General features: G+C 67.6%; 43 protein-coding genes, 1 tRNA gene and 1 pseudogene (2 of these 45 running past the window's edge). 18 read left to right on the top strand and 27 right to left on the bottom strand.

The genetic code is table 11. The annotated features are described in order from the left end of the window. The 6 genes from nirB to ACTJK0_RS04975 form a co-directional block, all read left to right on the top strand. Positions 1–1,591: the 3' portion of a nitrite reductase large subunit NirB gene (gene nirB / locus ACTJK0_RS05000; RefSeq protein ID WP_440744466.1), read on the top strand. It extends 1,052 nt beyond the left edge of the window; the window shows 1,591 of its 2,643 coding nt (coding positions 1,053–2,643); the start codon falls outside the window, past its left edge; the stop codon is at positions 1,589–1,591. Positions 1,592–1,593: 2 nt separating this feature from the next. After that, a complete protein-coding gene (cobA, locus tag ACTJK0_RS04995) occupies positions 1,594–2,625 on the top strand; it encodes a uroporphyrinogen-III C-methyltransferase (protein WP_440744465.1) in 1,032 nt (343 codons plus the stop codon). Positions 2,626–2,639: 14 nt separating this feature from the next. Next, the gene (locus tag ACTJK0_RS04990) at positions 2,640–3,803 is read left to right on the top strand and encodes a uroporphyrinogen-III synthase (protein WP_440744464.1); all 1,164 of its coding nucleotides are present in this window, start codon (positions 2,640–2,642) and stop codon (positions 3,801–3,803) included. Between the two features lie 224 nt (positions 3,804–4,027). Next, entirely contained in the window at positions 4,028–4,900 is an 873-nt protein-coding gene (locus tag ACTJK0_RS04985) for an FAD-dependent oxidoreductase (RefSeq protein WP_440744463.1), read from the top strand. Positions 4,901–5,025: 125 nt separating this feature from the next. Next, positions 5,026–5,745 carry a deoxyribose-phosphate aldolase gene (gene deoC, locus ACTJK0_RS04980; RefSeq protein ID WP_440744462.1) on the top strand — a complete coding sequence of 240 codons (720 nt, stop codon included), beginning with the start codon at positions 5,026–5,028 and terminating at the stop codon, positions 5,743–5,745. A gap of 52 nt (positions 5,746–5,797) precedes the next feature. Then, positions 5,798–6,061, top strand: a complete 264-nt coding sequence (locus tag ACTJK0_RS04975) for a hypothetical protein (RefSeq protein ID WP_110542933.1) — start codon at positions 5,798–5,800, stop codon at positions 6,059–6,061. A gap of 136 nt (positions 6,062–6,197) precedes the next feature. Here ACTJK0_RS04975 and ACTJK0_RS04970 read toward each other — a convergent pair whose 3' ends face one another. Then, positions 6,198–7,010, bottom strand: coding sequence for a metal-dependent hydrolase (locus ACTJK0_RS04970; protein WP_440744461.1), 813 nt, complete (start codon positions 7,008–7,010; stop codon positions 6,198–6,200). Positions 7,011–7,016: 6 nt separating this feature from the next. Continuing rightward, complete coding sequence (gene mfd / locus ACTJK0_RS04965; protein ID WP_440744460.1) at positions 7,017–10,724, bottom strand: transcription-repair coupling factor; 3,708 nt, start codon at positions 10,722–10,724, stop codon at positions 7,017–7,019. Positions 10,725–10,936: 212 nt separating this feature from the next. Between mfd and ACTJK0_RS04960 the strand changes: the two genes are divergently transcribed. The 3 genes from ACTJK0_RS04960 to ACTJK0_RS04950 are packed head-to-tail and all read left to right on the top strand — an operon-like array spanning position 10,937 to position 13,208. Next, entirely contained in the window at positions 10,937–12,442 is a 1,506-nt protein-coding gene (locus ACTJK0_RS04960) for an SDR family oxidoreductase (protein ID WP_440744459.1), read from the top strand. A 43-nt stretch (positions 12,443–12,485) separates the two neighbouring features. Then, entirely contained in the window at positions 12,486–12,983 is a 498-nt protein-coding gene (locus ACTJK0_RS04955; RefSeq protein WP_110542846.1) for a DUF2505 domain-containing protein, read from the top strand. A gap of 3 nt (positions 12,984–12,986) precedes the next feature. Next, positions 12,987–13,208, top strand: coding sequence for an SCO4848 family membrane protein (locus tag ACTJK0_RS04950; protein WP_110542845.1), 222 nt, complete (start codon positions 12,987–12,989; stop codon positions 13,206–13,208). A 66-nt stretch (positions 13,209–13,274) separates the two neighbouring features. Here the strand turns inward: ACTJK0_RS04950 and sufU are convergent, their stop codons facing one another. The 9 genes from sufU to ACTJK0_RS04905 form a co-directional block, all read right to left on the bottom strand. Then, positions 13,275–13,724, bottom strand: coding sequence for a Fe-S cluster assembly sulfur transfer protein SufU (sufU, locus tag ACTJK0_RS04945; RefSeq protein ID WP_110542844.1), 450 nt, complete (start codon positions 13,722–13,724; stop codon positions 13,275–13,277). 22 nt (positions 13,725–13,746) lie between these two features. Continuing rightward, complete coding sequence (locus ACTJK0_RS04940) at positions 13,747–15,072, bottom strand: SufS family cysteine desulfurase (RefSeq protein ID WP_440744458.1); 1,326 nt, start codon at positions 15,070–15,072, stop codon at positions 13,747–13,749. A 479-nt stretch (positions 15,073–15,551) separates the two neighbouring features. Further along, complete coding sequence (locus ACTJK0_RS04935) at positions 15,552–18,089, bottom strand: LuxR C-terminal-related transcriptional regulator (RefSeq protein ID WP_440744457.1); 2,538 nt, start codon at positions 18,087–18,089, stop codon at positions 15,552–15,554. Between the two features lie 106 nt (positions 18,090–18,195). Continuing rightward, positions 18,196–20,931, bottom strand: coding sequence for a LuxR C-terminal-related transcriptional regulator (locus ACTJK0_RS04930; RefSeq protein WP_440744456.1), 2,736 nt, complete (start codon positions 20,929–20,931; stop codon positions 18,196–18,198). Between the two features lie 109 nt (positions 20,932–21,040). After that, positions 21,041–21,646, bottom strand: a complete 606-nt coding sequence (pth, locus tag ACTJK0_RS04925) for an aminoacyl-tRNA hydrolase (RefSeq protein ID WP_110542841.1) — start codon at positions 21,644–21,646, stop codon at positions 21,041–21,043. A 132-nt stretch (positions 21,647–21,778) separates the two neighbouring features. Next, positions 21,779–22,387: a 50S ribosomal protein L25/general stress protein Ctc gene (locus tag ACTJK0_RS04920; RefSeq protein ID WP_440744455.1), complete on the bottom strand. Its 609-nt coding sequence runs from the start codon at positions 22,385–22,387 to the stop codon at positions 21,779–21,781. Between the two features lie 262 nt (positions 22,388–22,649). Further along, entirely contained in the window at positions 22,650–23,630 is a 981-nt protein-coding gene (locus ACTJK0_RS04915; protein ID WP_110542839.1) for a ribose-phosphate diphosphokinase, read from the bottom strand. Positions 23,631–23,632: 2 nt separating this feature from the next. Continuing rightward, the gene (gene glmU, locus ACTJK0_RS04910; protein WP_440744454.1) at positions 23,633–25,111 is read right to left on the bottom strand and encodes a bifunctional UDP-N-acetylglucosamine diphosphorylase/glucosamine-1-phosphate N-acetyltransferase GlmU; all 1,479 of its coding nucleotides are present in this window, start codon (positions 25,109–25,111) and stop codon (positions 23,633–23,635) included. A gap of 103 nt (positions 25,112–25,214) precedes the next feature. Beyond that, positions 25,215–25,286, bottom strand: a tRNA-Gln gene (locus ACTJK0_RS04905). A 133-nt stretch (positions 25,287–25,419) separates the two neighbouring features. Here ACTJK0_RS04905 and ACTJK0_RS04900 point away from each other — a divergent pair. After that, on the top strand, positions 25,420–26,046 hold the full coding sequence (locus ACTJK0_RS04900; RefSeq protein WP_110542837.1) for a TetR/AcrR family transcriptional regulator: 627 nt from the start codon (positions 25,420–25,422) through the stop codon (positions 26,044–26,046). A 3-nt stretch (positions 26,047–26,049) separates the two neighbouring features. On the opposite strand, the gene ACTJK0_RS04895 is transcribed toward ACTJK0_RS04900, so the two are convergent. From ACTJK0_RS04895 to ACTJK0_RS04875, 5 genes are all read right to left on the bottom strand, one after another. After that, positions 26,050–27,879, bottom strand: coding sequence for an ATP-binding cassette domain-containing protein (locus tag ACTJK0_RS04895; protein WP_440744453.1), 1,830 nt, complete (start codon positions 27,877–27,879; stop codon positions 26,050–26,052). Positions 27,880–27,914: 35 nt separating this feature from the next. Continuing rightward, positions 27,915–28,874 carry a 4-(cytidine 5'-diphospho)-2-C-methyl-D-erythritol kinase gene (locus ACTJK0_RS04890; RefSeq protein ID WP_110542835.1) on the bottom strand — a complete coding sequence of 320 codons (960 nt, stop codon included), beginning with the start codon at positions 28,872–28,874 and terminating at the stop codon, positions 27,915–27,917. Continuing rightward, positions 28,871–29,743 carry a 16S rRNA (adenine(1518)-N(6)/adenine(1519)-N(6))-dimethyltransferase RsmA gene (gene rsmA, locus ACTJK0_RS04885; protein ID WP_440744452.1) on the bottom strand — a complete coding sequence of 291 codons (873 nt, stop codon included), beginning with the start codon at positions 29,741–29,743 and terminating at the stop codon, positions 28,871–28,873. The genes ACTJK0_RS04890 and rsmA overlap by 4 nt, the downstream gene beginning before the upstream one ends. Positions 29,744–29,855: 112 nt before the next feature. After that, a complete protein-coding gene (locus tag ACTJK0_RS04880) occupies positions 29,856–31,046 on the bottom strand; it encodes a ubiquitin-like domain-containing protein (protein WP_440744451.1) in 1,191 nt (396 codons plus the stop codon). Positions 31,047–31,302: 256 nt separating this feature from the next. Next, positions 31,303–32,208 (bottom strand): TatD family hydrolase, encoded by a 906-nt coding sequence (locus ACTJK0_RS04875; RefSeq protein ID WP_440744450.1) that lies wholly within the window; start codon positions 32,206–32,208, stop codon positions 31,303–31,305. A gap of 163 nt (positions 32,209–32,371) precedes the next feature. Between ACTJK0_RS04875 and ACTJK0_RS04870 the strand changes: the two genes are divergently transcribed. From ACTJK0_RS04870 to ACTJK0_RS04860, 3 genes are read left to right on the top strand one after another with little or no spacing between them, the layout of a single operon-like run. Next, on the top strand, positions 32,372–33,469 hold the full coding sequence (locus ACTJK0_RS04870) for an AAA family ATPase (protein ID WP_440744449.1): 1,098 nt from the start codon (positions 32,372–32,374) through the stop codon (positions 33,467–33,469). Positions 33,470–33,476: 7 nt separating this feature from the next. Beyond that, positions 33,477–34,943, top strand: coding sequence for a DUF58 domain-containing protein (locus ACTJK0_RS04865; protein WP_440744448.1), 1,467 nt, complete (start codon positions 33,477–33,479; stop codon positions 34,941–34,943). Next, positions 34,940–37,447: a transglutaminase family protein gene (locus ACTJK0_RS04860; RefSeq protein ID WP_440744447.1), complete on the top strand. Its 2,508-nt coding sequence runs from the start codon at positions 34,940–34,942 to the stop codon at positions 37,445–37,447. Before ACTJK0_RS04865 ends, ACTJK0_RS04860 begins: the two co-directional genes overlap by 4 nt. Positions 37,448–37,517: 70 nt before the next feature. On the opposite strand, the gene ACTJK0_RS04855 is transcribed toward ACTJK0_RS04860, so the two are convergent. Both ACTJK0_RS04855 and rsmI read right to left on the bottom strand, forming a co-directional pair. Beyond that, positions 37,518–39,017, bottom strand: coding sequence for an NAD-dependent succinate-semialdehyde dehydrogenase (locus ACTJK0_RS04855; RefSeq protein WP_110542828.1), 1,500 nt, complete (start codon positions 39,015–39,017; stop codon positions 37,518–37,520). 182 nt (positions 39,018–39,199) lie between these two features. After that, positions 39,200–40,075: a 16S rRNA (cytidine(1402)-2'-O)-methyltransferase gene (gene rsmI, locus ACTJK0_RS04850; protein WP_440744446.1), complete on the bottom strand. Its 876-nt coding sequence runs from the start codon at positions 40,073–40,075 to the stop codon at positions 39,200–39,202. A gap of 45 nt (positions 40,076–40,120) precedes the next feature. Here rsmI and ACTJK0_RS04845 point away from each other — a divergent pair, with 45 nt between their 5' ends. Both ACTJK0_RS04845 and ACTJK0_RS04840 read left to right on the top strand, forming a co-directional pair. Next, entirely contained in the window at positions 40,121–41,770 is a 1,650-nt protein-coding gene (locus ACTJK0_RS04845) for a dolichyl-phosphate-mannose--protein mannosyltransferase (protein ID WP_440744445.1), read from the top strand. Positions 41,771–41,837: 67 nt separating this feature from the next. Next, the gene (locus tag ACTJK0_RS04840; protein ID WP_440744444.1) at positions 41,838–43,667 is read left to right on the top strand and encodes an AMP-dependent synthetase/ligase; all 1,830 of its coding nucleotides are present in this window, start codon (positions 41,838–41,840) and stop codon (positions 43,665–43,667) included. Here the strand turns inward: ACTJK0_RS04840 and ACTJK0_RS04835 are convergent. Both ACTJK0_RS04835 and ACTJK0_RS04830 read right to left on the bottom strand, forming a co-directional pair. Beyond that, positions 43,658–44,920, bottom strand: a complete 1,263-nt coding sequence (locus ACTJK0_RS04835) for a TIGR01906 family membrane protein (protein WP_440744443.1) — start codon at positions 44,918–44,920, stop codon at positions 43,658–43,660. The genes ACTJK0_RS04840 and ACTJK0_RS04835 overlap by 10 nt on opposite strands. A 122-nt stretch (positions 44,921–45,042) precedes the next feature. Continuing rightward, positions 45,043–46,035: a stage II sporulation protein M gene (locus tag ACTJK0_RS04830; RefSeq protein WP_440744442.1), complete on the bottom strand. Its 993-nt coding sequence runs from the start codon at positions 46,033–46,035 to the stop codon at positions 45,043–45,045. An 87-nt stretch (positions 46,036–46,122) separates the two neighbouring features. Between ACTJK0_RS04830 and ACTJK0_RS04825 the strand changes: the two genes are divergently transcribed. Further along, entirely contained in the window at positions 46,123–46,923 is an 801-nt protein-coding gene (locus ACTJK0_RS04825; protein ID WP_440744441.1) for an RDD family protein, read from the top strand. Position 46,924: 1 nt separating this feature from the next. Here the strand turns inward: ACTJK0_RS04825 and ACTJK0_RS04820 are convergent. The 4 genes and pseudogenes from ACTJK0_RS04820 to ACTJK0_RS04805 all read right to left on the bottom strand — a co-directional run bounded on the left by ACTJK0_RS04820 (position 46,925) and on the right by ACTJK0_RS04805 (position 50,460). After that, positions 46,925–48,162, bottom strand: a pseudogene (locus tag ACTJK0_RS04820) (L,D-transpeptidase). Between the two features lie 62 nt (positions 48,163–48,224). Then, the gene (gene ahcY / locus ACTJK0_RS04815; RefSeq protein WP_440744440.1) at positions 48,225–49,691 is read right to left on the bottom strand and encodes an adenosylhomocysteinase; all 1,467 of its coding nucleotides are present in this window, start codon (positions 49,689–49,691) and stop codon (positions 48,225–48,227) included. Between the two features lie 75 nt (positions 49,692–49,766). Next, positions 49,767–49,994: a hypothetical protein gene (locus ACTJK0_RS04810; protein ID WP_110542928.1), complete on the bottom strand. Its 228-nt coding sequence runs from the start codon at positions 49,992–49,994 to the stop codon at positions 49,767–49,769. Between the two features lie 79 nt (positions 49,995–50,073). Continuing rightward, positions 50,074–50,460 (bottom strand): DUF3499 domain-containing protein, encoded by a 387-nt coding sequence (locus ACTJK0_RS04805; RefSeq protein WP_110542821.1) that lies wholly within the window; start codon positions 50,458–50,460, stop codon positions 50,074–50,076. Between the two features lie 117 nt (positions 50,461–50,577). Here ACTJK0_RS04805 and ACTJK0_RS04800 point away from each other — a divergent pair, with 117 nt between their 5' ends. Continuing rightward, complete coding sequence (locus ACTJK0_RS04800) at positions 50,578–51,090, top strand: metallopeptidase family protein (protein ID WP_110542820.1); 513 nt, start codon at positions 50,578–50,580, stop codon at positions 51,088–51,090. Positions 51,091–51,168: 78 nt separating this feature from the next. Here the strand turns inward: ACTJK0_RS04800 and ACTJK0_RS04795 are convergent, their stop codons facing one another. The 3 genes from ACTJK0_RS04795 to ACTJK0_RS04785 are packed head-to-tail and all read right to left on the bottom strand — an operon-like array spanning position 51,169 to position 56,820. Continuing rightward, positions 51,169–52,890 (bottom strand): DUF5719 family protein, encoded by a 1,722-nt coding sequence (locus ACTJK0_RS04795; RefSeq protein WP_440744439.1) that lies wholly within the window; start codon positions 52,888–52,890, stop codon positions 51,169–51,171. Beyond that, positions 52,883–56,257, bottom strand: a complete 3,375-nt coding sequence (locus ACTJK0_RS04790; protein ID WP_440744438.1) for a glycosyltransferase family 2 protein — start codon at positions 56,255–56,257, stop codon at positions 52,883–52,885. The genes ACTJK0_RS04795 and ACTJK0_RS04790 overlap by 8 nt, the downstream gene beginning before the upstream one ends. Before the next feature lie 29 nt (positions 56,258–56,286). After that, complete coding sequence (locus ACTJK0_RS04785; protein ID WP_110542817.1) at positions 56,287–56,820, bottom strand: WhiB family transcriptional regulator; 534 nt, start codon at positions 56,818–56,820, stop codon at positions 56,287–56,289. 390 nt (positions 56,821–57,210) lie between these two features. On the opposite strand from ACTJK0_RS04785, the gene ACTJK0_RS04780 reads away from it, so the two are divergent. Then, positions 57,211–57,671 carry the 5' portion of a TIGR03089 family protein gene (locus ACTJK0_RS04780; RefSeq protein ID WP_440744437.1) on the top strand. Its footprint extends 241 nt past the window's final position, so only the first 461 of its 702 coding nucleotides appear in the window; it begins with the start codon at positions 57,211–57,213; its stop codon lies off the right edge, out of view.

Raw genomic sequence — 57,671 nt, 5'->3', positions numbered from 1 at the left:
CGCCTTTGCCCGGACCGAGCACGCCCTCGAGATCGTTTACGCGGACCCCGCACGCGGCGTCTACCAGAAGATCGTCACCACCGACGACGCCAAGACCCTGCTGGGCGGCATCTTCGTCGGCGACGCATCGCCGTACATGAGCCTCCGGCCGCTGCTGGGCCGTGAACTGCCGGCCGAGCCGGGCGCGTTCCTCAGCGCGGCAGGCGGCGGCGAGGCTCCCGAGACGGAACTTCCCGACGACGCCACGCTCTGCTCCTGCAACAACGTCACCGCCGGCAGCATCCGCGACGCCATCAACGGCTGCGGTGCCTGCGAGGGCAACGCCCCGGTGCAGGAACTGGGTGAGCTGAAGGGCTGCACGCGGGCCGGCACCCAGTGCGGTTCCTGCGTGCCCATGCTGAAGAAGCTGCTGGAGACCGAGCTGACCAAGTCCGGCGTGGAGGTCTCCAAGGCCCTCTGCGAGCACATCGAGCTTTCCCGCCAGGAGCTGTTCGACGCCATCCGGGTCCTGGAACTGACCTCCTTCGAGGAGATCATGGCCAAGTACGGCACCGGCGCCGGCTGCGACATCTGCAAGCCCACCATCGCCAACATCCTGGCCAGCCAGAACAGCGCCTACGTGCTCGACGCCGGACGCGGCACCCTCCAGGACACCAACGACCGGGCGCTGGCCAACATGCAGAAGGACGGCACCTACTCAGTGGTGCCCCGCATCGCCGGCGGCGAGATCACTCCGAAGAAGCTCGGCGTCATCGCGGCCGTTGCCGAAAAGTACGGCCTGTACACCAAGATCACCGGCGGCCAGCGGATCGATATGTTCGGGGCGCGGCTGGAGCAGCTCCCGGAGATCTGGAAGGAGCTGGTGGACGCCGGGTTCGAGTCCGGGCAGGCCTACGGCAAGAGCCTGCGCACGGTGAAGTCCTGCGTCGGTTCCACCTGGTGCCGGTTCGGCGTCCAGGACTCGGTGGCCATGGCCATCAAGCTGGAACTGCGCTACCGCGGCCTGCGCAGCCCGCACAAACTGAAGATGGGCGTTTCCGGATGTGCGCGCGAATGCGCCGAGGCCCGCGGCAAGGACGTCGGAGTGATCGCGACGGCGGACGGCTGGAACCTGTACGTCGGCGGCAACGGCGGAGCCACCCCGGCCCATGCGCAGCTCCTGGCCAAGGACCTGGATGACGAAACCCTGATCAAGTACATCGACCGCTACTTCATGTACTACATCCGCACCGCGGACCGGCTGCAGCGCACGGCCCGGTGGCAGGAAGAACTCGACGGCGGCATCAAGCACGTCGAGGACGTGGTGGTCAAGGACACACTGGGCATCGCGGCGGACCTTGAAGCGGCCATGGCCAAGCACGTGGACACCTACGTTGACGAGTGGGCAGACACCCTCAAGGACCCGGAGCGGCTCCGCCGGTTCCGGTCCTTCGTCAACGCACCCGACCAGAAGGACGACTCCATCACCTTCGTGCCGGACGAGCGCGGCCAGATGCGGCCCGCCACCGCGGAGGAAAAGGGCAAGGTCCTGATCGGCGCTTCCATCCCGGTCCGGCCCTCCGCACCGGAAACCATCGGAAACGAGGCATAGCCATGCAGCTCAGTATCGACCTCACCGGCCGGAACGTCCTGGTGACCGGCAACCCGACCGCTGCGCGGCAGGCGGTGCGCCGGTACCAGGCCGCGGGCGCCGTCGTCCACCGCCGCGCCACCCCCGGCAGTGCCACGGTCGCCGAGCTGCCGGAGCAGCTGTTCCTGGTGGCCGCCGTCGAGGACGGACAGCCCGGCTGGAACGCGTTCATGGACCGCTGCCGGAAGGCGGGTATACCGGTTGCCACGGAACCTGCCGCCGGGCCCGCCGGGCACGTCACCCTGGTGGGAGGCGGCCCCGGCACCGGCGACCTGCTCACCGTCGCTGCCGTCAAGGCGCTTCGGGACGCCGACGTCGTCTTCTACGACCGCCTGGCCCCGTACCAGGAGCTGCCAATGCTGACGTCCGCGGAACTCGTCGACGTCGGGAAGAAACCGGGCCACCACAAGGTCAGCCAGTCCGACATCGAGAAGCTGATGGTGGAAAGCGCGCTGGCCGGCAACAACGTGGTCCGCCTCAAGGGCGGGGACCCGTACGTCTTCGGCCGCGGCGGCGAGGAAGTTGCCGCTTGCGTGGCGGCGGGCGTCAAGGTCCAGGTGGTCTCCGGCGTCACCAGCGCGATCTCCGTACCGGCAGCCGCAGGAATCCCCGTGACCCACCGGGAAGTCAGCCACATGTTCACGGTGGTCTCCGGGCACGCACCGCTCACCGAGAAGGAGCACCACCATCTGGCCGGGCTGGGCGGCACCATTGTGGTGCTGATGGGCATCGGGACCCTCCACCAGCTGGCGACCGGACTGCGGCGCGCGGGAATGCGGCCGGACATGCCCATGGCCGTGGTGGAGCGCGGCTACCGGCCCGGCCAGCGCACCACCATTGCGGACCTTGGCACTATCGCCTCCGCCGCTGCCGGCTGCAGCAATCCCGCAGTGCTGGTCATCGGTGAGGTGGTGCGGGTGGCTGAAGCCAACCGGGACCACGCCGGAGCCGCCGCGGACCTGGACAGGCTGGCGGCCTCGCTGCTGGGATCATGAAAGGATTGACCCCCATGACTGCACTTGCACCGGCTGAACAGCTGCGGCCCGAACCACCCCAGGCCGAGGAAGCCACGGACGCCGCCGAGTCGCCGCTGGAGGGTTTCCGCATCGGCGTGACCTCGGACCGCCGCTCGCGCGACCTGATCGAGGCCCTGGAACGCCGGGGCGCCGAGGTGCTGCACGCGCCGGCCCTGAAGATCGCCCCCGTGCAGGAAGACCTGCGCCTCATCGAGGACACCAAGGCCATCATCGCCGCCAAGCCCGACCTGTGCATCGCCACCACCGCCTACGGCATGCGCCGGTGGTGCGAAGCCGCGGACTCCTTCGGGATCGGCGACGAACTGCTCGAAACGCTGGGCAGCTGCCGCATGTTCGTGCGGGGCCCCAAAGCCCGCGGCGCCGTGCGCGCGGCCGGTCTTGCCGACGTCGGCATCAGCAGCGACGAAACCACCTCCACTTTGGTCGACATGCTGCTCACTGAAGGCGTCCGTGGCAAAACCGTAGCCATGCAGTTGCACGGCTACACCGACGTCCGCCAGATCGAACGGCTGCGGATGTCCGGCGCCACGGTCCTGACCGTCACGCCCTACCGCTGGGTGAAGCCCGACGGCGAGGACAAGCTGCCGAGGCTGATCGAAGCGGCATGCAGCGGCAACCTGGATGTCCTGACCTTCACCAGCGCCCCCGCCGTGGACGCTATGTGGAGCACGGCCCACGAGATGGGCCTCTACAAGCAGCTGGTGGAAAGCCTGAAACTGAACGTGACCACCGCCGTGGTGGGTCCTGTCACCGCGCAGCCGCTCCTGGACGCCGGCGTGACGCCGCTGATTCCCGAGCGGTTCCGGATGGGTGCCCTCATTAGGCTGGTCTGCGAGCACCTGGCCCTGAACCACGTCCGGCGGCTGGATACCCGCTCCGGAAACATCGAGCTGCGCGGGCGCAGCCTGCGGATCGATGGCCAGCAAGTGGAACTCGCGCCCGCTCCCCTGCTGCTCCTGCGCGCGCTGCTGGGTGCCGGCGGCGCGGTCCTGTCCCGCGAATCGCTGTCCGACCTGCTGGAACTGCGTGGTTCTGTGCACGCGCTGGACATGACCGTCAGCAGGCTGCGGTCCTCACTGCCTGATGGCAAGCTCATTGAAACGGTGGTGAAGCGCGGCTACCGGATCCGCGTCTAGGTGGCTCCGGCCGGGCGCCCAGCGCCCGGCGCGGCAGCTTTTGTGTCGCGCGGACACCGAATGAGAGGTGCGTCACCGGTTCTGTTACCGGCCGGTAAATACTGGCGAACAGGGGTCCGCTGAACGGCAACTGCGGGGAAACACGCCGGAAAAAGCGCAGGCCTACGCTGGGTCCCATCACGAAGTTCCGGCCGCACTCCGGCCGCCAGCGAAAGGGCCAGCACATGTCCGCTCCGGCACCCTCCACGTCCACCTCCACTGCAACCCGCATCGTCATCGCCGGCGCCGGCCCTTCTGCCCAGGCCCTCGTGGCGCAGCTGGACCGCGCCCGGTTCACCGGAACCATCACCGTGCTGAGCAACCGGGATGACACGCCGGACGAGCTGCTGGAGCTGGCCTCGCTGCCCCAGGTCTCGGTCCGCTTCGGCCAGCCCGCAAGCCACATTGATGCCGTAAACCGCACCGTCGCAACCGCCGACGGCATGGAATTCGCTTACGACCAGCTGGTTATCGCCACTGGCTCGGCACCCGTCGCCAACCCCGTGGACGGCGCGGCGCAGTGCCTGAGCTACTCCACCATCGACGACGCCCCGCGCATTGCCGAAGGGGTGCAGGAAGTGGCCAGGGAGCTGGGGCGCCGCCCGGTGGGGATCCTGGTGGGGACGGGCGCAGCGGCCGGGCAAGCCGAGGCAGTGCTCCGCGCCAAAGGCGTGCGGCCCATCCGCACCACGGCCCGGCCCGCCGCGGTCATCCCCGCCGTCGTGTCCGGTGGATCCGCTTCGTCCCTTGCCGCCTCCGCTGTGGTGTTCGAAGACGGCAGCAGCATGACCGGTGACCTGGTGGTCCTGGCCGAGGACCGGGTATCCCGGGACGACCTCGCGGCCAGCGCAGGCCTGCACACTGCCCCCGGCGGCGGCATAGTGATCAGCAGGGACTTCCGCACCTCGGTTGCGGGAATCTGGGCGATCGGTGACGCCGCAGCGTTCGACGGCGTGCGGCTGGGACTGCTGGTGGCGGCAGCATCCGCGGCAGGCGCGTGCGCCACCCAGTTGTTGAGCGCGGCATCGGAAGCGCCGGCCCTGCAGGCTGCTGCCTGAGCCGGGGCCCGGAGGACCGCCTGCCCGGGCTGTGACACCCTGCACTGGGACAAGCCGCGCTGTGACAAGATGGTTCCCGAAACCGAGTCAACGCCAGGCCTCCGCGGCCCTTCGAGAGGACCATCATGAGCAACGAAGCCACCGTGCATACAGGCACCGCCCAGCCTGCCGGACCCGCGAATATTGCCTCCTTTATCGACCACACGCTGCTCAAGCCCGAGGCCTCCGAAGCGGATGTGCTGAAGGTCTGCGCGGAAGCCGCCGAGTACCGGTTCAAGTCGGTCTGCGTGAACCCTATCTGGGTCAAGACCGTCACCACCGCCCTCAAGGGCTCCGGTGTCCTGGCCTGCTCCGTGGTGGGCTTCCCGCTGGGAGCAACCCCCACCGACGTGAAGTCCTTCGAGGCCCGTGGCGCCGTGCTGGACGGCGCGGACGAGGTTGACATGGTGATCAACATCGCCGCCGCCCGGGCCGGGGACAAGGGTGCGCTGGTGGAGGACATTGCCGCCGTCGCCGAAACTGTCCACGCGGGCGGCGCCATCCTGAAAGTCATCATCGAAACAGCCCTCCTGACGGATGAGCAGAAGGTCCTCGCTTGCCAGGCGGCCGTGGCCGCCGGGGCCGACTTCGTGAAGACCTCAACGGGATTCAACGGCGGCGGCGCCACCGTGGAGGACGTGGCCCTGATGCGCAGGACCGTGGGCCCGGACCTGGGGGTCAAGGCGTCCGGCGGCGTACGGTCCCTGGCCGACGCGCAGGCTATGATTGCAGCAGGTGCAACACGAATTGGTGCCAGCTCCGGGATTGCCATCGTCAAGGGTGAACAGGGTTCAGCCGCTTACTGACCGGCACCGGAAGCCGCCACAGATGACGCCCCGCGGGGCCGAGGAGGAACACATGTCCAGCCAGATCAACGCGTCCAGCCGGGACTCGGCGTCCAACCAGGAAGCCGTCCGGACCCCGCAGAACGAGAACAACCTGGCAGGCAGCCTGGTCCTCTTCGTGGTCTGCTTTGCCCTGTTCCTGGGCGCCATCTATTCGCTGTCCTTCCTCAGCCTGGAAAACCCCTGGCCCATGGCCGTCTGCCTTGTCCTCTTTGGCCTGGCGTTCTGGATTCCGCTGACCGTTTTCGGCCGCTCCGATTCCGCCGGCGAGCACTAACCCCGGCATTTGGCTGTACCTTTCCCACAAGGACACCCGGTGCGGCCCCAGTCGGGCTGAGCATTGGAAAGGACCCCGGACTGCGTCCGGGGTCCTTTGCTGTCTGCCGCTGGACGCTGCCGGACGCTGCCCGTACCTAGAACCAGAGCCTGATCCAGGCACCCGCGGCTGCCGCCGCCCGTCCCCAGTGGTGCTGGGCGATGGCCCAGCCCGCCATGGACATGCCCACCATGGCGTACGCACTCACCGGGATCAGCACCAGCCATTCCCGCTTGGAACCGGCCCTCCCCAGCAGGGGAACGGACAGGGCGCCATTGGGCCGCCACACATTCCGCAGCAATGGCAGGCGGCGGAGCAGCTTCGGCGGCCGGACCACCAGCGGCCACAGCAACGGCACTCCCCCGGTGGTGATGAGGTCGCCCACGATATGCACCGCCACGCCAATCAGCATCGACGTGGGGAGCCAGGTCCATTGGTCGGGCGCATACACCGTCACCAGGCCCGCCATGGCCAGGGCGAAAATCCAGTTCGAGATGAAACCACTCTTGGGAAAGAGCTTCAACGCCTTCGCTGCGATGTTGATCAGGAACATGCACAGCAGTCCCGCGCCCACCGACAGCCGCCCCCACCCGGTATCCATATGGACCTGCGACGCCAGACCGGCCAGGAACACGAACACCGCCGCTCCCAGGATCGAGTGCGTGCCCTGCCGGTGCCCGCCGCTGGCGTTTTCGATGCCGCGCGCGATCGCGTTGGACAGCGGCGGCAGTGAGTGGGCCACGGTGCTGGAGCGGTGGTCCCAGTCGCAGACCAGCGCCGTCCCCGCGGTTGCCATGCCCCCGATGAGGATGCCGGTGGGATCAAGCGGGTACCAGCCCAGGGTGTAGGGGCCAGTGGACGCAACAGCTACCCACGCCGCGGCTCCCGACGCGGCGTGGTGTCCTCCCATCACGTCCTAGCCGCTGACTGCCGGCGCGGCCAGGGGCGCGTCGGAGAAGATGTTGCGGATGACGCCATTGGCCCACTCCAGGATTTCGGCGTCCTGCAGGTCCCTGCCGCCGATCCGGGCAGTCTTTGGCTTGGGAATGAGGATTGCGTCCAAGGCGGGCTTGGACTGCGAGCCGGGGTACATCCGGTTCAGCCGCATGGTCTTGGACTCCGGGAGGGACGCCGGGGAGAACTTGATGAAGTTTCCCTGCAGCGCGACGTCGGACAGTCCAGCTTCGCGGGCGGCAACCCGGAAGCGTGCCACCGCCACCAGGTTAAGGGCCGGCAGCGGAAGCTCGCCGTAGCGGTCCACGAGTTCTGCCTGCACCTCATCAATGGCGTCGTCGGTCAGCGCGGCGGCCAGCTTGCGGTAGGCCTCCAGCCGCAGCCGTTCTCCCGGGACGTAGTCGTGCGGCAGGTGCGCGTTGACCGGCAGCTCGATCTTCATCTCGGCGGCCTTTTCCTCGGCCTCGCCGCGGAAGTCCGCCACGGCTTCGCCCACCAGGCGGATGTACAGGTCGAATCCCACCCCCTGGATGTGGCCTGACTGTTCCCCGCCCAGCAGGTTGCCCGCCCCGCGGATCTCCAGGTCCTTCATGGCCAGCTGCATGCCGGCACCGAGTTCGTTGTGGGCCGCAACGGCCTTGAGGCGCTCCAGTGCCACCTCGCCCAGGGGTTTCTCCGAGGGGTACAGGAAGTAGGCATAGGCGCGCTCCCGGCCCCGGCCTACGCGGCCGCGGAGCTGGTGCAGCTGGGACAGGCCGTACTTGTCCGCCCCGTCCACGATCAGGGTGTTGGCGTTAGAGATGTCCAGCCCGGTCTCGATGATGGTGGTGCAGACCAGGACGTCGAACCTCTTCTCCCAGAAGTCCACGATAATCTGCTCCAGGCGGCTCTCCGACATCTTGCCGTGTGCCACCTCCACCCTGGCTTCCGGTACCAGTTCGCGGATCTTCGCCGCCGTCCGTTCGATGGTGGACACCCGGTTGTGGACGAAGAAGACCTGGCCTTCGCGCATCAGCTCGCGGCGGATGGCGGCGGAGGTCTGCTTGTCCGTGTACGGACCCACGTAGGTCAGCACCGGGTGCCGTTCCTCCGGCGGGGTGGCCAGGGTTGAGGTTTCCCGGATCCCGGTCAGCGACATTTCCAGGGTGCGCGGAATGGGGGTGGCACTCATGGCCAGCACATCGACGTTGGTGCGCATCTTCTTCAGCGCTTCCTTGTGTTCGACGCCGAACCGCTGTTCCTCGTCCACGATCACCAGGCCCAGGTCCTTGAACTCGAAGTCCTTGGCCAGCAGCCGGTGGGTGCCGATCACCACGTCCACGGCGCCGCTCTTGACGCCTTCGGCGGTTTCCTTTGCCTCCTTGGTGCTCTGGAACCGGGACAGGGGGCGCACGCGGAGCGGGAAGCCGGAGAATCGTTCGGTGAACGTTTCGTAGTGCTGCTGGGCCAGCAGTGTGGTGGGCACCAGTACGGCCACCTGCTTGCCGTCCTGCACCGCTTTGAACGCGGCGCGCACCGCAATCTCGGTTTTGCCGTAGCCCACGTCGCCGGACACCAGGCGGTCCATGGGGATTTCCCGCTCCATGTCCGCCTTGACCTCGTTGATGGTGGTCAGCTGGTCGGGCGTCTCGACGTACGGGAAGGCTTCCTCCAGTTCGCGCTGCCAGGGTGTGTCGGGGCCAAACGCGTGCCCACGCGACGCCATCCGGGCCGAGTACAGCCGGATCAGCTCACCGGCGATCTCCTTGACGGCCTTGCGCGCCTTGGACTTGGTGCTGGCCCAGTCCGCGCCGCCCATCTTGCTCAGGACAGGGGTCTCGCCGCCCACATAGCGGGTCACCTGGTCCAGCTGGTCGGTCGGGACGAACAGCCGGTCGCCGGGGGCGCCGCGCTTGGCGGGCGCGTATTCCAGGACCAGGTATTCGCGCACGCCGTCGCCGCCGCCGGCCACCTTGCGCTGGATGAGCTCCACGAACCGGCCGATGCCGTGCTGTTCGTGAACCACGTGGTCGCCCGCCACCAGCTGGAGGGGGTCGACGGCGTTGCGGCGCTTGGAGGGCATCCGCCGCATGTCCTTGGTGGACCCGGCAGACGTGCGGCCCAGCAGGTCGGCTTCGGTGAGCAAGCCCAGCTTGAGCCCGTCCAGGACGAAACCGCGGCCGACGACGGCAGTGGTCACCTCGATGATGCCCGGCTGGGGCTCGTGGTCCAGGCTGTCCACCCGGGCACAGGGGATGTCGTTTTCGTGGAAGAGTTCCGCCAGGCGCTGGGCCGGCCCGGGGCCTTCGGTGGCCACCACGATCCGCCACTGGTCCCGGACGTGGGAGCCGATGAAGTCCATCATCTCCGCCACGTCGCCCTGGTAGCCGCGGGGCTCCCGGGCGTGCAGGTTCAGGACATCGATCTCGGGGAGCAGTTCCGCGTCCTGCGCCAGGGACGTGATGGACCACCAGGACACGCCGTGCGCCAGGGCTGAGCCGCGGGTTTCAGCCAGCGAACGGAAGCTTGCCGAATGCAGCGCCGCGCTGGCCTGGGAGCTGAGGTCCAAAGGGGCCGCCCCGCCGTCGGACGCTGTGGACCAGGCAGCTTCGAGGAATTCCTCGTTGGTGGCGGCGAGGTCGTGGGCGCGGGTGCGCACCTTCTCGGGTTCGACCACCACGGCGATGGAATCCGCGGGCAGCTGGTCCACGAACGGGACCATGGCATCCACCAGCACCGGGGCGAGCGATTCCATGCCCTCCACGGCGATGCCGTCGGCGATCTTTTCCAGCATGTCCGCCGCGGCCGGAAGCTGGGCCTTCAGGGTGGCGGCCCGGGACATGACGGACGGGGTGATCAGGATTTCCCGGCAGGGTGGAGCGTGCAGTTCGGTGGGGTGGTGGATGCCAGGAGCGGACAGCGAGCGCTGGTCTGCCACGGCGAACCAGCGCATCTGGTCCACTTCGTCCCCGAAGAATTCCACGCGGATGGGATGGTCCTCGGTGGGCGGAAAGACGTCGATGATGCCGCCGCGGACGGCGAATTCGCCGCGGTGCGTCACCATGTCCACTCGGGCATAGGCGGCGTCGGCGAGGCTCTTCACCACGCTGCTGAACGGAACGTCCTGGCCCACCTTTAACGTGACAGGGACCAGGTCACCAAGGCCCGCCACCACTGGCTGGACCACGGCGCGGACGGGAGCGACGACGACGCGCAGCCGCCCCGCCGTCGAACTTTCCGGGTGTGCCAGACGGCGCAGCACGGACAGCCGGCGGCCCACCGTGTCCGAGCGCGGCGACAGCCGCTCGTGCGGGAGGGTTTCCCAGCTGGGGAATTCTGCCACGGCGTCTGCCGGCAGGTAGGCGCGCAGGGCTGCCGCCAGGTCCTCGGCCTCGCGGCCGGTGGCGGTGACCGCCACCACCACGCCGGGTTCCGCGCCGTCGGCCGCAGCCGCGAGCCCGTCCGCCATTTCCGCGAGGAGAACAGGGCGCAGGCCGGCCGGAGCGCTGATCTGGTAGTCCTGCCCCCGGACGGAGAAGCCCCTGGCAGCCTCAGCCGTGACGCGGGCGAACGTCTGGTCCGGTTCCAGGGCGCGGCGGAGCCCGTCCAGTGCCGGGCCTGTGCCGGGCTTACCGGTGGCGGTCTTGCCTGTGCTGGAAGTGCCGGCGGCGGACTGGCCGGAAAGACTCATGGCAGAAGCTCCTGTGGTGTTCATGGCGATCGCAGGCAACGCGAAAACCCGAAATTCGCTGCGAATCCCGGGTAGACCCAGCCTACCGCGCAGGAGTGACATGGCGGGCCGGCGCCAGCGGGCCTAGGCTGGCAGGGCCACGCCGCATTCGATCGGAACAGCCGTCCGCACGGGCTGCCGCTCCGAACCCCTTGGGACGAACAGGAGCCAGGATGACCGCAATGAGTGCCCAGCCAACACGCAAGACCGTCCTTGTCACCGGAGCCACCGGCTACATTGGCGGCCGGTTGGTGCCCCGGCTGCTGGAAGCCGGCCATACGGTCAAGGTCCTGGTCCGCTCCCCCGACAAGATTGCCGGCGTCCCGTGGCGGGACAGGGTTGACGTGGTGGAAAGCAGCCTCGAGGACGGTGATGCGCTCCGCGACGCCCTGGCCGGCGTCGACGTCTTCTACTACCTGGTCCACTCCATGGCCGCCGGCGCCGGGTTCGAGGCCAAGGAAAAGGCCATGGCCACCACCGCAGCGGACGCCGCAGCGGACGCAGGCGTGCACCGGATCGTATACCTGGGCGGCCTGCACCCGCAGGGCGTGGAGCTCTCGACCCACATGAGGTCCCGTGAAGCGGTGGGAAAGGTGTTCCTGGACGGCCCCGTGGACGCCATCGTATTCCAGGCCGGCGTGGTGATCGGATCCGGGTCCGCCTCCTTCGAAATGATCCGCCACCTCTCCGAAACCCTGCCCCTGATGCCGGCGCCCAGCTGGGTGCGCAACAGGATCGAGGCCATCGCCGTCCGCGACGTCCTCTATTACCTGGTGTCCGCCGCCTCGCTGGAGGGGCCCATCAGCCGGACCTTCGATATCGGCTGCCGGCAGGTACTTACCTACGCGGGGATGATGAAGGAGTACGCCGCGGAAGCGGGCCTGCCCTACCGTGTGGTGCTGGCGCTGCCGGTGCCCGCGCCCAAGCTGGCCGGGATGTGGGTAGCCCTGACCACGCCCATCCCGCTGTCCATGGCAGTGCCCCTGGTCCAGTCGCTCCAGCACGACGCCGTAGCCAACGAGCATGACATCGACCAGTACATTCCCCAGCCCGACGGCGGCCTGACCCCCTACCGCACAGCGGTGGCCCTTGCGCTGGGCAAGGAACGCGACGGCCAGGTGGAGACCACCTGGGCAAGTGCCGGCGCGGACTCGGATCCGCTCCCCAGCGACCCCGAGTGGGCCGGGCACAAGGTGTACATCGACGAACGGACCTTCCACGGAGACGTGGATCCCGCCCACGTGTGGACCATCATCGAAGGCATCGGCGGCCGCAACGGCTGGTACTCGCTGCCCCTGGCCTGGCAGGTCCGTGGCTGGCTGGACAAGCTGACGGGCGGGGCGGGGCTGCTGCGCGGCCGCAGGCACCCCCACTCCCTCTCCGCCGGCGAGGTGGTGGACTGGTGGCGGGTGGAGCGGATCGAGCGCGGCCGGCTGCTGCGCCTGCGGGCCGAAATGCGGGCGCCCGGCCGCGCCTGGCTGGAGCTGTCCGTGGAGCCCGACGGCGGTGGCAGCCGCTACCGGCAGCGCGCCATTTTCTTTCCCAAGGGCCTGAGCGGACGGCTCTACTGGCTCGCCGTCCTTCCCTTCCACAGCCTGATCTTCCCGGCCATGGCGCGGAACATCACCACGGCCGCGCAGAAACTTGCCGATGCGGAGCCCGCACCCATCACCCCGTAGGATGTTGGAGGCTTAATCCGTTCCCCACGTCCCAGGAGGACCCATGGCGCTGAGCGCAACCACCACCCTTCCGCACCCCGTTGACAGCGTCGCCGCTGTGCTGGTGAACGAGGACTTCCAGCGTCACGTCAGCCAGCTGGTGGGCGGCAGCCTGGAGTCCTTCAGCGTGGACGGCGACATCGCGGGGGCCTTCAACACCACCTCCGTGCGGACCCTTCCCACCACCCGCCTGCCGGAGATCGCCCGGAAGTTCGTGGGCGAGCACCTCAAGGTGACCCAGGTCGAAAGCTGGGACGCGCCCGCCCCGGACGGCTCCCGCCAGAGCAACATTTCGCTGAAGATCGCCGGCGCCCCCGTGGACGTCACCGCCGTGCAGCGGCTGGTGGCCGACGGCGGCGGAACCCGGGTGGAGCTTGAGGGCGCCGTGAAGTCCTCGGTTCCGTTCCTGGGCGGCAAGATCGCCGACGCCGCCGAGCCCATGGTGGCCAAGGCGCTGAACCTGCAGGCCGCACAGGCGCAGGCCTGGCTGGAAAGCCACTAACCCATGCAGCTTCCCGTTTTTCCCGCACTGGTCCTGATTGTCGCCGGTGTCTGGTCCCTGGTGGTCTGGCCGCAGTTCCTCCGCCGGGTCATGAAGGACCCCCGCGCCCGCGACACCGCAGGCAAAGCGACGAAGTTCCTGACCGTGCACGTGGTGCTGGTGAGCATCTCCATGGTGCTCGGCCTCGCCACCGCGGTGATCGGCGTCCTGGGCCTGCTGGGCTAGAGATCCAATGCAAAAGGCTCTCCTTCCGTTGGAAGGAGAGCCTTTTTGGTGTTCCGGACCGGCGGCTCAGGCTGCCTGGTTGAGGGCGTCCTCCGCGGCGACCCAGGAGATCATGGCGCACTTGACGCGTGCGGCGTAGCGAGCCACCCCCTCGAAGGCCGCGGCGTCGCCGAGCAGCTCAGGATCGGCATGGACCTTGCCCCGCGAGCGAAGCACCTCACGGAAACTGTCGATGACCCCGTGCAATTCGGCCACGGTCATGCCCTCGGCAAGGTCGGTCAGGACCGAGGCAGAGGCCATCGAAATGGAGCAGCCGGCCCCATCCCACGCGACCTGCGCCACCTTGCCGTCCCGGACCGCAAGCCGGAGGGTCACTTCGTCGCCGCACACGGGGTTGAGCTGGTGCGACTGGCCCGTGGAGGTGCCGTCCGGCGCTTCGGTTGCGGCCAGGCCGCTGCCGTGCCGGGCCTTGGAGTGGTCAAGGATGATCTGCTGGTACAGCTGGTCAAGGCTCATGGTGTCCTCTTTCGTCCCGCCGCTAGGCGCGGAAGTAGGCCCGGACGCCGGCCACTGCTTCCAGGAAGCGGTCCACGTCATCGGTGGTGTTGTACAGGTATGTGCTGGCCCTGGTGGTGGCGGTCAAGCCGAGCCTGCGGTGCAGCGGCTGCGCGCAGTGGTGCCCCACGCGGACGGCGATGCCCCGGGAGTCGAGGAACTGCCCCACGTCGTGGGCGTGGACCCCCTCGACGTCGAAGGCGGCCAGGCCAATCCTCTCCTGTCCGGCGGCCGGGCCAAGCACACGGATGCCGGGAAGGGCTTCCAATCCGGCCACCAGGCGCTGGCCCAGGTGTGCTTCCCAGGCGTGGATGCGGTCCAGGCCTGTCTCGGTGAGGTAGTTGGCAGCGGCGGCCAGGGCCACCGCCTGGGAGATGCGCTGCGTGCCCGCTTCGAAGCGCTGGGGCGCCGGCAGGTACTCCGCCCTTTCCATGGTGACGGTGGTGATCATCGACCCGCCGGTCAGGAACGGCGGAAGGATGTCCAGCAGCTCCTGCCGCCCGTACAGCACGCCGATGCCGGTGGGGGCAAGCATCTTGTGGCCCGAGAAGACGGCGAAGTCGACACCGAGCGCCTTGACGTCCAGCGGCAGGTGCGGGGCGGACTGGCACGCATCCAGGACAACGAGGGCGCCGGCGTTGTGGCCCAGGGCCGCCAGTTCCTGCACCGGGTTGATGGTGCCCAGGACATTGGAGGCGTGGGTGAAAGCCAGGACTTTGGTGCGGGAACCGATGACGGCCGCGGCCTGGTCCATCAGGAGGCTGCCATCGTCCCCGATGGGGATGTAGCGGAGGGTGGCCCCGGTGCGGTAGGCGAGCTCCTGCCACGGGATGAGGTTGGCGTGGTGCTCCATCTCCGTCACCACGATCTCGTCGCCGGGCTTCAGCGCCAGGTCCTTGAGCCCCTGGTCCCCCCGCCCCTGGGCGGCCCACAGTGTCGCGTTCGAGAGCGCGTAGGAAAGGAGGTTCAACCCCTCGGTGGCGTTCGATGTCCAGATGGTCTCCGCGTAATCCGCCCCGATGAAATCGGCGAGGGTCTGCCGGGCATCCTCGAAGGCGTCGGTGGCCTCCACCGCAAGATGGTGGGCGCCGCGGTGAACAGCGGCGTTACGCTGCTCGTAGAACTCCTGCTCCGCCTCGATGACGCTGACCGGGTTTTGCGAGGTAGCCCCGGAGTCGAGGTAGACCAGCGGCTCCCCGTTGACCAGCTGGTTGAGGACCGGGAAGTCGTTGCGGATACGCAGCACCTCGGCATTGTCCATGGCAGGTACGGCGCGCTCCAGTGTGGCTGGCGTTGTAACGAGGGCCAAAACGAACTCCTTGGGCTGCCAAATGTCTGACACCCAATTGTCCCACACACGGCTGTGGCGGNGGGGCAGCCGCCACCGCAGTCCCGGGCTTCAGCCGAGGGAGCAGAGGGCCGGCGACGGCTGGGGGGAGAGTCTCGGTCTCAGAAGACTCTGACGTCGCCGGCCCCGTCTATGCCCGGTCCAGGGACCGGAAGTCGAGAGGGCCATCATGTCCTGTCGGCTGCTCCGCGACCTCCAGCCTGCCGCTTTGCTTTGCCTCCTTAAGTAAAGCTGCCGGCGTCGTGCCGTACACGAGTAGGGTGTACTCGAATCCGGGCGTGGGGACTACGGGGAGGGGGTTCCTGCCCCTTCACATGGGGAGTCGGGAGCCGTCCCGAGGCACGACAATGCCGACGCCGGGGCGTCAGGTGAGTGCCGGCGTCGGATCTTCCAGCTGGGCGGCAACGTCCAAGTGCCACCCTGCGTGGGTCGCCGACAGCCTACTTCGGCAGGGCCGCCTCGAGTTCGTCGCGGCTGCGGACGCCGAGCTTGACGTAGGTGCGGTAGAGGTGGCCTTCCACGGTCCGGACGGAAACCATCAGCCGCTGCGCAATCTCCCGGTCGGTGAGCCCCTGGACGGCCAGCTCCACGATGTCCTGTTCGCGCCGGGTGAGGCGGACGGTGGGCGCTGCAGCAATGAAGCGCCCTTCGCGGAACCGCTCCCCCAGTTCATGGTCGCACTTCTCGCGCTGGGCTACGGCCTGCCTGGACCGGCGGCGCTCACCGGCCTGATCCAGCACGGTGCTGGCACGGGCGTAGGCTTCACGGGCCATGTTGACAAAGCCTGCTTCCTCCAGCGAGGCAGCCGTTGCCATCAGGGCGTCCCCATCCGCGTCTTCCCACGCAGTGGCCAAGGTCAGCAAGGACTCTGCCCACCGGCCTTCCACGTCCCGGGCCGCGGCCTGGACCATGGGAACCACCGAGGGGTCGCCGAGGTCCCAGCACATGGCCAGGACTTCAAGGAGGTTGCCGGTCCGGGCGGATGCCTCCGTGGTGGTCATGAGCGTTTGCAGGGCGGCGAGGCCCTTGCCGTCGTGGGCCAGGTATTCGGCGGCGGCCGCCACATAGGCCTCGGCAAGGAGGTCATGGGCCGGCCAGCCGGTATCGGCGTCCTTGTGGTCCCGTTCCAGGCGCCGTGCCTGCTCCGTGTCGCCAAGCCTGGCTGCGGCGTAGAAGCCAAGCGCCGTGCCGAAACGGTACAGCTGCAGGGGGTCGTTCAGCCTCAGTGCTTCCACAGCCGGCAGCAGCACCTGATAGGCGCGCTCCATTCGGCCCTGCCGCAGCAACGAATAGCCCCGGAGCAGTTCCAGGCTGCCGTTGAGCGTGGCCGCACCCGGCATATGCCCGGCGGCGTAGTGGTCGAGTTCCCGTTCCGCCGATTCCCATTCCCCCATGGCCAGGTAGTCGGACACGAGCCTCCCCAGCACGAACTCGGGGAAGAAGAACAGACTGCCGTCCAGCGGGGGAAGCTCCGAGGCTGCCAGCAGTGCAGCCTCCAATCCCTGGACCGGACGCCCCGCCGAGGCGAGGGCATGGGCGAGGAGCCCCTCGGCCAGGACGCGAAGCGGTTCTCCGCCCGACTCCGCTGCCGGCTCCCTCCGCATGGCGTCTACTTCGTCGGCCAGTTCCTGGAAATTCACCTCGGCGCCAAGCTGGAGCAGGTGCAGCAATTCTGCCTGCCAGCTTCTTTCGCCGTCGGGAAGCGCGCAGTGCTTCTCGACGTCGTCGGAAACCGAACCCAGGAAATTGCCCATGGCCCTGTGCGCTGAAACCCGGAGCAGCAGTACGGCGGGTCCCTGGGGGTCCCCGGCCAGCGGGAGCCAGCAGGCGTCGAGCAGGGCCGCGGCCTCGGCGTAGGCTCCTTCGTTGTACAGTGCCCGCGCCTGGATGGCCTGGGCAAGCGGGACCAGGGCAGGCTCGTGGATGCGGGCTGCGATGGACCGTGCACTGTGGTTACGGAACCGCAGCAGGGCCTCGCGCGCCGCGGCCAGCATGTCGTTCTCGCTGACCCGCACGCCGCACTCCAGCGCCCATTCGACGGACCGCAGCCTGCCTTCACCGTGGAGGAGGGCAGGGTCCTGGTGGGCCTTGACCTTCTCAAGGAGTTGAAGGCTGCGGGACACCGACACCGTGTTCCTGATGGCACCGGCGAAAAGCCCGTTCCAGATGGACAGCTCGGCCGGGATGCCGGACGATTCCACAATCATCTGCTGGTCCAGCAGGGAGCGGACCACGGCCGCCCCGCTGATGTCTTCGATCACTTTCCTGCCGACCGGCCCGGCGAGGGCAATCAGCTTCAGCGCTTCCTGTTCCTCGGTGCGCCGCCTGAGGTGGTCTTTCGCCACCACGGCCGCCAGGCGGGGACCATCCGTGGGCAGGGCGCCCATCAGCATCCAGATTCCATTGCGCTTGGCCAGGATGCCGGCTTCGGCGGAGTCATGGAGCACGGCGTCGAGGATCCGGGGGTTGCCTCCTGTGGCGTTCCAGACGGCATCAACCGTTGCCCCGGGGACGGTCCCGTCGAGGACGTGGGCAAGGACCTCTTCGATCTGTTCCCGGTTGAGCGGCCGCAGGTCAACGCGTTCGGCCAGTCCGTCGTACCAGAGCTGGTCGAGCGGTTGCGGCAGGCCGGGCCGGGGACGCGCCGCTGCCAGCACTGTTGCCCATCCTGCCGAGATCACCTCGGCGAGCACGCCCGCGGATGCATCATCCAAGTGGTGGGCGTCGTCCACCGCCAACAGGACGGCGGCCCCGTTGCCGGCCTTCAATTTCTCGAAATAGGACCACATGGAGCGCAGCACCGCCACGGGTGAGACGGATTCCTCAGCGGTGAGCTCCCCCGTATAAGGGGTCAGGACCCCGAACGGCACCCCGGCCAGGGCTGAGCTGGCATGGATGCGAAGGACGTTCATGTTCCCGGCCAGCCGCTCCGTCACGGCATCAGTGACGGCCGATTTTCCAATGCCTGGACCGGCCATGATAAAGACTGCCTGGTGCGTACCATTACGGACCAGGTTGCAGATGCGCTCCACCGGTTCCCGGCGGCCTGTCAGAAGCCGGTGCGCGGCCGCCGGCTTGTGCCCGTTAGACGAGTCCAGTCAGATCACCCCTCGAAGTCACGCCCAGTTTGGTGAAGACCTGGTACAGATGGCCTTCCACCGTGCGGACAGACACGCCCATTTCCATGGCGATGTCACGGTTGGAGGCACCGCGGCCGGCCATCCGGGCAATTTGCCGTTCCCGGCTGGTCAGCAGTGGGCTTCCGCTGCTGGGCACAATCGGCAGGTTCGCCACCGTGGCGGCCAGGATATCCAGCCGGGCCTGCGCGGTCCTCGCTGAAAGGGAGTCCCCGTCCTGGCGGGCGAAATCAACAGCCAGGGCCATGCACCGCGCCTCCACGGCATCGAGTTCCAGGGTGGCCGCGAGTTCGCCGCCTTCCAGGAGTGCTTTGGCGTCCTTTGTCCGGGTTCCGACGGCGATCAGCCGTGAGACTTCGGCCAGCGGGCCCTGCCTGTTGGCCGCGATCTCCTCGAGGAGGCGGAAATCCGCGTCACTGCCGTTGACCGTTGCCGCGAGGAGGTAGACGCCGGCCACGGTGTGCCGGCCCGCCTCCACGTTGCGGCGCGTGCCCTGTTTGAGGGCTGCTCCCGCCTCCGGGTCTCCCAGCCAGCGGCCGGCGACGAGGGTGCAGAATTCGATGATGCTTTCCGCCGCGAAGCCCGCCTTGCCGGGTGTCTTTTGCAGTTTCGCGAGGGACTTGCGGGCGAGCGCGGCGTTCCCGGCCTGGGCGTAGGCCAGGGCCGTGGCTGCGTACGCGGTGCGCAGCGCAGTTTGGACGGGCTGCAGCTCCAGCTGGGCAGCAGCGGAAATCAGAGGTTCCAGGGCAGCTTCGCCCCTGCCGGAGAAGGCGTAAGCGACGCCGGCCGCGAGTTCAGTGGCGGCGCTGCGGTACGGAAGCCGGTGGGGCTGCCCTGTGCTGAAGGGGTTGAGGAGGTCGATGCAGCGCCGCCACTGGCCGGCCATCAGCAGGACGAAGTAGGCCTCCCTGGTGTAATGCTCACGCAGGCCGACAATGTGTGAGTAATCGGTGAGTTGACCGCCGATTTGCCGCATGAGGCCCAGGGCGTCCATTTCGCGGCCCGTCAGCGCAAGTGCGCTCATCAGGAGGACCGCGGACTGGATCCGGAATCCGGGGTCCGGGTTGGCAGCCGGATCGGCGGCACGCTCCAGCGCCGGGATCATGGCCGCGTAGTCGCCGGCGTGGGCCTGGTATTCGAATTCGCTCAGCGAGATACGGTTCGCCGCAACCGCCGCCGGGGCCGGCCACTGCGGGTGCTCACCGAACTGTTCCAGCCGTTCCCGGGCTGCGTGGAGCAGTTCCGGGACTTTGCCGGCCTGCTCCGGGATGAAGAGCATGACCCGGGCCTTGGCGGCAATGACCTGGGCGTACTCCAACGGGTCCAGGGCTTCAAGTTCAGGCCGCGAGATGTCATCCAAGGCGGCCAGGGCCTGGACGGGCATGTCGAGCAGGAGGTAGGCAGCGGCCTTCTGGCGTTGAGCCGGAGCCCATTCGGCATCGGTCCGCTGGAGCATGTCCGCATACGTCAGGGCGAACCGGGGGTCGAAGAGCTGGACCGCGGCCTGGGCGGCTGCAAGTGCAAGCGCCGGACTCAGTTCGGCCTCGCATTCGTGCGTCCAGGCTGCAAAAGACATGAGTTCTTCCACCGTGAGGGTGGCGGGATCCGGCTCCCGGCCGCCCAGCAGGATGCTGCGGAGCTCGCGGCGCCGGGAAATACTGAGCCACGTCCTGACGACGTCCCCGATGTATTTTTCGCGCAGCGACACCCAGCGCTGCTCGGAGTCGTCAATCTCCAGCAGGCCGCCGTCCTCCATGTCCGCAACAACATCCGCGCCGTAGATGGCGGTGAGGCTGGACAGCTCCACCCGGCGGGCGCAGGAGAGCATTTCGATGACTTCGCGCGTTTGGGGTGTTTCCCTCGACCAGCGGGACCGGACGATGTCGTCGAGGCTTGCCGCGCCGTCCAGCACCACTTTGTCCCGCAGTGTCCAGACGGAGTCCGACAGGACCAGGTTTCCGGAGAGCTGCTGTTCGGTGACCAGGGCTTTGAGCAGCAGGGGGTTGCCGCCCACCATCTGGTGGTAGGTGCTGACCAGGGATGAGGCCACCCGGTGGCCCAGCAGCGACAGCAGGACCTGCCGGGTCTGAAGCTCGTTGAGGTTGCCGAGCCGTACCTCCGTCAGCTTGCGGTCGGTCAGCAGCCAGTGGAAGTCTGCCGGAAGGTCGCTTGAATTGGGTGCGACGGCGACGATCTTTGCGGTGCCGGTGAGCAGGACGTTAAGCAGCACGCCGGCACTCATGTCGTCAATGGTGGCCGAGGTGTCCAGGGTGATGATGCAGGGCCTGCCTGCGGCGTCGCTGCGGATCAGGGAGGTGATGCCGCGGAGGATGGCTGTGGGCGAACCCATATAGGCCTGCGGGAGCCGGGCCAGCAGGAATGACAGGCAGCCATAGGGGGTGGTGGAGCCTGACGGGCCGGTGCGCAGCTGCAGGGACCAGACATCGGGGCCAAGGTCTGCGACTGCGGCGCGGGCCAGGGAGGACTTGCCAACTCCCCTGGCCCCGGTGATGACGACACCCAGCGAGTTTTCGCTGGTCAGTGCGGTGCGGACGGCGTCGAGGTTGGCGCTGCGTGCGGACGTGGACCATTGCTGACCCTCCGGCGCCGCGGAGGATGGTGTGGGCAGCCCGTTACCTTGCGGTGTTGACCCACGTCCCCAGCTGAGTGGCTCGATCGACATGAACTTATCCCCTACATCCTGCAATAGCGGGATGTAGCCCCATTGCTCCCCCGCATAGGAAGAAGCGTACCCCGAGGCACAGACAAGGAAATAGGGTCGAACGGAACTTTTACGATTCGGGTTGCCGTGATCCCGGTTTGACCGGGTGGAACTTCTGCTGTGCAGCGGTCAGTCCGTCGCGGAGCAGGGACTCCACGGCGTCGGCGGCATCATCCAGCAGGAACGGCAGTTCCTTCCGTTCCGTGGTGCCGAAGTCGCGGAGCACGTAGTCGGCGGTGTCCATCCTGCCGGGCGGTCTTCCGACCCCCACCCGGACCCGCAGGTAATCCTTGGTGGCCAGGGCCTTGGAAATGTCCCGCAGCCCGTTGTGGCCGCCTTCGCCGCCGCCAAGCTTGAGCTTGACCGTGTTGAAGGGAATGTCGATCTCGTCATGGACGGCCACCACATGGTCTGCAGGGATGCCGTAAAAGTTTGCCAGGGCGGAGACAGGGCCGCCGGATACGTTCATGTAGCTCATGGGCTTGGCCAGGACCACCCGCGGACCGCCGATGCCCATCCGGCCTTCGAGGACCTGGGCCCGGGCTTTGTGGGCTTTGAACCCCGCACCGATGCGGGTTGCGAGTTCGTCAAGGACCATCTGGCCCACGTTGTGCCTGTTGCCTTGGTACTGTGCGCCGGGGTTGCCGAGGCCAACGATCAGCCAGGTATCTGTCATGGAGTCAATCCTAGGGGGACGGTTTGGGGCGGAAACGGCACTGTTGAAAGCGGTAACGGCACTGCTGAAGCGGGAACAGCACTGTGCAGACATGGCAGTGGNGTCCGGCCACTGCGCGGAATGCTGGAGTGGTTACTCGGCTGCGGCTTCTTCGGCTGCCGGAGCTTCCGCTGCTTCGCCCTCGGCGGCAGCTTCGGTTTCTGCTTCGACGGACTCGGAGATGTTGACCACGAGTGCCTCGGCGTCGGTCAGCAGGACAGTGCCCTTGGGCAGGGCCAGGTCCGAGGCGTGGACGTGCTCACCGGCAGCGCGGCCTTCGATGTTGACGACGACAGACTCGGGGAGGTGCGTAGCCTCGGCTTCAAGGGACACGACGGTCAGTTCCAGGTTGTGCACGGTGCCGGGTGCGGTTTCGCCCTCAACGTGGACCGGAACGTCAACGGTGACCTTCTCGCCCTGGCGGACGGTCAGGAGGTCGATGTGCTCGATGATCTGCTTTACGGGGTCACGCTGGACGTCCTTGACCAGGGCCAGGTGGCCTTCGCCGTTGATGTCCAGGGACAGCAGGGCGTTGGCGGTGCGGACGGCCAGGGTGGTGGCCTTTGCCGGCAGGGTGACGTGGATGGGCTCTGCGCCGTGGCCGTAGATGACGGCGGGGATCTGGTGGTTGGCGCGGGCGCGGCGGGCGTAGCCCTTGCCGAATTCGGTGCGCAGTTCTGCTGCGAGCTTCTGCTCAGACATGGAATTCTCCTTGAAGACTAAACGGGGTTCAGCAAGGGCGGAGGTCTGGTGTGACCTTCAACGCCGGGCGGCCCGGAGGCGGCCCTTCAAGAAGGCAGTCCTTCAACAGAAGGACAAGCAGACCCAGTCGATAACGGAGGCTATGCGCTCCCTCGCCAAGGTATCGGGATCCAGCTTAGCAGCGGCGGGGCCGTTTCCTGAAAACGGGCGGGTACGGAGGTTGGGCCTGTCGAAACCGCGAAGCCGNCCCAACCAGGGGATGCTAGGCCTTGCCGTCGAACAGGCTGGTGACGGAGCCGTCGTCGAATACCTCGCGGATTGCCCGGGCAATCAGCGGTGCGATCGACAGCACGGTCAGCTGCGGGAAGCGCTGGGACGAGGTCAGCGGAAGGGTGTTGGTCACCACCACTTCACGCGCACCGGACTCGGAGAGCCGGCGGGCCGCGGGGTCGGAGAAGACCGCGTGGGTGGCGGCGATGATGACGTCCTTGGCGCCGGCGTTCTTCAGGACGTTGACGGCGCCGGAGATGGTTCCGCCGGTGTCGATCATGTCGTCGATCAGGACGCAGGTCCGGCCCTCGATCTGGCCCACCACGGTCTTGGAAACGGCCTGGTTGGGCACGGTGAGGTCGCGGCTCTTGTGCACGAACGCGAGCGGCGCGCCGCCGAGGCGTTCGGCCCACTGCTCGGCGACCCGGACACGGCCGGTGTCCGGGGACACGACGGTGATGTTCTCTGCGTCCACGCGGGTGCGGATGTAGTCGGCGAGCAGCGGGATGGCCATCAGGTGGTCCACGGGGCCGTCAAAGAAGCCCTGGATCTGGGAGGTGTGCAGGTCCACGCTCATGATGCGGTCGGCGCCTGCGGTCTTGTAGAGGTCCGCCACCAGGCGCGCTGAGATGGGCTCGCGGCCGCGGCCCTTCTTGTCCTGGCGCGCGTACGGGTAGAACGGCGAGACCACGGTGATGCGCTTGGCGGAGGCCCGCTTCAGCGAATCGATCATGATCAGCTGTTCCATGAGGTGGTTGTTCAGCGGCGCGGGATGCGCCTGGATGACGAACGCGTCCGTGCCGCGGACACTCTCGCCGGCCCGGACGTAGATCTCACCGTTCGCGAAGTCGTAGGCGTCAACGGGAAGGAGGTCAGTGCCGAGTTCCTTGGCGATCTCCCGGGCAAGCTCCGGATGGGCCCGCCCGGTGGCGAGCACCAGCTTCTTCTCGCCGTGCGCCGTAATTTCACTCATTGTTACTTGCCCTCTTCTGTAGATGCCGGGGTACTTGAGGAGTTCTTGGTGGCCGCCTGGGCCAGTTCGGCGGAGCGGGTTCCCGGACGGTTCGCCGGAACCCAGCCTTCGGCGTTGCGCTGGGCAGCGACGCTCAGCGCCAGCGCCCCTGCCGGTACGTCCTTGCGGATCACCGCGCCGGCGCCGCTGTAGGCGCCGTCCCCCACGGTGACCGGGGCAACAAAGACGGTGTTGGAACCTGTACGCACGCCCGAGCCGATCACCGTGCGGTGCTTCTTCTCGCCGTCGTAATTGGCCGTGATGTTGCCGCAGCCAATGTTGGTGTCCTCGCCGATTTCGGCGTCGCCGGCGTATCCCAGGTGGGACAGCTTGGAGCCGCGTCCGATGGTGACGTTCTTGGTTTCATAGAAGGCGCCGATCTTGCCCTTTTCACCCAGGACGGTGCCCGGGCGCAGGTAGGTGAACGGGCCGACGGCGGCGCGCGGGCCAATGACCGACCCGGAGCCATGGGTGCGGACCACCGTGGCACCCTCGCCAACCGTGACATCGGTCAAGGTGGTGTCGGGGCCGACGACGGCGTCCCTCGCCACCGTCGTGGCGCCGTGCAGCTGGGTGTTGGGCAGCAGGCGGACGTCCTCGTCCAGGGTGACGGACGAATCGATCCAGGTGGTGGACGGGTCCACCACCGTGACGCCCGCCCGCATCCAGGCTTCCACGGTGCGGCGGTTGAGTTCGGCGCCGAGCGCGGCCAGCTGGACGCGGTCGTTGGCGCCCTCCACCTGCCAGCGGTCGGCGGTGACGACGGCGGCCACGCGGCCGCCTGCCTCACGGGCCAGCCCCAGCACGTCCGTGAGGTATTTTTCGCCCTGCGCGTTGTCGGTGGTGACCTTGGCCAGCGCGTCGCGGAGCACCGCAGCGTCGAAGGCGTAGATCCCGGAGTTGACTTCCCGGATCAGCTTTTCGGCTTCCGAGGAGTCCTTGTGTTCCCGGATGCCGGTGACGGAGCCGTCGTCGCCGCGAAGGATGCGGCCATAACCGGTGGCGTCGTCAAGGACTGCCGTGAGGACCGTGACCGCGTTGCCGTCGCGCTCGTGGGTGGCGACGAGTTCGGTCAGCAGTTCGCCGGACAACAGGGGGACGTCGCCGTAGGTAACCACCACGGTGCCTGCCAGGTCCTCTTCCGCATGCAGGGCGTGGAGGGCTGCTTCGACAGCGCGGCCGGTGCCGGGGACGTCGTCCTGGTCCACGATGACGGCCTGCGGATCCAGGGCCGCCACATGGCTTTCCACCAGGTCCCGTTCGTGGCGCACAACGATCGCGAGCCGCTGCGGGCTGATGCTGCGGGCCGCACGGAGAGCGTGGCCCACCATGGAGAGGCCGCCGATTTCGTGGAGGATCTTGGGGGTACGCGACTTCATCCGGGTACCGGCGCCTGCTGCCAGAACGATTACAGCGGCCGGGCCGGCATTCTCGGGGATCACGTACGGGCTCTCCTTGCTTCATTGTGCTGGCGCTTTGCGGCATCCGGCGGCCCAGGCCGCCAGGCACCGGGTGCCATCCTCGTGATCGCTCCTCGCGCAGCAGTTCCGCCCATAGGATTCGAACCTATACTCCACGGCTCCAAAGGCCGGGGTGCTGCCGTTACACCAGAGCGGACCGTGCCGTAAGACTCAAGGCCCGGGCACAAGTCCCTATTTTGCCACGGGTTCAGGGCACTGCGCGACACAACCCCTTCCGCCCCCGCGCGTGCCGCCGATTCCTGCTGCCAGCGGTGAGGCATGATGGGAAGGTGAGCAACAACCTTCCGCGGATGCGGATGACTGGCCTGCAGCGCAGAAGCCAGCTGATCGACGTCGGCCGGGGCCTTTTCGCCGCCCGCGGGCTGGACGGCACCACCATCGAGGAGATCGCCGCATGCGCCGGCGTGTCCAAGCCGGTCATCTACGAACACTTCGGCTCGAAGGAGGGGCTGTACACCGAGGTTGTCGACTGCGAGTTCCACATCCTGCTGGACGCGATCAACACCGCCCTCACCGAGGAAGCAAAGCCCCGCGTCCTCGTCGAACGCGCCGCCCTGGCCCTGCTCACCTACATCGAGGACCGGACGGAAGGCTTCCGGATCCTCATGCGGGACGCTCCCCCCTCCCAGCCCGAGGGTGCCTTCTCCACCCTGCTGTCCCATGTCACCGCCCGGGTGGAACACATCCTCGCGGACGAGTTCTCCCGCCGCGGCTTCAGTGGCGACGACGGCGCCATGTACGCCCAGATGCTCGTGGGCATGGTAGCCATGACCGGCCAGTGGTGGCAGGACAGCCGCCAGCCCGACAAGCAGACCGTCGCCGCGCACCTCGTTAACCTCGCCTGGAACGGCCTGACCGGCCTCAAGAAGGACCCTGAGCTGCAGTCCGAGGTGTGAGGCTCAGTCGCCCAGGAGTTCTGAGGACTCCAGCCATTCGAGTTCCAGGGCGTCCTTTTCGTCAGCGAGGTCCTTGAGCTGCTTGTTTTGGTCGGCGAGCTTGTCAAAGTTGCCGGCCTCGGTGGTCTTGACCATGTCGTCGTGGAGCTTCTTCTCCTGCTGGTCCAGCTTCTTGAGCTGCCGTTCGATCCGATTGAGGGCCTTGCGGGCGTCGCGCTTCTCGGCCTCAGAGGGGCCGGACGTTCCACCTGCGGCCGGCGCCTGGCCCGCGCTGGTGACCGGGTTACCGCCGCCGGCCACTGTGGAGCCCGCAAGGGCGGCTTCGCGCAGTTCCAGGTACTGGTCCACGCCGCCGGGCAGGCCGCGGAGCCTGCCGTCACCGAGCAGTGCCATCTGGTGGTCCGTGACGCGCTCCAGGAGGTAGCGGTCGTGGCTGACCACCACAAGCGTGCCGGGCCAGCCGTCCAGGACATCTTCCACGGCGGCCAGGGTGTCGGTATCGAGGTCGTTGGTGGGCTCGTCGAGCATCAGCACGTTGGGCTCCCCCACCAGCAACCGCAGGAGTTGCAGGCGGCGCCGCTCACCGCCGGAAAGGTCCCGGACCGGAGTCCACTGCTTCTCGTTGGTGAAACCGAGCTGCTCTACCAGCTGCCCGGCGCTGAATTCCTTGCCGCCGACGTTGAATGAACGCTTTTCCCGCTCAATGACCTCGATGACGCGCAGGTCCGCCACGTCGTCGAGCTCCTTGACCTCCTGGGTGAGGACCGCTGTGACCACGGTCTTGCCCCGCTTCAACTTGCCGGCGTCGGGGGTGATCTCCCCGTTGAGCAGCTTCAGGAGCGTGGTCTTGCCGGCGCCGTTGACGCCTACCAGGCCCAGGCGTTCACCGGGCGCCAGCCGGAGGGTGATGTTGTCGAACAGCTTCCGGCCGTCGTCTCCGCCCTGGAAGTTCAGCGAGACGTTTTCCAGGTCCAGGACGTCCTTGCCCTGGCGCGCGGTGGCCATCCTGTTCAGCGCCATGGAGTCCCGTGGCGCGGGAACGTCGGCGATCAGGGCGTTTGCGGCCTCGATGCGGAATTTGGGCTTGGCAGTGCGGGCCGGGGCGCCGCGGCGAAGCCAGGCCAGTTCCTTCTTGACCAGTTGCTGGCGTTTGCCTTCCACAACGGACGCCATCCGGTCGCGCTCCGCGCGGGCCAGGACGTAGGCCGCATAGCCGCCTTCGAACGGGTCCACGATCCCGTCGTGGACCTCCCAGGTCTTGGTGCAGACCTCGTCGAGGAACCAGCGGTCGTGGGTGACCACCAGGAACGCGCCCTGGTTTGCCCGCCAGCGCGTCTTCAGGTGCCGGGCCAGCCAGGCCACGCCTTCGACGTCGAGGTGGTTGGTGGGCTCGTCCAGCATGATGACGTCGTGGTCCTCGATGAGCAGCTTGGCAAGGGCCACCCGCCGCTTCTGTCCGCCGGAGAGGGCATGGACGTTGGCGTGCCAGTCGACGTCGGACACCAGGCCGCCCATGATTTCCCGGATCCGCGGGTTTCGTGCCCATTCATAATCCGCCTGGTCGCCGACAATCGCGGCACCCACCGTCAGGTCGCCGTCGAGCACGTCGCTTTGGTCCAGGTAGCCCACATTCACTTCGCCGCGCTTGGTGACGCGGCCGGAGTCCGGGGTGGAGCGCAGCGACAGGAGCCGCATCAGGGTGGACTTGCCGTCACCGTTGCGGCCCACCATGCCAATCCGGTCCCCTTCCTCCAGTCCCAGGGTGATGCCGTCCAGGACGGTGCGGGTTGCGTAGGAAACCGTGAGGTTCTCGCCGCCAAGAAGGTGTGCCAAGGGGAACTGCTTTCTGCTGCCGGACTGGAAGAGTGTTAAAGGAGGGTGTCGGAGATGATGCGCGCGCCGGGAACCGGCCCCTGGACGGGGAGGGCAGTCAGGCCAAACCGCTGCAGATCCTCCGCGAGCGCTTCCGCGGCAACGGAGTCCTCAGCCAGCAACGCCACCGTGGGCCCGGAGCCGGACACGATTCCCGCAACCGCACCGTGCGATTCACCGATCCCCAGCGTATCGCGCAGCGCGGGCGACAGTTCAATGGAAGCCCGTTGCAGGTCGTTGACCAGCACCCGGGCCAACGAGTGGGCATCACCGCCCCTCAGTGCCGCCAGGATCTGTGGGTCAACCCCAGTGGGCTCCCCGGCCTCGACGCCCGCGGAGGCACGCAGCCGGTCCAGCGTCCGGTACACCTCTGGGGTGGACAGGCCATAGTCGGCGACCACCAGGACCCAGTGGGTCTGTGCCTTGGCCAATGCGGGGGAAAGTTCATCGCCCAGGCCCAGGCCGACGGCGGTGCCGCCCAGGAGCGAGAACGGGACATCCGCACCCAGCTCCGCCGCCAGGTGTGCCAGTTCCTCGCGGGACAGGCCACTGTTCCAGAGGGCGTCGCAGGCCAGGAGCGTTGCGGCCGCATCGGCTGACCCGCCACCCATCCCGCCGGCCACCGGAACACGCTTGGTGATTTCCAGGTGCACGCCGGTGGCGTGTTCGGAGACGTCGGCCATGATGGCCGCGGCTTTGTAGGCCAGGTTGTCGCTGTCCAGCGGGATGCTGACCGAATCGAGGTCCAGGGTACTTTCGGGGCTGAGGCTGATGGTAATGCCGGGGGTGGCGGTGCTGGTGACTGCCACTTCCTCGTAGAGGGATACGGCCAGGTAGACGCTGGCCACCGAGTGGTAGCCGTCCGGCCGGAGCGGCCCTACCGCCAGGGAGACGTTGACCTTGCCGGGGGCCTTGACCCGCACGGTCCTTGCAGCGAACCGGCCTGCTGCACTCACTGGCGGTTTTCCTTGGCTTCAGCAATCCTGGCGAACGCGGTGACGTCGATGACCTCGCCCCGTGCGGTGGGATCGACTCCGGCTGCAAGCAGGCACCGCTCCGCTTCCGGCGCTCCTCCGGCCCAACCGGCCAGGGCCGCCCGCAGCGTCTTGCGGCGCTGCGCGAACGCGGCATCCACCACGGCGAACACTTGTTCGCGGGTTGCGGTGGTGGCCGGTGGTTCACGGCGGGTGAAGGCCACCAGCCCGGAGTGGATCTTGGGGGCCGGCCAGAAGACGTTCATGCCGATCACGCCGGCTTTACGCATCTGGCTGTACCAGGCAGCCTTGACGGACGGCACTCCATAGGTCTTCGATCCCGGGGGCGCGGCGAGCCGGTCGGCAACCTCGTCCTGCACCATCACCAGGCCGTGCTGCAGGCTGGGGAAATGCTGCAGGAGGTGCAGCACGACGGGAACGGCAACGTTGTAGGGCAGGTTGGCAACGAGTGCCGTGGGTTCCACCGGCAGTTCAGTCACCTTCATGGCGTCCGCCTGCACGAGGTGGAAGGCATTGGCGACGGACGGCCGCCATTGCTCCACGGTTTCCGGAAGCTTTGCCGCCAGGATGGGATCGATTTCGACGGCGACGACCGCCGCTGCCGCGTCCAGCAGCCCCAGCGTGAGCGAGCCAAGCCCCGGACCGACCTCGAGCACTGTTTCATCCGGGCCTACGCCGGCAGCGGCGACAATCCGGCGGATGGTATTTCCGTCGATGACAAAATTCTGGCCCAGCGTCTTGGTGGGCCTGACCCCGATTTCCTCTGCCATCCGGCGTATATCGGAAGCACCAAACAAGGGTGCGGGCACGGCAGGGATGGGTTCAGTCACCTAGGTATCCTATCCCGCTCCACCCCGCGGCCCCTGCCGGTTAACGAACTGTGGCCGGCCCGGAGAACCCGGGACCGGCCACAGTTTTACCTGATGCGTGGATCGTGGAGGATCAGCTGCTTGCCGCCCAGCCACAGCCCCACGGGGACAGTCCGCGCTGCGCGTAGACGCGGTTGGCGATGTCGATCTGCTGTGCCTTGGTGGCCAGGCTGGCGTTGGGAGCGTAGGCGCCTCCGCCGGCACCGATCCAGGTGCGGATATCGAACTGGAGGCCGCCGTAGTAGCCGTTACCGCTGTTGATGCTCCAGTTGCCGCTGGACTCGCACTGGGCGATCTTGTCCCACATAGCTTCGTTCATCATGGCCGGAGCTGCCGCGCCGGTGTTGGCTGCGGCAGGCGCAGCTGCCGCCTGGGGTGCAGGCTTGTCCTTGGTGCCCACGGTGACCTTCTCGGTGACCGGCTGGACAGCGACATTCTCTGAGACCAGGGTACGGGAGGCTTCCCGTCCGTCCACGAGCACCAGCTTGAAGGTGCGCTCGAGCTTTCCGGCCGCACCGGCCTGGGTGACTTCCTTCTCACCCTTGAGCATGTCTGCGTTCTCAGCGGTGACGGTCTGGAAGGGCACGTCTTCGCTGGTGACTGCGGTCTGGCTGGTGTCCACCCGGGAAACCTTGATGACCATGTTGTTCACCACATTGGCGTTGGCCGGCTGCGAGGTGCGGTCGTTGGCGCCGAGGGTCACGCCCGAATCTTCAAGGACCTTGCCCACGGTGGGGGCGGTGGTGGTGGCTGTGTTCACCTTGCCGTCGGCAACGATGCTGACGGTCTTGGGGGTGGAAATCGAGACATAAGAACCGGCGAGGGCGAGCGTGGCGTCCTTGGGTGCCGAAACCGACGACGCGCTGGCGACACCAAGTTCGGTGACCAGGTCTTCCACGTCCTGGGCCGTGGTGTTCACGGTCTTTTCAGCGCCGTCGAGGCTGACCTTGACTTCCTTGGCCTGGTTGATGTTGATGACGGTGCCGTTCTGGACGGTTGCGTCAAGGGAGGGCGACACCCGGTCGCCGGGCTTCAGTTCCAGGTTGGCGCTCTTGACCACCTGTTCAACCGTTCCACCAAAGGACTGCACGGACGACGCTTTGCCGTCCACGTTGAGCGTAATTGTTTTGTTATTGCCCACGAAGGCTACGAGGCCTGCGACCAGGCCGCAAAGCACCAGCAGTTGGGCGCCAACCTTGATAAAGCTGAACTTGCCGTCCGATGTGAAGAACTTGATCACGATTGCCCGTAACTCTCGGTCCATCCGGGCACGGGGAAACGCGCAGAAAAATGCCCGGTACAACCGCGGATACGGCAGTCCGGGCATCGATGCGCCGCCACGCTCCACGCAGCGGCATGGCTGGCCTTGGACAGGCTGGACCGGCTGCAGTTGGAGCGAAATTACCCGTTGGCCTTCCCCGACCCCGGCTAATAGTTTTCCACTGTAACCGTAGCGTTATAAACCGACCAACATTTTTGCATACCAGATATGCATTTTAGTTGTTATGTAGAAGCGGGTCTCAGTGCCAGGATCCGTATGCCCGCACCGTATTTTCGGAGATCGCGGTGCACAGCCCGGCAAGGTCGGAGCCTGTCAATTCTGCCATGGCCCGAACCGTGTACGGGACCATGTAGCTCGCGTTCGGGCGTCCCCGGTGGGGGTGCGGGGTCAGGAACGGGGCGTCCGTTTCCACCATGACGAGCTGCGGCTCCGCCACGGCGAGCGCCGCCCGGAGGTTCCCGGCGTTCCGGAATGTCAGGGTGCCGGCGAAGGACATCCACCAGCCCTGTTCGTTGCAGGTCCTTGCCAGTTCCCTGTCACCGGAGAAGCAATGGAACACCACCCTTTCCGGCGCCCCTTCTTCCTGCAGCACCCTTACCACGTCGCTGTGCGCGTCCCGGTCATGGATCTGGAGCGTGAGGTCCAGCCGCTTGGCGATGTCGATATGCCGCCGGAACGAGTATTCCTGATGGCGCAGTCCCTCGCCTTCGGTCCGGAAGAAGTCGAGGCCGGTCTCGCCGATGGCCCGGATCCGGGGATGAGTTGCCAGGCGTTCGATCTCGGCAAGCGCCTCCTCGAGTTGGCCCCGGGCCGCATAGTGCGGGGCATCGTTGGGGTGGAGCGCCACGGCCCCCAGGAGCCGTTCGTCGCGGTCCACGGCCTCCACGGTGAAGCGTGAGGATTCCAGGTCGCAGCCCACCTGCACTGCGCCCTGCACGCCCACCGCGGCTGCTGCGTCCAGGGCAGCCTTGATTCCCACCGGCCCGTTGCCTTCAGGGAAGTCCAGGTGGGTGTGGTTGTCCATGACGGGCACGGGCAACGGTTCGGGCGCGGGCGGGAAATCCTTCCGGCGGCCCGCTTCGGAGCCAGGAGTTCCATCTTCGGCGGGGAGCCGGTAGGCAGCTGGGATCGACGAATCGCACATCCATCCAGCCTATCGGCCGCCGGCAGCCACATATTTGCCGGAACTCTCTGTCAGGCACGGCAGTTGTGTTAGTAGTCTGGAACGAACACACGCGCACGCCCACCGAGGGGCGAAGGCAGGCCTGCTGTCCCGTCCAGGTGAAACCCGGGCTGAAAGGTTGCCGATGGAACCCCACCGACGCACTCCCAACAGTGCAGCCGCGCCGAACCTCAACCTTGCCGGTGTCGCAGATTCCGTCAGCCACCTGAACGGGCACCGTGCGCCGGCCATGGACCCTGGCTCCTTCCACGCGGCGGCCCAGCGCATCCTCAACACGGTCAACACCGTCATCGACGGCAAGTCCGATGCTGCCAGGCTGGCGCTGACGGTGCTCCTCGCGCAGGGACACCTCCTGGTGGAGGACGTGCCCGGCGTCGGTAAAACCCTGCTGGCCAAAACCCTGGCCCGCACCATTGACTGCACCGTGAACCGCATCCAGTTCACTCCCGACCTGCTGCCGTCCGACGTCACCGGGGTGTCCATCTACAACCAGGCCTCCAGGCTCTTTGAATTCCGGCCGGGGGCGGTGTTTGCCAACATCGTCATCGGCGACGAAATCAACCGGGCATCAGCCAAGACGCAGTCTGCCCTTCTCGAATGCATGGAGGAACACCAGGTCACGGTGGACGGCACGTCCTACAAGCTCGACGAACCATTCATGGTGGTGGCCACCCAGAATCCCATCGAAATGGAGGGAACCTATCCCCTCCCGGAGGCACAACGCGACCGCTTCATGGCCCGCATATCCATGGGCTACCCGGACAGGGACGCCGAAATCGAGATGCTGGAAACCCACCAGGCAGTCTCGCCGCTGGCGAAGGTCTCGGCTGTGGTCACGGCATCGGACGTGGCCGCCATGATCGCTACCGTCCAGCAGGTCTATGTCTCCCAGGCCGTCAAGGAATACACCGTGTCGGTGGGCAGGGCCACCAGGGAGAGTCCGCTGCTGCGGCTGGGTGCGAGCCCCCGTTCCATGCTGCAGCTGCTGCGGGCCGCCAAGGCCACGGCCGCCCTGGATGGCCGCGACTTTGTCCTGCCGGATGACGTAGGCGATGTCGCCGAATCCGTCCTGGCACACCGCGTCATCCTGGACCGCAAGGCTGCCGGGTCCGGCGAAACCCCGCACAGCGTCCTGCGCGGCATCCTGTCCCGGTTGCCCGTGCCGCAGGGCCAACCCGGGCAAGCCGCACGGACGGCCGCCGCCGGCAGCAGGAACCCCTAGGCCAGCCATGGCCCTGTTGGACAGGCTTCCGCGGCACCTGTTTACCAGGCGCGGCTGGGGCATGCTTGCGGCCGGGGCCTTCGCCCTGGCCGCAGCCCAGGTCATGGGGCGCCGGGATCTCCTGACGCTGGCGCTGTTGCTGCTGGTCCTGCCGGTGGTTTCCCTTGCCGGGGTCCGGCTGGTCAAGCCCCGGTTCCGGGTCTACCGGGAATTCGACCCCTCCCCCGTCGAAACGTCGGCTCCTGCCACTGTGCACCTGGCGGTGGCCAGGACGGACCCGGGCAGCGGGCGGGTTGCCATGGAGGAGCGTCTGCCCGCACAGTTCGGCCAGGCACCATCCTTCCGGTTCCCGTCGCGCTCCGCCTCCGGTGGCACAAGCCGCTACGAATACCACCTGACGTCCAGGCACCGGGGGCAGTTCCGGATCGGGCCGGTCACAGCCGAGTTCACCGACCCCTTTGGACTCTCGCTGCACCGCCAGGCAATTGACGACGGCGACATCCTCACCGTGACGCCTGCCGCCGTCGTGCTTCCTGCCACGGGCCTGGCCGGAGCCCGCGGCAGCGACGGCGTCACCGCCACCCGCGTCCGCGCCAACCCGAGCGATGACGACGTCATGACCCGGGAGTACCGCCACGGAGACCCGATGCGCAGGGTCCACTGGCCGGCTACGGCCAGGCACGGGGAGCTGATGGTCCGGCAGGAGGAATCCGTCACCACTCCGGAGGCCACCATTATCCTGGACCACCGGTCCGGTGCCTTCGCGGGCGGCCCCGGAACCGCAATGCCGGGGCTGGCCGGCCAGGACGGACATGCCAGGACCACCAGCGACACCTTCGAGTGGTCGGTTGTTGCCGCCATGTCCGTCAGCGCGCACCTCACTGAACGCAGTTACAGCCTTCGGGTGCTGGACACCGGCGGGGATCCCGCGTTCCTGCATTCGCCTTCTTCGCCCGAACCGGCGGCCGAGGAGTACAGCGGGACGGCAGGTTTGCAGTCCATAGCCGAAAGCCTGGCCGCCATCCACCTGTCCGGCACGTCCCACCAACACCGTGCCGGCATGGTTCGGGACCTCACGGGCAGGGATGCCGGGCAGCGCGGGGCGGCACCGGGCCGCTCGTCGGCGGACAGCGAGGCGGGACCGCCGGCGTTCGATGACCGCCTGATGGACAAGCTGTCCGCGCACCGGATGCGGGGTCCCATCATCGCCGTCCTGGGCCGTATCACCGCTGAAGAGGCCCTGGCCCTGGCGCCGGCCGCTGCCTATGGCACCAACGCGTTCGCCATGGTGGTGGTGGAACGGCCGGCAGAGTCGCGGGACGTCCTGGCGGTCCTTCACCAAGGGGGCTGGCGGGCTGTGGCGGTGGCCCCCCGGACACCGACTGCTGCCGCGTGGGTTCAGTTCGACCAGGATCCCGCCCTGCCGGCCGCGCCCGTTTCCGAGGTCCGGCGGGGAGCGGGGGTGGCGACATGACCATGGCACCGGCCCGGCCTACGGATGCAGGGCAGCATGCGACACCGCCACCGGAGCCTGCCGCGGGCCGCTTGCGGTGGGGAGCCTACCCGTGGGCCATGGCCGCAGCCATCGCGGTGGCCTTCTGCGGGGCTGCACTGTCCCTGAACGGTGTCCTGCGCGGCTGGAACTGGTACTGGCCGGCGTTGACCACGGTACTGGTGGTGGCGTTCACCCTGGCAGCACTTCGGTCGGTCCGGGCGCATCCCCTGCTGGTCACGGCGGGAGGATTCGTTGCATTAGGCGCCGTGCTGACGCTCACCTTCTTCCGCAGTTCAAGTTTCCTTTGGGTCTTCCCCACCAGTTCCACCTTCCCGGACCTGGACCGCCTGATCAGACGGGCCAGTGAAACCGTACTCGGGGAAACTGCCCCCGTGGCACCCAATGCCGGCATCGTCATGGTGGTCTGCGCCGTGCTTGGCCTGGCGGTGATCCTGGTCGACGCCCTGGCGGTTCCCCTTGCCATGCCGGCCGCCTGCGGCACAGGCCTGCTGGCGCTGCTGGTGGTTCCTGCCATGATCAAGCCGCAAAGCGCGGGAGTCTTGAGCTTCGTTGCCACCGCGGCCGGATACCTGCTGATCCTCGCGTGCAGCCAATGGTTTGCCCCGGATGGCAGGCTCCAGGGCGGCTCCACCCGGAGCCCCGGCCTGCTCCGCCGCGCCGCACTGACCGGCGCGGTGGCCATGGCCGCCACCCTGGTACTTCCACTGGCCATCCCCGGGTTCGACCATGGCACGTTCCCGCAGGGATCCCGGATCAATCCGTGGGGCACCACCACCGGCCTAAATCCCATGATCACGCTCGGCAACAGCCTCCGCACCCCTGACGGAAGCGGCCGGATCACCTACGGCACCACATCCCCCGTGCCCCTCTACCTGCGCTCGGTGACGGTGGACAGTTTCGACGGCGACTCATGGGGACCGGATGACAGGGCGGCGTCGCGCCTGCCGCTGGATGGGCGGATTGATCCTGGTTATGCGGTCCTGGCCGACGAGCAGGTGCGGCTGGTCACGGCCATCGACGCCGGATCCTTCACCAGCCCCTACCTGCCGGTCCCCTATGCGCCTGAGACCGTGCGCGGACTCGGCGGGCAATGGACATGGGATCCAGCCACACTGAGCATCAAAGGCACGGACACCACTACCCGGCGGCAGGAGTACACGGTCACCTCGGCGGTACCCAAACTCACCGCGGCGCTGCTGGCCCAGTCCTCGGCACCCGTGCGGGGTATCCCGGACGTCTTCACCAGGGTCCCGGGCAACGTCCCGGACATTGTCAAGAACACTGCGCAGACCGTCGCAGGGGGCGCCGGCACGCCGTACCAAAAGGCCATGGCCATCCAAGGGTACCTGCGATCTGCCGAGTTCACGTACTCCCTGCAGTCGCCGGTGCAGGGCGGCTACGACGGAAACGGGCTCTCCGTCCTGGCGGACTTCCTCCAGCAGAAAAGCGGCTACTGCATCCATTACGCCTCTGCCATGGCCGTGATGGCCAGGCTGGAGGGAATTCCCAGCAGGATCGCCGTAGGGTATGCCCCCGGCAGGCTGACGGGGGCCACGGTAACGGTAGCCGGCCAGGGCGCCCTGCCGGAGTACGAAGCAGACGCCCGCGACGCCCACGCGTGGCCGGAGCTGTATTTCCAGGGGCTCGGATGGGTCCAGTTCGAGCCAACCCCGTCACGGGGGGTGGTCCCGGACTACGCCACCGAGGCATCCGTCCCATCCGTCCCCGATTCCCTGGGCAACAATGACGGCCTCATTCCCGATGCTGCCCAGGCGCCCAGTCTGTCCCCCAGCGCAACGGCACCGGCTGTTCCCGGTGCCGGGAGCGGCAGCGGCGGCGACAGCGCCCAGTTCATGCCCTGGATCCTTGGCGGCGCCGGTGCAGCGGGCCTGGTGCTGCTGGCGGCTGCCCCGCACCTGGCGCGCACGGGCATCCGCTCGCGCCGGCTGCGTCCGCGGCGCCCGGACCAGGCCGTTCCGCTGGCGTGGAGCGAGTTGCGGGACCTCGGCATGGATTACGGAGTACCGGCCGGAGAGAGCGAAACCCCGCGGGGGTACTCGGTCCGGTTCCGGGACCAGCTGCTCGGCGAGTCCGGCGGCATGGACCGGGAGGCGCACGAGGCCGTCATCTTCCTGACCACAGCCTTCGAGCAGTACCGGTACGGCCGGCCCGCGGACAGCCATCCCCCGGACACGCGAAGCGCACCGGGCACGCCCGGACAGGACTTTGCGGCGGGAATTGCAGCAGTGGAAACTTCGCTCCAGGCAAATGCGACACTGCCCAGGCGGTTGGCGGCGGCCTGGCTTCCGCCATCCGTGACGCGGCGGCTTGGACTGCTGGCCAGGTTGCCGTTCAGCGCGGCCCGCGCGGCAATCCGTAAGGCGGCGGGCATTGTTGCGGTATTCCGGCCAGGCTCACCGCGGGGAAGGCACGACGGCGGCCGCAGGGCGGCAGGGCATTAAAACCGAACGTGCCGGCCGGGGAAGCCCGGCCGGCACGTGAGGGTTGCTTTCGGTTCGGAAACCGCCGGGACTAGCCGGCGTAGGGGTCCGCGATGCCGATGTACTGCGTGTAGAGGTATTCCTCGATGCCCTCCAGGCCGCCTTCGCGTCCCAGGCCGGACTGCTTCACGCCGCCAAAGGGTGCCGCAGCGTTGGAGATGACTCCGGCGTTCAAGCCCAGCATGCCCGTCTCCAGGCGCTCACCCATCCGGATGCCGCGGTTGATGTCCTTGGTGAAGACGTAGGCCACCAGGCCGTATTCGGTGTTGTTGGCCAGCCGTACGGCGTCGTCCTCGTTGCTGAACGTGATGATCGGGGCAACGGGGCCAAAGATCTCCTCGGAGAGGATGCGGGTTCCCTCGGTGACCCCGGAGAGGATGGTGGGCTGGTAGAAGTAGCCCGGTCCCTCCACGGGGCCGCCGCCTACCACTGCCTTGGCGCCGGATGCAACGGCGTCTGACACCAGCTCGTGGACCTTGTCCCGGCTCTTGGCGTCGATCAGCGGTCCCACCTTGGACTCGGGTTCGGTGCCGCGGGCGGTGGTCATTTCCCTCATCTTCGCGGCGAACTTCTCGGCGAATTCGGCAGCAACAGACTCGTGGACGATGAAGCGGTTGGCAGCGGTGCAGGCCTCGCCCATGTTCCGCAGTTTTGCGGCCATCGCTCCGGTGACGGCGGCGTCCAGGTCAGCGTCCTCGAAGACCAGGAACGGTGCGTTGCCGCCCAGTTCCATGGAGGTCCGGAGTACGGTCCCGGAGGCATCGGCGAGCAGGCGCCGCCCAACCTCGGTGGAGCCGGTGAAGGACAACTTGCGCAGGCGCGAATCCTTGATCAGGGGCCCTGTGGTGGCACCAGCCGTGGAGGTGGGGATGACGTTGAGGACACCCGCGGGCAGGCCGGCCTCCTGCATCACGGCGGCGAACAGCTGGGATGTCAGGGGCGTCAGGTTGGCCGACTTCAGCACCATGGTGCAGCCCGCTGCGACGGCCGGGGCGATCTTGCGGGTGGCCATGGCCAGCGGGAAGTTCCACGGGGTGATCAGCAGGCAAGGGCCGACGGGCTTCTTCGTCACCAGGAGGCGGGACTTGCCGTCCGGTGAGACGGAGTAGCGGCCGAAGGCACGGACGGCTTCCTCCGAGAACCAGCGCAGGAACTCGGCACCGTACGTGACTTCACCGCGGGCCTCGGCCAGCGGCTTGCCCATTTCCAGGGTCATCAGCAGGGCGAAGTCCTCGGCCCGTTCAGTCACCAGGTCGAATGCCCGGCGCAGGATTTCGCCGCGTTCGCGGGACGGAACCTTCGCCCAGGATTCCTGGGCCGCGGCGGCCGCGTCCAGGGCCGCGGCACCATCTTCGGGGCCGGCGTCGGCAATGCTCAGCAGCACCTTCCCGGTGGCGGGATCCTCGACGTCGAACGTCTTGCCTGAAGCGGCCTCCCGCCACTCACCATTGATCAGCAGTCCGGTGGGAACAGAGGCCAAAAGCCTGGTTTCGCGTTCGGCGGTTACGGCCGGCTGTGCAGTGACAGTCACAATGACTCCCTCGTCAGTAGGGTTGTGGCAGCCCGTTGCCGCGGCCGGAGTGACCGGGATCATGGGGCTGATTAACAGCCAGACTACTGCGGGGCACCCCGGTGGTCTACGCCCGCGCGCACTGCGGAGTCACCGGTTTGCTGTGCAGCTGCACAGGGGTGGAAGGTGGTGCCCGCAAGCCCCTACCGGGCGGCGAGGACCGCTGAGTACAGCTCCCGCTTGCTGACGCGGGCATCCTCCGCGACGGCGGCGACGGCTTCCTTCAGCCGGATGCCCTGTGCCACCAGCCCGTTCACTGCGGCCACGTGGTCCTCCGGGGTACCGGCAGCCTGCTCGGGGGCACCGCCGGCCACCACGGCGATCTCGCCGCGCACCTCGTTGCCCTCCGCCCACTGGAGAAGTTCATCCACGGTGCCGCGGATGACTTCCTCATATGTCTTGGTCAGTTCCCGGCACACTGCGATGGGGCGCTCCGGGCCGAATTTCTCCCGCAGGGCCCGCAGCATTGCCTCCAGCCGGTGCGGCGCCTCGAAGAACACCATGGTGCGGCGCTCCCCGGCCAGGTCCGCGAGCCGGGAAGCCCGCTCACCGGCCTTGCGGGGCAGGAACCCCTCGAAGCAGAACCGGTCCGTTGGCAGGCCGGAGAGCGCCAGTGCCGTGAGGACCGCGGAGGGACCGGGAACCGCCGTGACGGGAAGGCCCGCCGCGATGGCGCCTTCAACGAGCCGGAAGCCCGGGTCGGACACCGCCGGCATCCCGGCGTCGGTCACCATGAGCAGGGTGCTGCCCGCGCGCACCTGGTCGAGGAGCTCAGCAGTCCTGGTGGCCTCGTTGTGCTCGTGGTAGCTGATGACGCGGCCTGTGACGGCAACACCCAGGCTTTGGACCAGGCGGTGGAGGCGGCGCGTGTCCTCGGCGGCAACGATGTCCGCCGTGCCGAGCAGTTCCACCAGGCGGGCGGAGGCATCACCGGTGTTGCCGATGGGTGTGGCGGCCAGGACGATCCTCCCCGCGGTCGACGGGCCGGGTTCGGAAAGGGTGCTCGGGTTCGGATCCACCTCCCAAGCCTACTGCGGCCTGGTCTTCCAGCCGCAAAAGGTAGCATGGGGCTCGTGACGCAGACCTCGACGCGGCCCGCGCGGCCCTGGATCAGCCGGCCGGATGAGGCATACACATTCGAGGCCTTGCGCGCACGGCTCATCGGCCCCGGCCCCGCCTGGCGGGATTACCCGCCGTCGCTTCGGCTCTGGTTCATCCTGGTCCCCGTCCTGACGGCGGTGGCCGGCGGACTCCTCCGGTTCATCCGCCTCGAGGTGCCGCACAAGCTGGTGTTCGACGAGACGTACTACGTCAAGGACGCCTATTCGTACCTCATCAGCGGCTACGAACGCAGCTGGCCGGACAAAGCCAATGATGCCTTCAACGCCGGCAATCCCGATGTCCTGCTGAATACTGCCGAGTATGTGGTCCATCCGCCGGTAGGCAAATGGATGATCGCGGCCGGCATGTGGCTTTTCGGGCCCGGGAATCCCTTCGGCTGGCGTTTCGCGGCGGCGCTCACCGGCACGCTTACCGTTCTCCTGGTCGCGCTGATCGCCCTGAAACTGTTCCGCTCCCTGCCGCTGGCCGGAGCCGCCGGGCTGCTCCTGGCCATCGACGGCCACCACCTGGTGATGTCCCGGACATCACTGCTGGACGTTTTCCTCACGTTCTGGATCCTTGCCGCCTTCGGCGCACTGCTGATGGACCGCGACGACGGGCGGCGGCGGCTTGCCGCACGCCTGGCGCGGGCCGCGGCCGCTAACGGCGGGCAGCCGCCGGCCGGGGCGCTGCTGGCCGGCCCGTGGCTGGGCGTGCGGTGGTGGAGGGTAACCGCCGGCGTGTGCCTGGGCCTGGCCGTGGGAACCAAATGGTCCGGCCTGTTCTTCCTCGCCGCGTTCGGCCTTCTCACCGTGTTGTGGGACCTCAACGCGCGGCGGGTGGCAGGCGTCCAGGGCTGGATCAGCGGCGGCGTCATCCGGGACGGAATCCCCGCGTTCCTCAGCATGGTCCCCGTGGCAGGGATGGTCTACTCCGCCACCTGGACCGGCTGGTTCCTGTCGGACAACGCCTACTACCGGCATTGGGCCGAAAGCAACCCGTCGGCAGAGTGGGGATGGCTCCCCGATTCTGTCCGGTCCCTGGCCCATTACCACCTGGAAGCGTACAAGTTCCACCAGGGCCTCAGCTCGGAGCACCCTTACCAGGCGAGCGCATGGAGCTGGCTGGTCATGGGCCGGCCAACGTCGTTCTTCTATGAATCCCCGCAACAGGGCACGCCGGGCTGTGCGGTGGAAAAGTGCACCTCGGCCATCCTGTCCGTCGGGAATCCGCTGATCTGGTGGACGGCCGCCATTGCGCTGGTGGTCCTGCTCTTCTGGTGGGCGGGACGGCGGGACTGGCGTGCCGGGGCCGTGCTGGCCGGCGTCGCCGCCGGCTACCTGCCGTGGTTCATGTACCCGGAACGGACCATGTTCTACTTCTACGCGGTCTCTTTCGAGCCGTTCCTGGTCCTGGCCCTGGTCTACTGCCTCGGGCTGGTCCTGGGCAGGGCCACGGACCCGCCCTGGCGCCGGCGCTCGGGACTCTACCTGGTGGTCCTGTTCCTGGCCGCTGCCGCCCTGCTGTCGGCGTTCTTCTACCCGATCTGGACCGCAGAAGTAATTCCCTACGTCGACTGGAAAGTCCGGATGTGGATGCCGTCCTGGATCTAGGGCAGGATGGCAACAGATACCTGAAGGAGCCGCTGCCGCGGCGTGGCAGCGGAAACGGAGACCTGTTGTGAGAGAAGCAAGCACGGAACTGCTGGTGGAGCTGGACGCCAACAGCAACGTGACTGACCTGCTGCTGGAGCAGCACGCCGCCAACCCAACCCGCGCCCTGTACCGGCGGAAAGGGCCCAACGGCTGGGTGGACGTGCCCGTGCAGAAATTCCTCCAGGACGTCAGCGCGCTTGCCAAGGGGCTTATCGCCGGCGGACTGGAACCCGGCGACACTGTGGCCGTGATGTCCCCCACCTCCTACGAATGGACGCTGGTGGACTTCGCGGTCTGGTTCGCGGGCGGGGTCACGGTACCCATCTACGAAACGTCGTCCCCGAACCAGGTGGAGTGGATCCTCCAGGACTCAGGGGCCCGCCGCGTCTTCGCCGGCGACCGGGCAACGGTGCAGCTGGTCGCCAACGTCGTCGCCGGTTCCACCGAGCTCAGCGACCGCCTGGTCAATGTGGTGCGGATGGATTACGACGGCGAGGCCCCGGACCTTGCCAGCCTCGCCGCGGCGGGCGCCGGTGTCAGCGACGCCGAGCTGGAGCGGCAGCGCAGCCGCGCCGGCCTGGCTGACCTCGCCTCATTGGTCTACACCTCGGGTACCACGGGTAAGCCGAAGGGCTGTGAGATCACCCATGGGAACTTTGCCTTGGTGGCCAAGAACATCGTGGCGTTCCTGCCCGAGATACTGCAGGAGGGCCCGTCACGCACCTTGATGTTCCTGCCCCTGGCCCACGTGCTGGCCCGGGCTGTCCAGGTGGTGTGCGTGGCCGCCGGCGCAACGCTGGGACATACGCCGGGCGCGGCCCAGCTGCTCGAGGACCTTGGAACGTTCCGGCCCACCTTCCTGCTGGTGGTGCCGCGCATCTTTGAGAAGGTCAGGGCAACGGCGGCGCACAAGGCCGCCGTGGCTGGCAAGGGCAGGCTCTTCGAGGCCGCGGCAGCTGCTGCCATCGACTACTCCCGGGAACAGGACCGGCACAGCCGGGGCGAGGGGCCGGGCCCGGGCCTGTTGAGCCGGATCCGGCACGGGGTCTATGACCGGTTGGTCTATCCGCGGCTGCGCCAGGCACTCGGCGGCGAGGTGGGGTACACCGTTTCCGGTGCCAGTCCCCTGGCCTCCGAGGACGCGCACTTCTTCCGCGGCGCGGGCATTCCCGTCCTCGAGGGTTACGGACTGACCGAAACCACGGCTCCGTGCACCGCCAACACCCCGTCCCGCACCAAAGTCGGAACGGTGGGCATCCCCGTGCCGGGCACCACGATCCGCGTGGCGGAAGACGGCGAAATCCTGGTCAAGGGAATCGGCGTCTTCAGGGGCTACCACCGCAACCCGGCGGCCCAGGCAGAGGCATTCGTGGACGGCTTCTTCCGCACGGGCGACCTGGGCGAGCTGGACAAGGACGGCTTCCTTACGGTCACGGGCCGGAAGAAGGACCTTCTGGTAACGGCCGGCGGCAAGAACGTGGCCCCGGGGCCGCTGGAGGAGAAGATCCGCGCCCATCAGCTGGTGGCCCACGCCGTGGTGGTGGGCGACGGCAAGCCCTTCGTATCAGCCCTGCTGACCCTGGACCCGGAAGGCGTCGCCAACTGGCGGTCGGAGCGGGGCCTGCCGCCACTGCCCCTCAGCGAAGCCATGGACGACCCCCAGGTCCTGGCGGCCTTGCAGGAGGCCGTGGACCTGGCCAACCAGATGGTGTCCAAGGCCGAATCGGTGCGGAGCTTCAAACTCCTGGACACCGAGTTCAGCGTGGAGTCCGGTCACCTGACGCCCTCGCTCAAGCTGAAGAGGTCCGCCGTCGTGAAGGAGTTCCAGGCGGAGATCGCCGAAATTTACGGCTGATCCACTGTTGCGGCCTTGGCCGGCTTGGCTTCGTGCGCAACCCCGCGCCGGCGGCGTGTGGGCCAGGTGAAGACCAGCGTCACGACGGACGCCAGGAGCACCAACCCGGCGATGGCGATGCCGGCATCCATCCAGAACTGGCTGGGGAACAGCCGGATCAACGTGTCATCCAGGCTGAAGGTCCATGACCCATCGGCAAAGAAGATTCGGTGGAATTCGGTGAAGAACTGCTGCCAGCCCAGCACTGCAAGCGTGCCCAGGCCCAGGATCAGGACCAGCATGATGATGGATCCGGCGAAGAGGCCGCGCCGGATGCCGCCGGTGCTGCGCTTGCGCAGGTACAGGATGGCGATCAAGGCCAGGAGGAGCAAAAGCGTCCCGGCACCAAACGTGGACAGGATCACCGCCTTGACGTCCGCCATGTGGCTGACTTCGCCGTCTTTGAACAGTTTCTCGCCACCGCGGTGCACCAGGTCGCCCAGGTAGCGGGGGCCGGCCCAGTTGCTGAGGTAGTCCACAGCGTATGAGCCGTACGTCATCCTGTCGTCGGTGCTGAAGCCGTAGCCGTCACCGGGAAAGCCCTGCCGGTTGTACTCGACCCAGAGGAAGAGCGGGCTGGTCACGGCCCGGACGGCCAGGACCAGGAGGATCACCGGATAGATGATGGCGAGCAGGACCTGCATGACGCGCGGCGCCACCGGTTTGGCATTCGCGGCGCTTTCCCGCTGGGCGTTGCGGCGCGCCACTTCCTCCTCCGGCGGGCGGACGTGCAGCGCGGACGTGGGAAGGGATTCCTTGAAGACCGGTGAACCGGCACCCCCAGGATTACCGGCGGCAGCAGTAGCGGCCGGGGAGCCGGCCGCAGGACGGGCCGCGGTGGAAGACGCGGGTGCAGGACTTTCGACGGCGGAGGACCCGACGGCGGCTTCCGCAGCCTTCCGGTCGGCCCGGCTTTCGGGCTGCAGGGTTTTGCCGGTTTCAGCTCCGGCCTTGGGGGCTCCCGATGGGGCCGCTTCAGTTGTGGCGGGTTCAGGGGTGGCCGGCACGGTTCCTTCGGCTTCAGCCCGGCCTCCGCCCTTCGCAGGACCGCTTCCAACCGGCTTGTCATTGACAGCTTTTTCGTTGCCAGGCGCATCCCCGCCGGCAGGTGTCAGCCAGGAGAACGCGGGCTCGTCGGAATCCCCGGATGTGTCCAGGAACGGCTCCGGCTGCGGCGTGGCGCTTTTGGCGCGGGCCGGTGTTTCGTCATTCACAGCAGCGTCACTTCCGTTGGGTTCCGCACCGGTCCCAGTGCCGGCGCGATTCATTCTCCTGTCGAGCCTACCGTCCGGGACTTGCACGGGGCGAGGAACCACCCCGGCAGGATTACAACGATTCAGGCAGCGATTTCCGTGTAGCCCGCATCTTCGCGGCGAAGGTCTCCGCGCTCCCCGGCAAGGACGGCCCGCCTGCCGAACACGAGGACGTACAGCCAATACGCGGCCAGGACGGCCGCGCCGATCCCGATCCGGGCCCAGCCAGGAAGCGGGCTGGGAGTGACAAACCCTTCCACCAGGCCGGAGACAAACAGCACCAGGACCAGCCCGAGGGCTACGGTGATCAACGACCGGCCCTCCTCCGCCACCGCCCGGCCCCGGGTCCGGGGTCCCGGCGCCACCATGGCCCAAAAGATCCGGAGGCCGGCGGCACAGGCGACGAAGACTGCGGTCAGTTCCATCAGTCCGTGCGGCAGGATGTAGCTGTAAAACACGTCCGATTTTCCGGCTGACGCGAATATTCCGGCGGCAATGCCGACGCCCTGGGCGTTGCCGAAGAGGATCATCGGGACCCAGACCCCGGTAATACCCAAAGCCACCGCCTGGGCACAGATCCAGGCGTTGTTGGTCCAGACGGCACCGGCAAAGGACGCGGCCGGATTTTCTGAGTAGTAGTTGATGAAGTCCTGGTCGACGTACTGGGCGGCCGCGGCCTCGGAGGCCACTGCACGGAGCGCCTCGGCGGATGTTCCTATCCAGGCGGCGTACGCTGCTGCGATGATCACGAAGGCCGTTCCGCAGGCCACGGTAAGCCAGGCCAGGCGGTACAGCGCCGCCGGCAGGGCCGCCACAAAGAACCTCGCCAGGTCAGCCATGGCGTTGGAACGTGCACCGGTGAAGCGGGTCCTGGCCAGCGCCAGCGTTGCTGACAGGGAGGCGGACAGCGCGCTTTCGGGGGCCATGGAGCGGACCAGGGACAGGTGGCCGGAGGTTGACTGGTAGAGCGCCAGCAATTCGTCGGCCTCGGTTCCGCTGAGCCTGCCCTTCCCGGCAAGTTCCTGCAGCCGCGCCCATTTATCCGCGTTGACGGCGGCGAAGGCATCCATGTCCACCGCTACAGCCTAACGCCCGGCATTAGACTTTGACCGTCCGCTATCCGACCATCCATACCCATCAGCTGCGAAGGGCAGGGACGCAGTGTGAGCCCGATCATCACCGGCGAGGCCGTAGTCCTGGAGCTTCGGCCCGCGAGCTTTGCCGCGCGGGCCCTGGGCCTTGCCATCGACGTCGTCGTCCATGTGGTGCTGCTCATCCTGCTCATGATCGGCTTGTCCGCCGCCGGCGCGGATCTGGACCCCGCAGCGGCCCGTGCCCTGGGCCTGGCTGCTGTGGCCTTCAGCCTGGTTGTCGTGCCGGTTGCTGTGGAAACAGTGACCCGTGGCCGCTCCCTGGGAAAGCTGGCCACAGGCCTGAGGGTGGTCCGCGACGATGGGGGCGCCGTCCGGTTCCGGCACGCTGTGATCCGCGGGCTTGCCGGATTCCTGGAGATCTACCTGACGTTCGGCGGCCTTGCCTTCGCGGTGGCGCTCTTCAATGACAAATCGAGGCGCCTCGGCGACCTGCTCGCCGGCACGTATTCGGTGCGCAGCCGGGTGCCTGCTGACGAGGCCGTCCGGGTCTTTGTCCCGCCCCACCTGCAGGCCTGGGCCGCTGCAGCGGACATTGGCCGTATCCCTGACGCAACGGCCCGCCGGGCGGCCCAGTTCATCCGCCAGGCAGGCAGGATGGTTCCCTTTTCCAGGGCCGGCATGGCGCAGGCGATCGCAGCAGAGCTGTCAGCCCACGTGGCCCCGGCGCCGCCGCCGGGGACCGGCCCCCATGACTTTCTGGCCGCCGTCGTCGCTGAGCGGCGGAACAGGGAGTACACCAGGTTGTCCCAGTTACGCCGCCGGAACACGGAAACGGGGCAGCGTCTCCAGCGCCTGCCGTTCGGCGACTGAATCAGTTGTCGTACTCACTCCAGGGAATGTTCCAGTCGCCGAACCCGTCGGTGTTCGCCGCGTAGTCGCCCTCAGTATTGATGATCTGGACCACGTCACCGGTGCCCATGTTGTCGAACACCCATGCCGCGCCGTCGGGCAAGAATCCAATGCAGCCGTGGGAGACGTTGGCGTTTCCGATATACGGGAAAGCGGACTCAAGGGCCTGGTGGATGTAGGCGCCGCTGAGGGTAAGGCGGATGGTGTATTCGACGTCGGCCTCACCGTAGTAGGCGGGGTCACCCGGCTTCAGCCCGATGCTCGCCGCCCTGAAGTGGTCGAAGCGGTTCTTCTCCATCAGCACTGCGTATCCCTTCGCGGAGGGGAAGGCTTGTCCCCCATGCTGACCGGCAGCGTCTTGACGGGCTGGTCATTGACACTCAGGGTGAACGTGTGGGCCGTGGCGTCAGCGATGGCCACCTTCTTGTCTCCAATGGAAACGTTGACCTTCTTATTGAAATTCGCGATCTGGCCGTTGCCCAGGTCGACGCCGAAAAGCTGCATGTCCATGGTGACAGTGGAGTTCGCTGCCCAGAAGTTCTCCGGGCGGTACCGGACCATGGTGTCGCTGTACCAGTGGAACGCCCCCGCCTGTCCTGCCGTGGTGGTGATCTTGATGGCCTTTTCGACGGCGGCCCGGTTGGTAACCGGCTCGCTGAAGATGATCTGGAGCGGCTGCCCCACGCCCACTTTCATGCCGTTGAGCGGGTAGATGGCGGCGTCGGCCTCGTGGGAGCTGGATACGGTGTTGAAGGACTGGGTGGTGCTTGTCTCGCGTCCTACGGAATCCTTGACCACGTAGGTATAGCTGTATTCGGTGTTGAAGTCCAGGGGGGCGGTGGCAGACCACGCCGTCCCGCTGGGATCGATGCTGCCGTCAACGGTCTTGCCGGCTGTGCTGGCCAAGGTGACGCGCTGGATGGTTCCGTTGGCAACTTTCAAGGAAACGGGAGCGGCAGGATTGACCTGTTTGGCACCATTGGCGGGGGCCGCATCCAGGGCCACCGGCGGCACTACGGGCAAGGCAATCCCGGGTGAAGTGCGCAATGCAGAGGCAGCCTCAGATTCAAGCGGTCCACCGGCAAGGCCCGGAGCGACCGCGGCAAAAACCCCGCCCACGGCCGCCAGGACACAGACGGCAGCCACGGCGAGGATTTTCTTGGCAGTCCCCCGGCGCCGGGGCTTTACATCAGGCTCCATGATTTCGATCCTACGTGCAGGACGTAACGGCCCGGGCCCTTACGGCTCAGTAACGATAGTGTTCAGTAACGATAGTGCTCAGGCTTGTACGGGCCTGCCGCATCGATGTCCAAATACTCTGCCTGCTCCTTGGTCAGTTCCGTGAGCTCCACGCCCAGGGCATCCAGGTGCAGCCGTGCGACCTTCTCGTCCAGGACCTTGGGCAGGACGTAGACCTTGTTGCCGTACTCGTGCTGGTCCCGCTTGGTCCACAGTTCGATTTGCGCGATGGTCTGGTTGGCGAACGAGTTGCTCATGACGAACGACGGATGCCCGGTCGCATTACCCAGGTTCAGCAGCCGGCCCTCGGAGAGAACGATGATGGAGCGCTCCGTGCCGGTGCCTTCTTCAAAGACCCACTCGTGGACCTGTGGCTTGATTTCGACCTTCTTCACACCGGGGATGCGGGCAAGGCCGGCGATGTCGATCTCGTTGTCGAAGTGGCCGATGTTGCCCACGATGGCTTTGTTCTTCATTCCGGCCATGTGCTCGGCCAGGATGACGTCCTTGTTGCCGGTGGTGGTGATGAAGATGTCGCCTTGGGCCAGGACTGATTCCAGCTTGGCCACCTGGTAGCCGTCCATGGCCGCCTGCAGGGCGCAGATGGGATCGATTTCGGTGACGATGACGCGCGAACCCTGGCCACGCAGCGCTTCCGCCGCACCCTTGCCGACGTCGCCGTAGCCGCAGACGACGGCGACCTTTCCGCCCATGAGGACGTCCGTGGCACGGTTGATGCCGTCCGGCAGGGAGTGGCGGATGCCGTACTTGTTGTCGAACTTGCTCTTGGTCACGGAGTCGTTGACATTGATGGCCGGGAAGAGCAGCTTGCCCTGGTCAGCCAGCTGGTACAGGCGGTGCACGCCCGTGGTGGTTTCCTCGCTGACGCCCTTGATCGTGGCCGCGGTCCGGGTCCACTTTTGCGGGTCGGCGGCGAGCGAACGGCGCAGCACGTCGAGGAAGATGCCGTACTCCTCGGAATGCTCCGGGTCGGCGGAGGGAACGTTGCCCGCGGCCTCGAACTCGACACCCTTGTGGACCAGCATGGTGGCGTCGCCGCCGTCGTCGAGGATCATGTTGGGGCCAAGTTCAGGATTGGTATCGGCACCTGGCCAGGTGAGGATCTGCTCGGCGGTCCACCAGTATTCCTCAAGAGTCTCGCCCTTCCAGGCGAACACCGGAACGCCCTGGGGATCCTCAACGGTGCCCTTGCCCACCACCACGGCCGCCGCGGCTTCGTCCTGGGTGGAGAAGATGTTGCAGGAGGCCCAGCGGACCTCTGCGCCAAGGGCAGTGAGCGTCTCTATCAGCACCGCGGTCTGCACCGTCATGTGCAGCGAACCGGCAATCCGGGCGCCCTTGAGCGGCTGGGTGGCCCCGAACTCCTCACGGAGGGACATCAGGCCGGGCATCTCGTGCTCCGCCAGGCGGATCTGGTGCCGGCCGGCTTCCGCCAGGGAAATGTCGGCAATCTTGTACTCAAAAGTCATGGGTGGTCCTTTGCTTGGTCCGGGTCCTGGTCCAGTCCCCGTTCGGCTCTTCTTGTGCGGGGCGAATGCGGTGGGCTACTGCTTCGCCACGGCGGGATCGTGCTGGTCCGAGCCCGCCGAGAGCGCTGCAGCCAGCAGCTCCGGCGGCAGCAGCAATGGAATCCCGTCCTCAATGGCATACCGGTTCCTGGCCCCGGTATCCCCCGCAGCAGTGGCCACGAGCTCCTCCCCCTCCTGGACCAGGGGCGAGCCGGTCACAGGGCAACGCAGGACGGACAACAGCTCGGGACTGATCTTTGGCATTTGTTCATGCTCCCTGGCGGGCGCGCTCGCGCCGGTGGCGGAAAAGATGTGCAGCATCCAGCCTACCGCCAGATGGGGGTCAGGAAGGTTCCCGGAGGACCCGCAGGTGGCCCCGCCGAACCCCTTCGGTGCCCGCCGGCGCCTCAAGGGCGGAATGGTGCGTCCGCTGGGCGGGGGGCTGGGCCTCGGGCGGAAGCGCGGCGGCATCGCGGACGGCGTTCGCCAGTGCCAGCAGGTCGTCCGGCCCGGGCTGCTGGGGGGTGGAGGGCATCGCCAGACGCAGGACTTCCCAGCCGCGCGGGACGGTCAACGAGTCAGCATGCTGTTCACAGAGGTCGTAGCAGTGCGGTTCCGCGTAGGTGGCCAACGGACCCAGGACCGCGGTGGAGTCTGCGTATACGTACGTCAGGGTGGCCACCGCCGGCTGGCGGCAGGCGGACCTTGAACACTGACGGATGGCTCCCACGACATCACAGACTACCCCTTCCTGGGGCAAAAGCCGCGCATTGCGGCGCTGGCCGACGCGCCCCCGCCGCGACGGCGATGTATCGCGTAAACGCGCCACCGGGTTTACAGTCAATGTATGCAGTCATCGAACCATGAATCAGATTTTTCGGTCCGGTTGGCTGACCCGGATGCCCCCACGGGCCCGGGTGTGGAGACTGCCGGGAAAAGCTTCTCAAGGCGGCGCCGGAACCGTCATGGACGGGGCCTGCGGGGCGAGGTGATGCTGCCCACCCACCCCGGATACCGCACCCGCGCCGATCGTTTCGACGACATGGTGCTGGACTCGGCCCAGCGGCTGCACGACATCTGGGGCAAAACCCTCGACGGCGTCCGGTTCGGTGTCGACGAAATCCCGCCGGACCTCGAACAGCTGGCCGCTAACGCCTCCGCGGCACCCATGGGCGCTTACACCCCCGCTGCCGGTGGCGAGGGTCCCATGATCACGGTGTACCGGAGGGTGGTGGAACAGGCATGCTCCACTGTGGAAGAGCTCCAGGACCTGGTCCACGACGTCGTCGTCGAACATACTGCTGAAATGCTGGGTGTGGCGCCCGAGACGCTGGACCCGGTCTACCGCCGCCGTTACTGACTCCGATGTTCCCGGCGCCCGCGTCACGAGGCCGACGCGGCCCACACCACGTCCGAGGCCCGGGGTTACGGGCAGGGGCTACGAGCCCAAGCTGACCGGAACTGTCTCCTGCCCTGCAGCAGCTGCCAGGAAGCCCAGGGCTGAGACGTCGTTGCGGCCATCCTGCTCCAGGAGCACCGCCCCGTAGGCCGCATCACCTGAGGCGGACACCACGTAGCCCACGACGTCGGCCCCGTCGGCCTTCTCCGGGACGGCGATGGAAGTGGTCGTCCCGCCGGCAATATCCGCCGTGGCGTTCGCGCGCACCTTCCCGTCGGCGGTGATGGCGGCGTAGGAAATGGTGGCCCTGGCGTCCAGCGCCCCGAACACCAGTTGGCGGAGGCCGCCCTTGGGTACCGGAATGACGTGCTGGCTCCCGAGCCGGACGGCCGACGGGGCCCACGCCACGTCCGAGGCCTGTCCCGGCTGGAGCCCACGGCCCATGCGCGTGGCTGCAACGATGGACACGTCGGATGAGGCCTCGACGGTGTACTGGCCCGCCGGCACGCCGGCCAGCGGTACCTCAGTGGTTGACCCGGCTTTCGCGGTGATCACGCCGCCGGATGGAAGCGCATGCTGGCCGTCCCGCCCGTATAGTTTGATCTCCACTACGGCGTCGGCGGCACCGGGAACAGTCAGCTCCAAGGCAGGCGCAGCGTCCCTGTAGCCGGCCTGGGCCGTCAGCGCAGCAACGGCGGCGGGGTCCTGGATGTCGACGCCGGTCATGACCTGGCGGAGAGCCGGCGCAGTGCCTGGGCTGATGAAATCCACGCCCCCGGGGGTGAGCCCACGCAGCACGCTTTGCTGGATGGTGGCTGCAACGGGGCCGCCCGCGCTGCGGACGTGCACGCTGAGCTGCGCCTCGTTGGGCGCTAGTCCGGCGAGGACCACGCTGCGGGTGGTGCCGGGGGCAACGAGCAATCCACGGCTGCCGGGCGCCTGGATCTGGCCGCCGGAGCCGAACAGCTCGAGGCTGACGGTTGCCGGGGTGCTGGAGGCGTTGGTCAGGGCCAGCACGGAGGTGCGGCCAACCACGGTGCTGGCACCGGCCAGCCACTGGTCGTTCAGGGGTTGCGTGCAGGATGCTGCGGCACTGCCCTGGAGGTCGCCATCGGTCGCGGTGTACTTCACGGCACCTGCGGCCGAGGCATTCTGGTTTGCCACGGCGTCGGCGCGAAGGACGTTCACCTGGTCCACCGTGCGGTCGGCCACCACTCCGGCAAGGAGTTCCTGGGGAGCTCCGGAAGCAGGCGCCGGGCCGGGATCCTTGGCGATGTCGACGGCGGCCGTTCCGTCGAGGCGGGCGAGCCGGCTTCCGGGCAGCACGCCTCCGGCGCTGAGCACAGCTGCACTGACCTTGGTTGCTGCGGTTGCGGACTCGGGGCGGAACTGGGCGTCGGTGCCGGCGTCGGTGCCTTCCAGCAGCCGGGCGGGGCCGGGGCATACGCCCAGGCTTGCCCCGGCGGGAACGGCGGCCTGCGCCGGCGGTACGGTCCGGCTGGAGCCGGGCCCGGGCACGGCAGTCCCTGCCGCCACCACCGCTCCCGCTGCAGCGAGGATCAGGACGCCGGCGGCTACTCCGGCCACGGATGCAGCACGGCCGTTGGTGCCCGGCTCGCGGCTGGCACCCCGGCTGGACGGCTTCCTTCCCTTGCCTTTCCCGGAGGCAGGGGCCGCCTTTTCGGCCGGGCCGGGGTTTGCGCCCGCTGATTCGTCAGCGGCGGCACTTCGGGCAGCGGTCGGCGGAGTGTGCTCATGCATGCTGGTGTTCCTTACGCAGGGAGCCCTCGTCACGGGACAGGCCGGTCCGTGGCCGCTGGGCAGGCATGGGAATGGCGAGGATGACGGTAAGGCCTATCACCGTGATCTGGGCGGCAGCGGCCCAGAACGCCCAGGGGTTTTCGTACCGGACGGTCAGCTGGCCGGCGGCGGCCGGAAGCGTGAAGGCCTGGGACCAACCGGACGTCGTGGCGGTCAGCTTGCGGCCGTCAAGCCATGCGCTCCACCCGGGGTCGGCGCGCTCGGCAAGGACCACCAGCCTGCCCTCGGGCCCGGCAGGAACAGGGGCGTCGACGTCGACCGTTCCGGAGGCGACCAAAGCCGTGGCAGCACCGCGGGAATCCACGATGCGCACACGGTGCGCGACGTCCGCGGCCTGGAGCACGGACTGGTTCAGCGGGCTGATGCGCCACAGCCACCCCACATCGGTTTGCCCCACAGCCACGAGGCCGGGCACAGCGTCCATCCTGCTGGCGGTCAGTTGGGCTGCGGTGTCCGCGGAGCGCAGCACCACAAATCCGACACCCAGCTGTTCGAGATCGGCCCGGGGGTCAACGCCCTGCCCGGCAACCATGGTCGCGACAACGCGGCGGACAGCTGCAGTGACGTCGTCGTCCTCACGCACCTCCTCCGCGCCGGGGGCACCGATGATGTTCCGGGCCGAGGCGATTGCGGAGAGGCTGTCCAGCGTGGTACCGGAACCACGCATCAGTGATGCGTTGTAGGTGCCGTCATCGCCGGTGCTGAGCAGGAGGGTCCGGGTCTGTTCAGGCCCAGTCCCGCGGTCGATGGCGGTGGCGGGGAGGGACCGCCCCGCGGCGGCTTCCACCAGCCGCCGGGTTCCCAATGCTCCCCCAGCCCCGTCGGTTGCCGGACCGGGAGCGGTGGAGGCCTCCCGGACCGCCGTGCCGGTAGGGGCGGCTGTAGCTGCGGGACGCAGCAGGTTCTGCGCGGACCACGCAGCCATGCCAGCCAGCGGCCCCGCCAGCAGCAACACCAGGCCCAGCGCCACGGCTGCGCGGGCCGCTGTCCTCGCTTTGGCACCGTTGGCCGCCGGCCGCCGGGCTGCTGTGAGCAGTTGTTCACACCCGAGGAGTGCCGCCGAAAGGAGCGTAAAGGAAGCAGCGGACACCGCCGGTCCGGTGAAAGGCGTCACCATCACGCCTGCGTTCAGGCCGGTGGCAACGTGGCCGGCCAGCCAACTGCCGGCCAGGGCGAGGACGGCAGCAATCCAAAACCAGCTCGCGGTCCGTGACCGCCGTCCCGGGCTGAAGAGTCCGACAACGGCGAGGAACAACGTCGGCACGGCGATGAGCAGCGCCAGCAACAGGCTCCAGGGAATGGAGCCGTCTGCGAACAGGGCGAGTCCGCGGAGGCCCCGTGCGGGGTCGAATGCAAGCGGCTGGCCCAGGAGCTGCTGCCAGAGCGGGGCCGCGTCAAAGGCGAGGGGCAGTCCCGGATCGGCCAAAAGGGCGCGTGGCCGGTCCAGGGTGGACAGTGCGAACGGGAGGAACAGGGCTGCGCTGGGCAACAGAGCCCACCACACTGTCCGGCCGCGCCTGCCCAGCAGGACGCCGCACAGCACGATCATCATAGTGGCCGGGACCAGCAGGGACGGCGCCGCTGCCGTGGTGACCGCAAGTGCCAGCCCGGAGGCCGCTGCAGCCGTCCAGGAGGGGACACCGTTGATGCCCGCCTTGGCCGGGGGCTGTTCGCCGGACCGGACTTCAGGTGCGGATGCGGTGTTGAACCGGCCGTGGCCGACGGCCGATCCGGTTGCCCGCAACAGGCCCAGGACGACCAGCGGCAGCATGATGTGGGCGATTAGCGCACCCGCGCGGCCCTGGTTGAGGGCAGCCTGGAGTGCCGGTGCGGCAGCCCACATCACGGCAGCCACGAAGCGGAGGCGGCGGCGTACCGTCACCCCGCCCGCCGCGAACCACGCCGTGAGGCCGGACAGCGGGGCGCCAAGGAGCAGCAGCCATGCCATGGCCGGGTTGGCATCCCCTCCCCCGAACACACCGATGATCCAGAGGACATAGTCAAAGGGGTCGCCGTGGCCGGGAAGACCTGCACCCAGGCTGACCCACCAGCTTGAAGCGTTGTGCCAGATGTCCCCCAGGCCGGCGGAGACGGGAATCAGCGCTCCACCGTTGACGGCGGCGGCCCGGAACAATCCCGTCAAGGCGAGGAGCGATGCCACCGAAGCGATGATGACGGCGGCCAGGGCGCCGTTGCCCACCCACCCGCGTTTGCTGGTGGCCAGGGCGGCAAAGTCGTCTGCGGCATCACCGGTTGGCTGGTGGGCAAGCGGATCCTGCACCAGGTGATCGGCCGCGGAACCATCCGATCCCAGCGCCTCCATCAGGGACCGGCGATGGCTCCAGACTTCCCGGCGGGGTGTCTGGAGTTTGCGGATGACGGAGCGCCGGATACGCCGCGTACGCTTGGCGTTCCGCCGGGCCTTGGCAAGGGCGCCCGGCCGGCCGAGGGCCGCGCAGGTGGCGAGAAGCTGGGAGATGCCGTGGCCGGGATCCTTGACTACGATGCTCAGGACCAGTTTGAAGATGCTTCCCAGCAAGGCACCGACGGCATGCACGGGCACCATCCACAGCGGGCTGTGCTTCAGGCGCAGGTGGACCTGCGCCTTGCGCGCTGCGGAGGGGTTTCCCAGCGCATGCGGCCGGTGCGCAACGTGGAACATCCGGGCTGCCGGAACCACCACGACGCGGTGGCCGGCGAGGCGGTTGCGCCAGCAGAAATCAACGTCGTCGCCGCTGCCCGGAAGGGCGGGGTCGAAACCGCCCAGCTCTTCCCAGATGTCGCGGCGCACCAGCATGCCGGCGGAGTTCACAGCAAAAGTGTCGGTGCGGCCGTCGTACTGGCCCTGATCCATTTCGTCGGCGTCGATAAGGGTGAGTCGTTCGGCCCACCTGCTGGTGGAAAGCCCTACGTCCAGCAGTCTCCGTGGCGAGTGCCAGTCCAGTTGCTTGCAGCCGGCAACAGTAACTGAGGGGGCGCGTTCCACCGCGCCGAGCAGTTCAGCGAGTGCTTCCGGCGCGGGCGCGGCGTCATCGTGCAGGAGCCAGATCCACTCCGTCCCGCCCTCTTCGGAATTTCCGTTGAACGGCGACAGCGAAGCCAGCGCAGCGGAAACGGCGGCACCCATGCCGCCCTTGCCCCGGGGATGGCTGACGACCCCGGCCTCACCCAGGGCGTGGGTGAGGAGGCCGTACGAGTCATCGCCGGATCCGGTGTCCACGCCGATGGCGCGGTCGACCGGCCGGGTTTGGGCCGCCAGGGCTGAAAGTGTTTTGGGCAGATAGGCACTGCCGTTGTGGGCGACCACAACGGCAGTGACATGGACATCCTGAAGAATTAGATTGCTCGCTTCCTTAGCCGCCGGCGCTCACGCTCGGACAGGCCTCCCCAGATGCCAAACCGCTCGTCATTGGCCAGCGCGTACTCCAGGCACTGCGACCTTACGTTGCAGGCCCCGCAAACCTTCTTGGCATCGCGGGTGGAGCCGCCCTTTTCGGGGAAGAAAGCTTCCGGATCAGTCTGCGCGCACAAAGCGTCCGTTTGCCAGCCCAGCTCACCTTCGTCGTCGAAGTCTTGCTGCAGCGGCAGCCCGATCCAGACCGGCTGGGTAGTCCCGGCCGCAGCGAGCTCCATAGGGGGATCGAGGTCGTCTTCGGGCTCAGCGCCGCCGTCAAGGAACGCTTCGTGCGCTGCCAGGAACGCCGTGGCCTGGTCCTCGAGGATGCTGGTGGAATTCCTGTTATACCGCTCTGCAGCATCAGGATCGGCGGGATCGACGTACCAATCACTCGGCACCCCCCGTGCACGGTACTTTGCCGTTGCCTGACCGGCTACGACGGCATCTTCCTGGATACGCTCTGCTTGCCCCACGGCGACCCTCCTGATGTTTCAGCCACTGCCTGGATACGTGGACACTCGGTTGTGTGCCGGTATTTACGCAATTGCTTTAGATACCTAATTACACGTGTGTAACTAGGGTGAGTCAAGCCGTTGCCGGGATAATAGACAGTCGCAGCGGAGAAATTTGCGCACGCCACGCCCGGGATTTTTACCCGGCTCCCGCCGCCGGCGCCGCAATGCCGCCTTTTGGCGACAAGTCGGGCGGACAAATGTCTTTACTGGCGCGAAAAATACCTGCCCTCCGCCGAAATAGCAAGCAGGCTTAGCACCATTGGTGATTAACATCACATCCCCGCTGCGGTGCGCTGCGGGCAGGAGGAGGCGGATGACCCTGGGATTCCCGGGTGGCAGGATGAAGCCATGACGACTATCCCCGTAATCGACCTCATGGGCAGCCTCCGATCCGGCAACTCCACCGCACCGCGACTGACGTGGTACGGACCCGATGCGGAGCGGGTGGAACTGTCCGGCCGCGTATTGGACAACTGGGTGGCGAAGACCAGCAACCTGCTCCAGGATGAGCTGGACGCCGAACCCGGCATGCGGCTGCGGCTGGCGCTTCCGGCCCACTGGAAAGCAATGGTCTGGGCGCTGGCCGGGTGGCAACTGGGACTGGAGACCGTCCTCGACGGCGGCCCGGCGGACTTCCTGGCCACGGACAATCCCGCCGCAGCAGATGCACAGTACGACGCCGTCATTGCAGTCGCGCTTCCCGCCCTCGCCATGCGCTGGTCCGGGGACCTCCCAGGCGGCTGCCTCGACTACGCCGCTGAGGTGCGATCCCACGGAGACGTCTTCATGCCGCATTCAGACCCCGATCC

This window comes from Paenarthrobacter sp. 22069 (assembly GCF_052046035.1).
Classification (GTDB): domain Bacteria; phylum Actinomycetota; class Actinomycetes; order Actinomycetales; family Micrococcaceae; genus Arthrobacter.
This window is presented reverse-complemented; position numbering and strand designations above follow the sequence as displayed.

What these genes read in the sequence shown, in the direction of transcription:
- ACTJK0_RS04920 (WP_440744455.1), bottom strand. Translation starts at nt 22,387, where the DNA reads ATGTCTGAGCAGAAGCTCGCAGCAGAACTGCGCACCGAATTCGGCAAG.
- ACTJK0_RS04800 (WP_110542820.1), top strand. Translation starts at nt 50,578, where the DNA reads ATGCAGTCATCGAACCATGAATCAGATTTTTCGGTCCGGTTGGCTGAC.
- ACTJK0_RS04845 (WP_440744445.1), top strand. Translation starts at nt 40,121, where the DNA reads ATGGGGCTCGTGACGCAGACCTCGACGCGGCCCGCGCGGCCCTGGATC.
- ACTJK0_RS04955 (WP_110542846.1), top strand. Translation starts at nt 12,486, where the DNA reads ATGGCGCTGAGCGCAACCACCACCCTTCCGCACCCCGTTGACAGCGTC.
- ACTJK0_RS04990 (WP_440744464.1), top strand. Translation starts at nt 2,640, where the DNA reads ATGACTGCACTTGCACCGGCTGAACAGCTGCGGCCCGAACCACCCCAG.
- ACTJK0_RS04930 (WP_440744456.1), bottom strand. Translation starts at nt 20,931, where the DNA reads ATGTCGATCGAGCCACTCAGCTGGGGACGTGGGTCAACACCGCAAGGT.
- pth (WP_110542841.1), bottom strand. Translation starts at nt 21,646, where the DNA reads ATGACAGATACCTGGCTGATCGTTGGCCTCGGCAACCCCGGCGCACAG.
- ACTJK0_RS04860 (WP_440744447.1), top strand. Translation starts at nt 34,940, where the DNA reads ATGACCATGGCACCGGCCCGGCCTACGGATGCAGGGCAGCATGCGACA.
- ACTJK0_RS04935 (WP_440744457.1), bottom strand. Translation starts at nt 18,089, where the DNA reads ATGGCCGGTCCAGGCATTGGAAAATCGGCCGTCACTGATGCCGTGACG.
- ACTJK0_RS04880 (WP_440744451.1), bottom strand. Translation starts at nt 31,046, where the DNA reads ATGGACCGAGAGTTACGGGCAATCGTGATCAAGTTCTTCACATCGGAC.
- ACTJK0_RS04970 (WP_440744461.1), bottom strand. Translation starts at nt 7,010, where the DNA reads ATGGGAGGACACCACGCCGCGTCGGGAGCCGCGGCGTGGGTAGCTGTT.
- ACTJK0_RS04975 (WP_110542933.1), top strand. Translation starts at nt 5,798, where the DNA reads ATGTCCAGCCAGATCAACGCGTCCAGCCGGGACTCGGCGTCCAACCAG.
- ACTJK0_RS04865 (WP_440744448.1), top strand. Translation starts at nt 33,477, where the DNA reads ATGGCCCTGTTGGACAGGCTTCCGCGGCACCTGTTTACCAGGCGCGGC.
- ACTJK0_RS04870 (WP_440744449.1), top strand. Translation starts at nt 32,372, where the DNA reads ATGGAACCCCACCGACGCACTCCCAACAGTGCAGCCGCGCCGAACCTC.
- ACTJK0_RS04915 (WP_110542839.1), bottom strand. Translation starts at nt 23,630, where the DNA reads ATGAGTGAAATTACGGCGCACGGCGAGAAGAAGCTGGTGCTCGCCACC.
- ACTJK0_RS04875 (WP_440744450.1), bottom strand. Translation starts at nt 32,208, where the DNA reads ATGTGCGATTCGTCGATCCCAGCTGCCTACCGGCTCCCCGCCGAAGAT.
- ACTJK0_RS04960 (WP_440744459.1), top strand. Translation starts at nt 10,937, where the DNA reads ATGACCGCAATGAGTGCCCAGCCAACACGCAAGACCGTCCTTGTCACC.
- ACTJK0_RS04795 (WP_440744439.1), bottom strand. Translation starts at nt 52,890, where the DNA reads ATGCATGAGCACACTCCGCCGACCGCTGCCCGAAGTGCCGCCGCTGAC.
- mfd (WP_440744460.1), bottom strand. Translation starts at nt 10,724, where the DNA reads ATGAGTCTTTCCGGCCAGTCCGCCGCCGGCACTTCCAGCACAGGCAAG.
- deoC (WP_440744462.1), top strand. Translation starts at nt 5,026, where the DNA reads ATGAGCAACGAAGCCACCGTGCATACAGGCACCGCCCAGCCTGCCGGA.
- ACTJK0_RS04985 (WP_440744463.1), top strand. Translation starts at nt 4,028, where the DNA reads ATGTCCGCTCCGGCACCCTCCACGTCCACCTCCACTGCAACCCGCATC.
- ACTJK0_RS04810 (WP_110542928.1), bottom strand. Translation starts at nt 49,994, where the DNA reads ATGCCAAAGATCAGTCCCGAGCTGTTGTCCGTCCTGCGTTGCCCTGTG.
- cobA (WP_440744465.1), top strand. Translation starts at nt 1,594, where the DNA reads ATGCAGCTCAGTATCGACCTCACCGGCCGGAACGTCCTGGTGACCGGC.
- ahcY (WP_440744440.1), bottom strand. Translation starts at nt 49,691, where the DNA reads ATGACTTTTGAGTACAAGATTGCCGACATTTCCCTGGCGGAAGCCGGC.
- sufU (WP_110542844.1), bottom strand. Translation starts at nt 13,724, where the DNA reads ATGAGCCTTGACCAGCTGTACCAGCAGATCATCCTTGACCACTCCAAG.
- ACTJK0_RS04950 (WP_110542845.1), top strand. Translation starts at nt 12,987, where the DNA reads ATGCAGCTTCCCGTTTTTCCCGCACTGGTCCTGATTGTCGCCGGTGTC.